Here is a 57,671-nt window from a genome sequence, read left to right as displayed (position 1 = left end):
TTCAAGCCGGGTATACGCACATCGAATATGGTCATAGCTGCAGCATTAATAAAGCGTAAGCGTACTTTCTCACCTTGCTTAAAGAGTGCACTCCAACCTTGTTCTGGGGTCTTGCCATTCATTAGAAATGTGTAAGCGGCGCCTGTTACGTCTGAAATATCTCTGTCGCTCATACGCATATCGTTCCACATAGCTCGAGCTTTCCAGGTATTAATTAGGCCATGCTTTCTAATATCCGTGAACAGGTCTGAAACTGTGCGTTCGCTGTAGTTGTAATAGGTTGACTGTTTTTTCAGGTTTGCATAAATCTTTTCTGGCGGTGTGTCTGACCAATCCGACAGCATCACTACATATTCGCGATCATAGACAACAGGATCTGGCTCGGCTGGATCAATAATAATTGGGCCATATACCCCTGTTTGCTCTTGGAAGCCTGAATGGCTGTGGTACCAGTAAGTACCGTTTTGCTGAACTTTAAATTGGTATTCAAAGGTTTCCCCCGGCTTAATTCCGTCGAAGCTTAAGCCTGGTACACCGTCCATTTCTGTTGGCAAAATAATGCCATGCCAATGAATAGAGCTGTCTTCGTCGAGATTGTTTTTTACTCGAAGAGTAACTGTTTCACCTTCTTTCCAGCGTAAAATTGGGGCTGGTAACACTTGGTTAACCACAGTGGCTCGAGCCGACTTACCAGTGAAGTTAACCGTTTTATAATCTATGCTGAGATCAAATACCTTCCCCGACAACTGGGTAAGCGATTCACTTATCGCTTTTGCAAAGGCGTTCTTAGGAAACGGTAAAGCCGCTAATGCCAGCATGGCAGAAGCGCCAAGTACAAAACGCCGGCGGCCTTTATCTTGCAAGCCACTCATAGATTCTAAATTGTTCTTTGTATTACTCATTCTACCGACTCCTCAAGGCTATTCACTTGGGCAAATATTTCCGTACTGCCGTCTGCATTTATTTGCAGTATTTGGTATGGCCTAAACATGTTTTTATATTCCATGCCCGGGCTACCCACCGGCATAGCTGGCACAGACAAACCAATAGCGTTAGCTGGCGGTGCGGCTAAGAATGCATGTATAAACTTAGCTGGTATGTGCCCTTCAAACACATAACCTTCAGTTGAAATAGCGGTATGGCAAGACTGGTATGAGCCATTCACGCCCTTGCTTAATTTAAATTCATACAAACCACCAATATTGTGTGGGTTAGCAGTAAACCCTCGCTCATTGGCGTGATCTATCCACGCATTACAACAACCACAATTAGGGTCTTTATACACATCGAGCACTATCGGGTTGGTGGTAACCTGACTCGTTTCAGCTTTTGCTATGGTAATTAGCCCCAGCCCCAGCCCCACTAAGGCTGAAAACATAATGCTTAGTTGTAGCAAAAATGGCCTCCTAAAAATAAAGTTCATTCCGTACCTCTCGTTTAATATCGGTTGACACTTTCTCTTACTTATATAGTTAATTTAATTTACTTACCCGTAACCGAAGCGCGTTAATAATCACACTAACCGACGACAGTGACATCGCCGCTGCGGCAAATATGGGTGATAACAAAATACCGAAAAGCGGATAAAGAACACCGGCGGCAATAGGCACTCCGGCGGCGTTATAAACAAACGCAAAAAATAGGTTTTGGCGGATATTGCGCATCGTTGCTTTCGACAATTGCCGTGCCTCTACAATGCCCATAAGATCGCCGCGAAGCAGAGTAATGCCAGCACTTTCAATGGCAACGTCTGTTCCCGTGCCCATAGCAATACCCACGTCCGCTGTGGCTAAAGCAGGAGCGTCATTCACACCATCCCCTGCCATGGCAACAATTCGCCCTTCATCTTTTAAACGTTGAACAAACTTGCCTTTATCTTCTGGTAAAACCTCAGCTTCCACTTCATCAATATCTAGCTTACGCGCCACTGCTTCTGCCGAGGTGCGGTTATCACCTGTTAGCATCACCACTCGCATGCCTTTCTTATGTAACGCTGAAATAGCACGTTTCGTCGTTTCTTTAATAGGGTCTGCTATGGCAATTAAACCGCACACTTGCCCTGCAACAGCAGCAAATATTACGGTTGCACCATCAGTACGCAGTTGGTCGGCTTGTTCATCGAAAGCTGTGGTGTCTACACTTTCTACTTCCATCAGTATGCGATTACCAAGCAGTACTCTCTTCCCATCAATGGTGCCGACAACGCCTTTACCATTTGGAGAATCAAAACCTTCTGCATTGGGTAAATCCAATTTCATACTGGCGGCTTTTTCAAGAATGGCATGGGCTAAGGGATGTTCACTGCCCTTTTCTAAGCCTCCGGCATAACGCATTAGCTCCTTCTCGCTGAAACCATTTAATGGAACTAACTTTGTTACCTGTGGCTTGCCTTCGGTTAAGGTGCCCGTTTTATCGATCACAACCGTGTCTACTTTTTCCATACGCTCTAGGGCTTCGGCATTGCGAATGAGTATTCCTGTTTGAGCACCACGGCCCACACCCACCATAATTGACATAGGAGTAGCCAGGCCTAACGCGCAGGGGCACGCAATAATTAATACGCTTACCGCGACTATAAGCCCGTACGTCATAGGCGGGTTCGGCCCGTAAATCGACCAAACAACAAAAGCAATGGCGGCAATAACTATCACTGCTGGTACAAACCAGCTTGAAACTTTATCAACTAACCCTTGAATAGGCGCACGGCTACGCTGAGCAGTAGCAACCATTTGCACAATTTGCGAAAGCATGGTGTCGCGGCCAACTTTGTCAGCACGCATAATAAAACCGCCTTGCTGATTAATACTGCCACCAATAACTTGGTCACCTGCTTTTTTACTCACTGCTAAGGGCTCACCGGTAACCATTGACTCATCAACGTTAGAACGGCCTTCAAGCACTTCGCCATCGAGGGGCACTTTATCGCCAGGCCTAACTCTTAAACGGTCGCCTACTTTTACCTGCTCAAGCGGAACGTCTGATTCATCGCCATTGTCAGCTAATTTTCTTGCTGTTGCGGGGGCTAAATCTAATAGCGCTCTGATTGCCCCTGAGGTTTTCTCTCTGGCACGTAATTCCAGTATTTGCCCAAGCAACACCAACACCACAATGACAGCGGCGGCTTCAAAATAAACCGCAACCGAACCATCGGCTTGCCTAAATGCCTCAGGAAACACCTGCGGAATTAATGTCGCCACTAGGCTATACACTAACGCCATACCAGTACCGATGGCGATCAAGGTAAACATGTTTAAGTTACGGCTTAAAACTGATTTCCAACCTCTAACAAAAAATGGCCAACCACACCAAGCAACAACCGGTGTTGCCAGCGCTAACTGAATCCAATTCGAGGTTTGTGGCAATATCATGTGCTTAAGGCCAGTAAAGTGACCGCCCATTTCAAGCAAAAATACTGGTAACGCAAGTATCAACCCAACCCAAAAACGCCGCGTCATATCCACTAATTCTTCCGACGGCCCATCGTTCAGAGTTATTTGCTCAGGCTCTAAGCCCATGCCGCATATAGGGCAATCACCGGGCCCTTCTTGGCGAACTTCCGGATGCATAGGACAAGTGTAAATACTACCTGCAGCAACAGGCTCTGCCTGTTGTGGGCTATCGCTTAAGTATGTCTCCGGGCTTTCGTCAAACTTAGTCTGGCAGCGGTCAGAACAGAAGTACCAAGGCTTACCCGCATGTTGGCTACGATGCTCTGTCGTATGAGGGTCTACCTTCATGCCACACACAGGGTCTTTTACCGTATGTTCACTCATTACGTGCTCCTTTTTTATCCGTAGGCCAATCTGAAAAAGCAATAAAATACAGCAAGACCAAATTTACCATTGGAACTAAAACAAAAATCCCTAACCAACCGGGGTAACCGGTACGCTGACAAATTCGCCAAGTGGGTATAACCAATGCAATGGCAATAGCTAACATCCATAACCAGTGCCCTGCCCACATCGTGTGACCAAACATATTTTCGTTCATCATGGTGTTGCCTCCGACTTTACAAACCTCCGCCTGTACGGCTGTGAGGAATAATGTTCACTTTTAAAGCAGTAGCAAATAGTCCTCCTGCCTTTTTACTACCCCTATAACAACACCCCAAGCTGAATCGAAGCTGAAAATGTATAATCAATGCCAATTTATTTGCTGTGTTAAACGAATTAACTCAAACTAGTTCACCTATTCGGGCCAATACTAAAGGGCATAATATGAGGTTACTGTTGGTAGAAGACGACCGGTTGCTTGCTGAAGGGCTTGCTAATCAACTAGAAAAATCAGGTTTTAGTGTCGACATAACCCACTCAGCTCGTGAGGCCATGGTTTTGGGTGGTCAGGAAGACTACAAAGCCTGTGTGCTCGATCTTGGTCTTCCAGACGGCAATGGGCTCGATATTCTTAAGCAATGGCGCTCAAATAAAGTAACTCTGCCGGTATTAATTCTCACCGCCAGGGGCGACTGGCAAGACAAGGTAAATGGTCTTAAGGCCGGCGCTGACGATTACTTAGCAAAGCCATTTCAAACCGAAGAGCTCATTGCTCGACTAAATGCCATAGTTCGTAGAAGTGAAGGGCGCGTTTACTCTGGTGTAAAAGTAGGCCGTTTTGAACTCGATGAAAACCGCCAGTGCCTTAAAATTGAAGGTGATACTGAGCACAGCCTAACAGGCACTGAATTCCGGCTGCTGCGCTGCCTGATGAGTCGGCCCGGCCAAATTTTTTCTAAAGAGCAACTTATTGAGCAGCTCTATAATTTGAGCGAAAGTCCCAATGAAAATGTAATTGAGGCGTATATTCGACGGTTAAGAAAGCTTGTTGGCGCAGAAACAATTGCCACTCGCCGAGGCCAGGGATACCTATTCGATGACACTGTTTAAAAAACCAACCTCTGTAAAAGGTACTTTGCTTATCCTGTTATTACCCGCAGGTATTGTCATGATGACTATCGCGTGGCTTATACACGGGCAACTGTTAGAAAAAATGTCTCGAGAATTTGTAGAAAGCCGGCTGCAAGAAGAAGTGGAGTTTTTAGCACACCATATTCGCCAAGCAGATGGAAAGATAGACATGCTAGAAACTGGCGATTATTTTGAAAAAGTTTTTCATCACGCTTTTGCACTGCAGTCGCCTGAGCAAACAGTTATTTCTCCGGAGCCTTGGCGCCCACTGTTAAGTCCTCTTTTGAAGGCCGAAAAAGAAGGCTTTATTTGGGTCAATAATGCACAGTTAGAAGACGCGCCGTCGGATTTACTTGTCTACCGAAAGTCATTCTTTATCAATGAAATTCCTATCTCTGTTATCGTTGCTGAAGATATGCGAGCACTACAAAGTAGCCAAGCGAACTTGCACACTTGGACTGCTGTGGTTTCACTGTTACTTATATTTTTGCTCGTGGCGGTAACTTGGGTAGGTATTAATTTATCCATGCGCCCTGTTGCCTCGCTCAAAGCATCGCTTAAAGGGCTTCAAAGCGGTGAAATTTCTCGCATTACTACTCAAACACCGGAAGAGTTTAAACCGCTGGTTCAACAACTGAATCAACTGCTTGACTCACTCGACCAACGCTTAGAACGCTCTCGGGAAGCGCTGGCTAATTTGTCTCACAGTGTAAAAACTCCTATAGCGGCCCTTAGGCAAATTCTCGAAGACACCAGCCGCCCGATAAATAATGACCTTCGACTTGAAATGGCTTCACGGCTTGCCGATCTCGATAAACAATTAGAAGCAGAAATGCGACGCAGCCGGTTTGCCGGCCCGCAAATTGGAAAAAGCGCCAATCCGGTAAAACAAGCCCGTGAGTTGTTATGGATGCTCGGACGGCTTTATCAAGACAAAACGTTTGAATTGTCGACCGAACTTACCGAAAACTCACGTTGGCCAATAGAAGAGCACGACTTAAATGAAATACTAGGGAATATACTCGATAATGCAGGAAAATGGTCCGCTGGCTGCGTTGAGTTAACGTTGCAACAGTCGAAAAGTATGGCCCAAATTATTATTACGGATGACGGTGCAGGAGTTGCAGACGCTGAAGTTATGCACTTAGGTCAAAGAGGTTGGCGGCTGGATGAACAAATTCCAGGGCACGGTCTTGGCCTTGCTATAGTTTGCGATATTGTTGCCCAGTATAACGGCCACGTTTCATTTTTAACGGGCTCCACAGGTGGGCTAAAAGTTCTCATTGAAATACCCGTTTAAGCCGATTGTAAATGAATACTCTACTAATAAAAAAGACCTCTCTAACAACCTTACAGTTACTAGAGAGGCAAAAATAACGTTACTCATTCCCTTCCTGGAAAAGAACGCTGCTTAACTAGATCCCAAAGTCATCATAACGAATACGTGAAGGTTCAACCCCTAATTCTTCTAACATCTGCAGTGCAGCTGCTAACATTCTAGGAGGTCCACACACGTAAAAATCGTACGACTCTAGGTCTTTGCCAGACAGGTAGGAAAGAACAGCTTCATGCACAAAGCCTTCTTTACCTTGCCAGTCACATGACTCTTTTTTGTCTGAAAGCACTGGCACAAAGTTAACTACCCCTTTGCTATTTAATGCTTCAAACTCTTCAGCATAAACAATTTCTTGTTTATTTCTCGCGCCATAGTAGAACTCAATTTGGCGTGGGCTTTCTTCATTCAGCTCTTCTTGTATTAAGGCTCTTAATGGGGCCATTCCAGCACCACCACCAATGAAGAACAACGTTCGTTCAGGCCCGTGATTACGATTAAAGTCACCGTAAGGGCCTTCAGCAACAATCTGTTCACCAACTTTCATATTGCACATATATGACGAGCCAGCTCCTGGATGCTTATGCCCATTGGTCGGCGGCTGATATCGAACGGTAAATACGAGCTCCTGCGACAAACCAGCTATTGTCGCCATAGAGTAATTACGGCGAACATGGCCGTGGCTGAATGTTGCCTGATTTATGTTTGCCCATTCGGTTGAAAATGCTTCTGGAACGTCATGAGGCCGTGTGCTTGTTTTAGCTTTAGGAACTAAAAACTGCATGTACTGGCCTGCTTTGAATTCAATCCCTTCGCCTTCAACCTTAAACCGAAGCTCTTTCAGCATAGGCGTTAGGAATTTCGAGCCAACCAACTTAAGTTGGTACTTACTAACACAAAGCTTTTCAACTTCAATGGAAGCAAGCTGACTCACCTGGTGTTGGCACGCTAGGCGACAGCCTTCGGCAAGTTGCTCAGCGGTTAGTAAGCTTTTTTCTGCTGTGGTAATGGGTGCGTCTTGTGTCGCTTTAACAGTACAAAGACCACAAGTACCACCACCGCCGCAACCACTGGCGACCAGTATGTTGTGTTGCTGTAATGTTTGTAGAATAGTTTTGTGTCCATGCGCACTTATTTGTTTGCGCTCAGTACCCGCAATGGCTTCAAAAGGTACTTTACGGAAACTAACTCGCATTTGCCCAGTGAACAGCAAGTTTAGTAACAAAATCAAACCGGAGAGCGCAAACCACAAGCTTACTGCGGCAGCTACAATAATCAGCATGTGATTAAAGTTTCTACCACCGGAATAGTCCATATAGTGCAACTTAAACATCCAGTCGCCGAGCAGCCAAGGGGTGTTACGGTGTTCTAAAACACTGCCCGAAGTACTATCTACATAAACTCGCGTGTTGAGATCATCGTTATAGTTAATTCGGTAGCCTTGGCCTTCCCAACCATGCAGCTCTCCACTTGCTGTAATAGCAGTAATTTCTGTTACTTCACCAGGCCCTATATAGCTTGCGTTCGCTATCGCTTCAGCTAGATCTGAGTTTGTATGCCAGGTTTGGCCTGTGCGCCCATCAAAATAACTCACGCCTTCGCCATGGTGTACTTCAACTTGCGGCAAGCCAACCACCACATGGGAGCGTACTTTGGTTATATTTTCTACATTCAGATCCAAGTTGGAAATATTAAATTGTGTCGTACTTAGTGCAACTTCTACCGAGTCTTTGCGGTACTGTTTGCCGCTCATATCTGCGTTGCCCACAATGGCAAAATATAAGCCACTTATGGTCCAAAGTAGTACCTGCAAAACAATAATTAGGCTAGTCCAACGGTGTAGCCATTTTAAAAATCTCATAATGGCTTCCTCTTAGATGAACGTAAGGTTTGAATAACTAGAATAACCCCAGTAAATATGAAGCCGAACGTAGCGATAATAAAGGCTCTCAACCACCAGGTAGTGATATTTGTACGCTCTTCATAATCCATTATGTGTAGCATCCACATAAAGTCGAAACCGCGCCAAAAGTCATGTCTACGTACCGTCATTTCGCCTGTATTTCTATGTAAATATAACGTTGTGTCGGCAAAGTCGTCGAAATCCACACGCCAAATAGGTAAGTGAGCAGGGTTTAGCTCAGACGGTGCTTCGGTTGTTAACAGCTCAACCTTTGCAATGTTGGGCACGCCCTTTTTATAGTAGCGCTCGGCAAGGCCACTTATATCATCGGTGTTTAGCTCCACTACAGACAAGTCATTTAATTTCAGCAGAAATTTATTTCCTGCTTCGTGTACTTGAGCAAATTCATGGTAGCTACCGCCAATGTAACGGTGAACAAACTGAACATCATGCGCAGTTGGGTAGCGCGCTATAATTTCTTCAAGACGATTCAGCTGTACCGTCTTGTTTAGTGGTATATCGGCTTCTTGGGTTAAGTGCACACCATGAATAAACGGTAACTTAATAAAAACCATATACGATCCTGAAATAACCCACAGAACCATTTGAATACCAACAAATAATCCAAGCCAACGGTGCCAGGTACGAAACCCTGAAGACTGTAACCGCATAGTCTTTCCCCTCAAGAGGGTGCGATGGGGTTACCCCCCATCGCACGCTACATTAGAACTGGTAACGAGCTTTTATATACAACTGGCGTCCCATCAAGTCGTATGTCATGGTATCCGTATTTGCATCAGTCCAACTTTGAATAAACGGCGCCTTTTTATCGAGTAAGTTGTTTACACCCGCACTTACTGTCCAGTTCTTATCTACAAACCAGCTGCCTTGTACATTGTGGTAAAACACATGATCAACATGCGCACCAATGTCACCCGGGTCAGCATTAATGTCATTCGCAGAGCCAATCATACGAACGCCGTAATGTAGCTGCCACTGGTCTGAACTAAAGGTTGCTGAGGCGTCTGAACGTAAGCGAGTAAAGCTACCATTACCACCAGTAATTTTACCTGCGTAACGAATAGGATCTGCGCCAGCAAATGCAGCTAAAGTATATTCATCTAGATAAGTCATATTGACATTAAATCGAGCATTTAAACCAAACAGCTGCGTGTTATAGAAAACCGAGGCATCTACCCCTGAAACGGTTTCGGTAGCTACGTTGTCTGGCTGTGCAGACAAGAAGTTTACCGCTCCTGTTAATGGGTCTCGGGTATAAGTAGCGTCACTACAGAACGGGTGAGACATATTTTCAGAGCCATAACAGGCAGCTAATTTCGTAGAGCCAGAAACACCACGAATCGCGTTTTCAATTTTAATATCAAAGTAATCGATGGTTACTTGCAGCCCTTCAATAAACTGCACATTCCACACTAAACCGGCAGTAAAAGTGTCTGCGTCTTCAGGGCCAAGATCTGGGTTACCACCTGTACGTGTTAACACTGTTGAGCCAGTTTGTGTATAGCCTGCAGGCAGGCCATCGGCTTGACAGTTTGCAGCAATGGTAGGATCGGCACCACTTTGATCCCAGCCAGAGCATGGGTCAGACGTTCTCAAGTTCCCTTCGTCCATACCGCCAAATAGTTCAGGAATATTTGGTACACGGAATGCTGTCGACTTTGTCGCACGCAGCTTTAAATTGTCGTTAATAGTCCAGTGCAACCCTGCTTTATAGTTTCCTGCGCTACCAAAGGTATCGTAGTCAGAATAGCGGTAAGCAAAGTCAACAGCGAGATAATCAACAAACGTTTTATCGGCTAACAGTGGTATAGATGTTTCTACATATGCTTCGGAAACCGTATACTGGCCGCGTAATGGCTCTTTGCGGTTTGTATTCATCACACCGGCAACTATAGAAGAGTCGGGTTCGTTCCAACCTCTTTCTTTTCTGTGCTCTACCCCAAAGGCTACTGGTATAGCGCCATTTCGCGTTTGAAATAAGTCACCTGCAACGTTTGCAGTAAATGAACGCTGCTCATTACCGCCGTAACTGGTGTTTTTAAATAAAATATAGTCCAGTGCCTCTTGTGAAATGTTGCCATAACCCAGTAGGTCGGCGCATGGTATACCTACACCGCATACGTCAGGGTCAATGGCCTTTCCTAATCGCTCTAGGTTCACAACATTATCGGCCATATCATTACCCGTAGTTCGACCAAAGTTATATGACACACTCCATGCCCAGTTGTCGTCATAAAGGCCGTCGAAGCCAGTTACAACTCGGAATGTATTTACGTTTTGGCTAAACAAACGGGCACCACCTTCTTCTAGGCGTCGCTGTAAAATTCGAATGTCTTCACCTACAGGGTTATCTGGATGATCCGCCGCGTAATCAATATTACGCAACGTACCAGGCGTAGCTATTTGGTTAGACTTCCTACTGTTATACAACACCTCAGCAAAAACGTACGTTTCTTCACTTAAACGATAATCACCAAAGCTCGAAAAACCTAGTGTTGTTACTGGGCTCATAGCATTTAGCATGGGAAAGTTATCAACGTTGTGTACGTCTGGGTTATAGGCTTCATAGCCTTTAGCAGGGCCACCAACAACTTGGTTAAAGTTAATTTGGTTACCTGTTTCAGGGCCTGAAGTAATCACCGCACGGCCACCAGGGGTCGATGCGCTCCCTACACAACTAAGTTCGCCTGGGGTAACTTCTGCAAGTGCACAATCGGCTCTGTCACCCATATTAATTGCTTCAGTAGTGCGATAGCTAAGGCTCGACGTTAAGCGGCCACGATCCGACGTTGTACCCAACATCACATTAAAAGAAGTTTCTTCGCCATCACTTTTGTCAGTACTAGCGAAACGGCCGTCAACCATAAAGCCTTCAAAGTTCTTACGAGTGATAATATTCACTACACCCGCCACAGCATCAGCACCATAAATAGCTGAAGCCCCGTCTTTAAGTACTTCAACCCGTTCAATGATATTTACTGGGATAGTATTAAGGTCCACTGCAGCGTTAGCCCCAGTACCCCCATTTACCACCCGGCGACCGTTTAGTAATACCAAGGTACGGTTCACCCCAAGCCCTCTAAGATTTACTTGAGTGGTACCATAACCACCACCCACCCAATACGCATTCCCTTGGCTACCACCAAAACCTGCTGAAACAGACATTTTCTGCAGCAGCATTTCCATAGAGGTTACGCCAGACAGTTCAATATCTTCTGCGGTGAGAACTTGAATAGGGGCAGCACTTTCTGCTTCTGCCCGTAATACTCTCGAGCCTGTCACCGCTATTCTTTCTACTGGTTTTTGTTGAGCTTCCGTCGCAGCATCATTTACTTGAGCGTAAGTGATACCTGGTGCGAAGGTTACGGCAAGCGCAAGTATAGATAATTTATGCTTTTTCATAATTTCCCCCGGCCTAAGCCTTATTATTGTTACCTAATGCACTACAACCAATAGCAACACAGCGTTGTATATGCAACTTCGCTTTCCGTAGCAACCTGTTGTTTTATCTGGTTTTTATTTAATAAAGGCTCGCAAGCATGGTTGAAAAACCAACTTGTATATACAGTCATTTCGCTCTACATGGCTAAGTCAATGCATATTCAATAACTCATGAACCTCCACGGTTAAAAGTTGTATATGAACGAAATATTTAATTTTTTCAGAAAATAAATCTTCACTTGAACAGCTTTCGGCTGCTTCCAATCAGCAATATTGTTAACAATTGGAAGCAGCCGAAAACGCTCAACCTTATTTACAAGGTAAGTTTTCCTAGCAAATGTGTGAGCCAGCAATGCAAACAGTTGCATTGGGCGACGATTTAAAAACATGGGTGTACTCCTGAACAATCAATCGCAAGTAGTTATTCGCCGTAGCGAGTAACCAAACTTAAAGAATGTTTTCAGGCGATAACGGGAGGGGGGGAGTCTTTTGCAAGTAGGAGCGAGTACAACGAAAGTGTAAAGTAAGCGGGGCTGAAACTTCTGGCAGGCACTTCAATTTGTATAGATGGCGCAACAGCACCACCTCCAAAACCAAGTACTAGGCAATGTTCACAATCAACAGAACATTCAATTTTGCATTGTTCAACTTCATCGCAGCAATGCTCTAAAGCAAGATTAGTTGTTCCAGATTGAATGCTATGGCCTTCCATATGCTCACAAACTACAGTTTCGGCTTTCATACTGGCATGGTGCTTACTATTGCTAGGCTGGCTTAGGTTACTTTCGTTCTGCAATACGCCGCTACTACCCATAAAAGGCATTATTAATAGCGAGCATATTGTTACGACAAAAACCCAAATACGCATTGCAACTCCAAGTCAGACTCATTTCACTATAACGAATCTTTATTACAATGCAATCGCTTATTTATTCAACTATACAACATAGTATTTCGTCTCAGTTTCTAGGCAGTTTAACGGTAAAGCAGCTACCCACACCAAGTTCACTGGTTACTTCCAGCACACCCGTGTGTTTGTCGACTATGCTGCGCGATAAAACTAAGCCTAAACCAGTACCTTGCCCTTTTGGCTTTGTTGTATAAAAAGGTTGGTATATTTCTTCTATTTTTTCGGCAGGTATTCCAGCCCCCGTGTCGGCCACACTAAACCACACCCAATGTTCATCGTAGCCGGTGGTTACGGTAATAACACCATGGCCTTTAATGGCTTGTGCGGCATTCATCAACAAGTTAAGCAGCACTTGGTTGATTTGAGAGGGTATACATTGAATTCGTGGCAGATCGGCAAAGTTTAGTTTTAACTCAGCTTTATACTTTAATTCATTGGCAATAATATTCAGTGTGCTGCGAATGCCCGAATGGAGGTCGGCCTCTATAAACTCTGCTTCCTCAAGATAAGAGAAGTCTTTTAAGTCGCCTATTATTTCGATTACTCGCTGCAAGCCTGCTTCAGACTGAACAAGAAGTTGGGGCAAGTCTTGCACAATGTAGTCAAAGTCATACTTCTTTTTTAGTGCGGTAACTTGATCTGCAGGCAATTGCACACTGCCTTCACGAATTAGTTTAATTAAGCTGTCAATATATTCTTTAAGGCTACCTAAGTTTGATGCCACATAACCAATAGGGTTATTAATTTCATGCGCTACACCCGCAGCAAGTTGACCCAGCGAGGCTAGCTTTTCAGAATGCATTAGCTGTTCTGTAAGCCGGTCAAATTTGCTTTTAAGATGCTCATTTTCTGACTGCTCTACGGACATAACGTTACCTTCTGTTTGCTATGAACGAATATCGTGCCGTTCTTTATATAATCGAAAGGCGTCTTTTATTTCCTTAATCAGACTATCGTCCTGCCATGGCTTGGTAATGAACTTATAGATAGACCCTCGATTAATCGCATCTTTCACTGAATGTAAATCAGTATAGCCAGACAAAATTAACCGAACAGTATTGGGGTGCATTTTTTTTACTTGACTAAAAAATTCAGTCCCACTCATTCCCGGCATTCTCTGGTCGGAAACTATTACCTGTACATTATGTAAAGCTAGCAATTCAAAAGCCTCTGCTGCAGACGTGCAGGTTAAAATATGGAATGGTTCTTTGCGTAACATACGCTTAAGGGAGTGGAGAATGTTTTCTTCATCATCAACGAGCAGAAGTGTTTCTTGGGTAGAATTTGCATCGACAGTTTGAGTTGGTAAGTAATGTTGGAAAAACTTTTCTAACTGCTCCGCAGGCAATGGTCGCGAATAAAAGTAGCCTTGCAATTCGTCACATAAATACCTATCTAGTAACGTGGCTTGGGCTGCTGTTTCTATTCCTTCAGCAATCACTTTTAAACCTAGTTGATGAGCCATGGCTATAATCGCCCGTATAATGGCTGTGTCTTTATCATCTGTAACGAGATCAAGAACAAAAGACTTATCAATTTTAAGCTTGTCTATGGGTAAGCGCTTTAAGTAATTTAGGCTTGAATAACCTTTGCCGAAATCGTCAATGGCTATCTTCACGCCAAGTTTTTTAAGTCGTTGTAACTTATCAACAACTTGCTCAATGTTATCTAAAACCAATGATTCCGTTAGCTCTAACTCAAACCACTTAGGCTCTAATTGCACCTTAGCTAACGTTTCGCCTAACTGCTTAACAAACCCTAATGTTTTGAATTGCAGCGCAGACAAATTCACCGCTATAACCAGCTCAATTAAGCCTCGCTCTTGTAACGACCGATTATAGTTTGCTGCTTCTTCGATAACCCACTGGCCAATTTCATTAATTAAGCCCATTTCTTCAGCAAGAGGAATAAATTCATCGGGCCCAATCAATCCAATCTCAGGTTGATTCCAGCGTATAAGAGCTTCTAAACCTATGAGTCGCCCTCGCGGACGAAGGCCAGCAGCCTTTCCAGCTCGGGACGCTGGGTGTCCTTGCCAGAAGCCTTGTCGGTGAACACCCGCGCCACCTCAACACCCTCCAATTGCCGTTCCGGGTTCTGGTCGAAGCTGCTGACGCGGACATAGCCGATGCGTTGACCTTGCAAGATGCCTCCAAAGGCAAAAGTGTCAGGATGAAATCTGTTACCTTTGACGGAATATGTCAATCAATAGGAAATTTAACTCTATTCTGACATCGTTTGCACATGGCATCTGACATCAAGTTAGGGTATGCCTCAATCTGACGGCTGCGAACCGCCAGGGACAGGCGCAATGTCAGATTCTGTCGCGGCCTTGGCGCGTGCCTGGAAGCGTTCATAGCAATCCAGCCCGCAGAAATGTTCGACGTATTCCGCGCCTTCCGGGGTGAAGGCGGCATCGAGCGGAATTTCTTTGCAGCATACGCAGCAGGTGGTGCAACTGGCAGTGTTCGGGGCGTTTGCGTTCATGGTGGTACTCCTCCAGATTGGTAGCGAAGCTCAAAGCTGCCCACTCTCGGCTGGCTGGGAAGCGGTCATGATCTTCCCTTGAAGGCCCGCAGCAGCCGCGTCACAGACAGGACAAACAAGCCGGTCAGCGTGAGGGCTGCAATACCCCAGTGCTCCCCGATGAACGCGCCGGCCGTCGTGCCGGCTAGCACAATGGCGAGAATCGGCAAATGGCAGGGACAGGTGAGCACGGCCAGCGCGCCAGTGCGTCCAGGCCGATACCCGCTTCGAAGGCAGCCCGTACAAAGCGCAGCCGTTGCAACGCGGTGTCATCGAACAAGCCGTAGCCGCCCGTGGTGCACGCGACCGGCCGTAGCAATCCGCGCAGCAGGTAGTCGCGCACGATATGCACGCTCACCCCGGCATCAAGGGCCAGCCGAGACACTGTGTAGGCGCTCATTGAACACCTCCTTTTCCTCATCCGGCGCAGCACGAAAGCTGCTTCACGTCCTTGCTGAAGGTCTGCGCCGCGAGCTTCAGCCCTTCGACCATGGTCAGGTAGGGGAACAATTGGTCGGCCAGTTCCTGCACGGTCATACGGTTGCGAATGGCGAGCACCGCCGTCTGGATCAGTTCGCCCGCTTCCGGGGCCACCACCTGTACGCCAATCAGCCGTCCGCTGCCTTCCTCGATGACCAGCTTGATGAAGCCGCGGGTATCGAAGTTGGCGAGCGCACGCGGCACGTTGTCGAGCGTCAGCGTGCGGCTGTCGGTTTCGATGCCATCGTGGTGCGCTTCCGCCTCGCTGTAGCCCACGGTCGCCACTTGCGGGTCGGTGAACACCACGGCCGGCATCGCGGTCAGATTGATGGCGGCGTCGCCGCCGGTCATGTTAATGGCCGCACGAGTGCCGGCCGCTGCCGCCACATAGACGAACTGCGGCTGGTCGGTGCAGTCGCCGGCCGCGTAGATGTTCGGGCTACTGGTGCGCATGCCCTTGTCGATGACGATGGCCCCCTGCGCATTGACGGCTACCCCCGCCGCTTCCAATGCCAGGCTGCGCGTGTTCGGTGCCCTGCCAGTGGCGACCAGCAGCTGGTCGGCGCGTATTTCACCGTACCCGGTGGTCAGCACGAATTCGCCGTCCACATGCGCGACCTGGCTGGCTTGCGTGTGTTCCAATACCTTGATCCCTTCGGCACGGAACGCGGCTGTAACGGCCTCGCCGATGGCCGGGTCTTCGCGGAAGAACAGCGTGCTGCGTGCCAGGATCGTCACTTTGCTGCCCAGCCGGGCAAAGGCTTGCGCCAGTTCCAGCGCCACCACAGACGAGCCGATCACGGCCAGGCGCTCGGGAATGGTGTCGCTGACCAGGGCCTCGGTGGAAGTCCAGTAGGGTGACTCTTTCAGGCCCGGAATCGGCGGCACGGCCGGGCTGGCACCCGTGGCGACCAGGCAGCGGTCGAACGCCACCACACGCTCGCCGCCATCGTTTAAACGGACGGCAAGGCTCTGGTCGTCCTTGAAACGCGCTTCACCATGCAGCACGGTGATGGCCGGGTTGCTGTCCAGGATGCCTTCGTACTTGGCGTGGCGCAGCTCATCGACGCGCGCCTGCTGCTGGGCCAGTAGTTTGCTGCGATCAATCGCAGGCACAGTCGCCGCGATGCCACTGTCGAATGGGCTTTCACGGCGCAAATGGGCGATATGGGCAGCGCGGATCATGATCTTGGACGGCACGCAGCCGACATTGACGCAAGTACCGCCGATGGTGCCGCGCTCGATCAGCGTGACGTTCGCACCTTGCTCGACGGCCTTCAGCGCCGCCGCCATCGCGGCTCCGCCGCTGCCAATAACGGCGACGTGCAGTCCGTCCCCATCACCACCAGCCTTGTCGCCACCGCCCAGCCTTCCCAGCGCCTTGCCAAGCAGTCTGCCCCGCGCTGAAGTGGATGGGGCATCGGCGGGTGTGGCCTTGTAGCCCAGGCCGGCCACAGCGGCGGTCAGCGCCTCTGGCGAGGTGCCGGGATCGGTGGCGAGTTGCGCGGAGCCTTTCGGGTAGGACACGAGCGCCGACAGCACGCCCGGCACTTTCTCCAGGGCGTCCTTGACATGTGTCGCGCACGAGTCGCAGGTCATTCCGGTGATATTCAAATACATTGCATCGTTCCTTTTCGTTTCGGCAACTGCCAATGCAGTTAGCCGTGTTTGGGTGGTAGTTCGCAGCGGCGGTTGGCCGGTGAGAGCAGATCCCAGATCGACACCCCGATCATCAAGGCCAGACCGACATAGAGGAGGTTCGCCGTCCACCAATTGCCAAAAAACAAGAGCATGGCCGCCAGCACGATGGCTGGCCCGACCATCCCGAGCAGGCTGCGGTACCATTGCCGATGACTCAGCCAGCCCAGTGCATTCGCCAGCAAAGCCACGACTGCGAACAGCGGCAGCAGCTTGGAGATAAACAACCCTTCGTATTCCTGTAGAAAGCCAAGGCCGATGGCCGCGCCCAGGCTGGCGATAGCCGGGAAACAGGCAGCGCATCCCATCGCGGAAACAACGCTGCCAAGCGCGCCAGCCTTGTCGGCAATGCGTGTAATCAGTCCCATGATCGCCAGGTTCGGACTCAGTGGCTCATTGCTTAACGCTGGACGGGTAGCCCGCATCGCCAGTGGCCTTGATCAACTCATGCACACTGGTCTTGGTATCATCGAAGGTGACAACCGCTTCGCGTGGTTCGAAGGTAACGTCAACTTTATCAACGCCTTCAATCCTGGAAATCGCCATTTTGACGGTGATCGGGCAGGTGGGGCAGGTCATGCCGGGTACGGACAGCGTGACTGTCTGGGTCGCGGCCCACACGGGGGCAACAACGGCAGCGAGGGCGAGGGCGGCAAACAGTTTTTTCATGATGAACTCCTGTGATTAATAGAAAAATGGCATGACGTAGGGAAATCCGAGCGCGACCAGGACCAGCGCGGCCACGATCCAGAAAATGAGCTTGTAAGTAGCTCGCACTTGGGGAATCGCGCAGACCTCACCCGGTTTGCAGGCTTGCGCCGGGCGGTAGATGCGCCGCCAGGCGAAAAACAGCGCGACCAGCGCTGCGCCGATGAAGATCGGGCGATAGGGTTCCAGCACCGTCAGGTTGCCGATCCATGCCCCGCTGAACCCCAAGGCGATCAAAACCAGCGGCCCCAGGCAGCAGGCCGACGCAAGAATGGCGGCCAGCCCACCGGCGAAGAGCGCGCCGCGCCCGTTTTGTGGTTCAGACATACGCTTGTCCTTTCAAATTTGGTTTGGATAGCTTAAGCTTACTTCCGTAGTTATGTACGGAGTCAAGCGATATGCAAATTAATTTTGAGAATCTGACCATTGGCGTTTTTGCCAAGGCGGCCGGGGTCAATGTGGAGACCATCCGGTTCTACCAGCGCAAGGGCCTGCTGCCGGAGCCAGACAAGCCCTATGGCAGCATTCGCCGCTATGGCGAGGCGGATGTAACACGAGTGCGGTTCGTGAAATCGGCCCAGCGGCTGGGCTTTAGCCTGGACGAAATCGCCGAGCTACTGCGGCTGGAGGATGGCACCCATTGCGAGGAAGCCAGCGGCCTGGCCGAGCACAAGCTCAAGGATGTGCGCGAGAAGATGGCCGACTTGGCACGCATGGAGGCCATGCTGTCTGAACTGGTGTGCGCCTGCCATGCGCGGAAAGGGAACGTTTCCTGCCCGCTGATTGCGTCACTGCAAGACGGAACGAAGCTCGCTGCATCGGCGCGGGGGAGTCACGGGGTGACTACGCCTTAGCGTGCTTTATTTTCCGAATTCTGAGACGACCCCAAAAAGCAAACACCAATGCCGAGCCGGATGGATCTGACTGACACCTACGCCTATACAACACCATGACCGAACTTCCCGACAACATCCTTCACCTGCCGCAATACCAAGTACTGGGCTGCAAATCAACCGACGACGAAATGCACTTCCAGGTGGACGTGCCCGATCCCATCGCCTGCGAGGAATGCGGCGTGCAGGGTGAGTTCGTACGGTTCGGCAAGCGTGACGTTCCCTATCGTGATCTGCCCATCCACGGCAAGCGGGTCACTCTCTGGGTGGTCCGCCGCCGATACACCTGCCGGGCCTGCAAGACAACATTCAGGCCCCAGCTACCGGAGATGGTGGACGGATTCCGTATGACACTGCGGCTGCATGAGTACGTGGAGAAGGAATCCTTCAACCACCCCTACACCTTTGTGGCGGCACAGACCGGCCTGGACGAGAAGACGGTGCGCGACATCTTCAACGCCCGCGCCGAGTTCCTGGGGCGCTGGCACCGCTTCGAGACGCCCCGCATCCTGGGCATTGACGAGCTATACCTGAACAAGCGCTACCGCTGCATTCTGACCAACATTGAGGAGCGAACCCTGCTCGACCTGCTGGCCACCCGCCGCCAGGACGTGGTGACCAACTACCTGATGAAGCTGAAAGACCGGCAGAAGGTCGAAATCGTCAGCATGGACATGTGGAACCCCTACCGGGCAGCGGTCAAGGCTGTGCTGCCCCAGGCCCGTATCGTGGTCGATAAGTTCCATGTGGTGCGCATGGCCAACGATGCCCTAGAGAGAGTGCGCAAGGGCCTCAGAAAGGAGCTGAAACCGTCCCAGAGCCGGACTCTCAAGGGAGACCGGAAAATCCTGCTGAAACGCGCTCACGAAGTCTCAGACCGGGAGCGCCTCATCATGGAGACCTGGACAGGCGCGTTCCCGCAACTGCTGGCCGCCTTATCAGCGTTACAACACGATCCAAATGTGAAAGCATTCCACGATGCATTAGTAGCTCGCGGTAAAAAGAAAATTCAGGCCGTGTGTGCAGTCATGCGTAAATATTTAACCGGAATATGGGCGTGCTTACAAAGCAACACCCATTTCGATTCATCAAAATTATTCAGTGAGATACATAAACAGGCTTGTGTTTAATCAGAGTATCTACTTCGAGACGGACATGCCCGTCACCAACGCTTACACGGAGTCCATCAACCGACTGGCCAAGGACAAGAACCGTGAAGGGCGCGGTTACTCCTTCGAGGTGATGCGGGCACGAATGCTCTACACCACGAAGCACAAGAAGAAGGCACCGACTGCGAAGGTCTCTCCTTTCTACAAGAAAACCATCGGTTACGGACTGCCGGACTTCGCAGAGGAACTCAACTACGGAGTCGATCTATCAACCATCTGAGGGTGGTATCAGATTGATGGGGTGAAGGTGCCCCATCAACCATTAAATCCGTATACCCAATAAAAACTCTAACCTGTCTAAATTCTCTAGCTTTTCTTCATACTCAGCTAAAATATCTTCTGTTGCTGCTGCTCTTCTTTTTATCGCTCGCGCTGTAGAAATGCTCGACTGTCGCGCTCTTTCTGCGTTCACGCGCTCAGGCTTTTTTACTCCCCGCATTAATTCAATATAGTAGCTTGGAGGTTGGATAGTTTTCTCATGCTCTAGGTGGTAATAAATTTTTTCTTTTAGGTGCGCATAGGTTACCGGCTTCACTAGAAAGTCGTTGGCATCAAAAGAAATACACTTTTGTAAGAGTTCACGGTATGAGTTGCCTGAGAAAACAATAATAGGAATGTCATGAGCAGTGGCGGTAAACGCATTGGTTCTAATTTTCATCAACAGATCAAGGCCGCTCTTGCTGCCTAGCTCAATGTCGGTGATTAATAAGTCGATAGGTTCATGTTCTAAAATATCAGCGGCAGTATTATAGTCGAAGGCCTTATGTGCGCGGCTGCCATGAAGCTGATTGGCAGCGCTATATAAAAAGCTGCACATTAAAACAACGTCATCGACAACTAACACATTAAAGTTTTTGAGTAGCATGGTTCAATGCTTATCCTAATTACAGCCTTAACGGCTTTTGCATTACCTACAAACAGCTAAAGGGAATAGCAATATTTACAGTAAATTATGAGAGAGAGTTTTATGGCAGGATGTTGGTTATTAATACAGCTCAGTACAACGGTCCACTTCGCCCAAAAAGTTTAATTATTATAGTACTCTAGCGTACTTTTTATGTAAAGAAAGCGCCCATAAGAGCACAACTAAATTGACCGCTTTAGCCGTGCTCTCATATGAACTTAGTCGTTAGTAAGGAAACACCTTCGCTACACCTCGCGAACGCGGGTCGGCCACAGCTTCCACATGGCCGTTTGTTACTTTAATAGCTTGAATGTCGCCTAAGTTCCAACCTTGGGTAACTAGGTTGTAACCTTTATTGGTTAGGGCCTGTTGCGTTTCTGCTGCAAGTGGCGCGTAGGGCTCCATATTTATTTGGTCTTTAGGCAATAACTGATGATGAAAGCGCGGCGCGGCAACGGCGTCGGCTAAGCTCATGTCGTAGTCGTAAAGGTTATTTATTACTTGGAAAATAGAAGTGAAAATGGTCGAGCCACCTGGGGTGCCAATCACTAGCTCCACTTGGTTATTTTTCAGCAGTAAACTTGGTGCCATCGACGACAGCATACGCTTACCTGGCTCAATGGAGTTGGCATCGTTGCCCACTACGCCAAAGGCATTCGGTACACCCGCTTTCGACGAGAAGTCATCCATTTCATTGTTCATTAAAAAGCCTGCACCTTCTACCACCACTCCGCTGCCGTAGCTTAAGTTTAAGGTGTAGGTGTTGGAAACCGCATTGCCGTCTTTATCTAGAATAGAGAAATGAGTGGTGTGGTAGCCCTCTAACCCTGGCTTCACATCGGCCGTTACAGAGATATTTTGCGTATTCACTTCGCTCGCACGCTGGTCTAAATAAGCGGGCTCTAGTAGTTTTGCTTGTGGCACTGTTACAAAGCTTGGGTCGCCTAAGTAGTCGGCACGGTCGGCAAACACGCGCTTTTCAATTTCTGCCATTAGGTGCACATACTGAGTGCTATTTAATGCAGTACCTTCAAAGTGGCTAGCTAGCCGCTGCTTTAAACCAAGTAATTGAGCTAAAGCAATACCACCTGAGCTTGGCGGTGGTGCTGTGACTAACTGGTAACCTTGCCAGTCGGTTATTACAGGCTCACGCCAAACAGCTGTATATGAGCCTAAGTCTTCTAACGTAATAAGGCCGCCGTCGCGCTCCATTTGCGCCACTAGCAATGCCGCCGTTTCGCCTTGGTAAAAGTCGCTAGGCCCGTGCGTTGCAATACGGCCAAGGGTTGTTGCTAGTTCTGTTTGTACCAAGGTTGTATTTGCTTCCATGGTGCCGAAGTAGTCCATAAAGTTGGTGCTTGCGGCTAGCTTTTCAAACAAGTTCTCTCGGTATATAGACTGTTTCGCTGATACTTTAAAGCCATTCTCGGCATAGTGAATAGCTGGGTTTACTAACTCACCCCAAGGCAAGCTGCCAAACTTTTGATGTGCTTCCCATAGCCCCATTACCGTGCCAGGCACACCACTGGCCTGGGCGCCAATAAGGCTTAAGTTGTCAATTACCTGCTTGTTTTCGTCTAAATACATATCGCGGTGGGCTGCTGCTGGGGCCGTTTCGCGATAATCTAAGAAGTAGGCTTTACCGTCGAACCAAATGGTCATAAAGCCACCGCCACCAATGTTCCCTGCTTCAGGGTAGGTTACGGCTAATGTGAACGCGGTAGCTACGGCGGCATCAACGGCATTTCCTCCATTACGCAGCACTTGTTCTGCTACTGCCGCGCCGTATTTATCGGGCGAGGCCACGGCCCCCGCGTGCACTGTTTTACTAGGAACCTCTGCAACGCCGCAGCCAACCAGGCTAACAGCAAGTAATAAACCAACAATATGGCGATAAATCATAATACTCTCCAAGAATAATTCGGCTTAGTTCTAACGCTATCTCACGCTACCTAACGCCAAGAACCGCAGTTTACCAGCTTTGGGCCTGTGCCAAGCATGGACAAGCCTTCGTTCAATCCCTTATAGTCAACGCATGTTTACTAACCTGAGTGCTTAAAACAAATGATCACTAAATTAAAAATAACCAGCCTAGTTCTTAGTTTGGGGCTTATTGCTTGTTCCGAGCCAACCTCAATAGTAGACGAAAGCACCCCTTCTTTTGCGGTAAATTTAAGCAACCTGCATCAAGACATTAAAATACTAGCGTCAGACGAATTTGCTGGCCGTGGCCCACTTACGGAAGGTGAAACCCTAACCATTAACTATCTGTCGGAACAATACCAAAAAATGGGCTTGAAAGGTGCAGTTAACGGCAGTTTTTTACAAGCTGTTGAAATGGCACAAATAACCCCAGACCAAAATATGACACTAAACATTGGTCAGCTCAGCTTTAACGCCGGTAGCGACTTTACTGCCCGTACTCAACACATTCAGTCCGTCATTGAACTGCAAAATTCCGACGTGGTATTCGTTGGTTACGGCATTAATGCGCCAGAATACCAGTGGAATGACTTTGAAAACGTCGATGTAAAAGGTAAAACCGTTATTGTACTGGTGAACGACCCTGGTTTTGCCACCCAAGACGACAGCCTATTTACTGGCAACGCCATGACCTATTATGGCCGTTGGACTTACAAATACGAAGAAGCTGCCCGCCAAGGTGCTGCTGCGGTGTTTATTGTGCATGAAACTGCTCCTGCTGCTTACCCCTGGAGCGTGGTAGAAAGCTCGAACACTGGCAGCAAGTACGCCTTAATGGACGAAAACAAAAACGCTTCGCAACTGCCTATTATGGGCTGGATTGATGTTACGGCAGCCGAAGCTATTTTTGCTCAAGCCAACCTCGACTATCAGCAACTGAAACAACAGGCGCTCGAGCCCGAGTTCAGCCCGGTAGCGCTCAATAGCCAAGCTAACCTAACCTTGAAAAATGAGTTGTCGATGGCGCAGTCACATAACGTAATTGCTCAACTAACGGGCAGCGAAACTCCAAACGAGTACATTATAGTAAGTGCCCACTGGGACCATTTCGGTAGCCAAGAAACCGAGCAAGGCTTGAAAATATTTAATGGTGCCGTCGATAACGCTTCGGGCACAGCAGCCACCTTAGAAATTGCTCGAATAATGGCGAAAATGCACGAACAAAATCCCTTTAAACGTTCTATTATTTTTATAAACTTCACCGCAGAAGAAACCGGCTTAATTGGTTCAGAGCAATTTGCTAATGGCGACATTATTCCCACCAAGCAAATGGTGGCGCTATTAAATATCGACGGCATGAACATGCTCGATGGTACCGACTATGTATTGCAATACGGCAAAGGCTTGTCGGAAATGGAAACCTACCTAGCTAACGCCGCTAGCGCTCAAGGGCGCCATGTGAAAATGGACCCACGGCCACAAAATGGTTTGTTTTTCCGTTCAGACCACTTTTCCTTAGCCAAGCAAGGTGTGCCTAGTTTGTTATTTATGAGCTTAGGCGACACCGACCCCGACTATATTACCCATAGGTACCATAAGGAAGCCGACGTGTACTTCCCTAGTTGGTCGCTAGGTGGCGTGAAGCAAGACATTGAGCTGATTGTTGATATTGCAACGCAGCTAGCAAACAACGGTGATTGGCCAAAATGGCTGGCTGAATCCGACTTTAAAGCCCGCCGCGAACAAGACAGACCATAAAGTAAACAGCGTTACAAACAAGCCCACTTGGGTTGACTTCCAATTTAGATTTCAGCCCAAGCATTACCTTAGCCGCAAGCTGTGGTATTGGTTTCGTTTTGACAACTTTATAAGAAGCTAATACTCTAATGCTTATCAACCTCGCCACTAAAACTACACCATCAAGTTAGATTACAAAAGTACGTTGTTGTAATGTGAGTTGAAATAACAGATGGATTTACTATGCCTCACATTCCTTTTCGCTCTCGGCTATTTAACTTAAAAACATTAATTGTTTTGTTAGCATTTTTCGTTGCATTTATTACTTTAATTAATGGGTTTTATGCCACCTATGAAGTACAAAAGCAGCAACTAATAAAGCAGACTCTCGACACCAATCATGCCTATGCCCAAAAGCTAGCCGCAGCAACAGACAACTTTATTATTGCTGCGCACCAACAGCTTGCTTATTCCGCCAGTGTTATTGCCGCCGATATTGATAACCACAGCCTATTAATGACTGAAGCGGAACGGTTGCGCACTCAAACCAATAGCTTTAATTCGATTATGATAACCAGCAAAGACAGTATTGTGCTTGCTACGGCGCCTTCCACTCAAAACCTTGTTGGTCAAAAAATATCGTCTACTGGCGCATTAGAGTCGTTAGAAGCCCAAAGCCCATTCATTAGCAAACCTTACCTGTCTACCGTTGGTAATTTTGTCATTCTTATTTCTGCTCCCATATTTAATCAGGCGGGTGATTACCTGGGCTATGTGGGTGGCAACATTTATTTAAAGCAGCGCAGTATTCTGAATGACTTAATTGGTGAACACTTTCACCAAGACGGCTCTTATAATTATGTTCTCGATCAAAACAGGCAGTTTATTTATCACCCGGATCCTAATCGCGTTGGTGCCTTCACCGACGGCAATATAGCCACCAACAGTGTACTTAATGGTGGCACTGGTGCTATTCAGTCAGTTAATAGCTTAGGTGTTGAGATGCTGGCAGGCTATGCCACCATTGAAACAGCTGGTTGGGGTATTGTTGCCCAGCGCCCAGTAAGTGCCACTCTTCTTTCGCTTAATGAACAAATGGAGCAGGTGGTATATCGTACTTTGCCCTTAGCTTTTCTAACTTTCGTGCTTATTTGGTTGTTAGCAACTCTTATTTCTCGCCCATTGCGAAAGCTTGCTCATGCTGCACAGAAGCTTGATTCACCAACCGCCTACCACGAGTTAATCAATATTCCTTCTTGGTACTTTGAAAGTGACCAGCTTAAAAAAGCGATGATCAAGGGCTTAAGCTTACTCAACATTCAAATTAGCCAGTTACAACAAGACGCCGCTACCGACCCATTAACCGGCGCCTTTAACCGCCGCAGCCTGCAACTGGTAATGAGCGAATTGCACGAGAAAAAAATACCCTTCTCTGTTTTAGCCGTTGACATTGATCATTTTAAAAAAGTGAACGACACTTTTGGTCATGCTGTCGGCGACAATGCGCTTATCGCACTGGTACAAATGATGCATAAGGTTTCCAGAGAAAAAGATATTGTGGCCAGAACCGGTGGCGAAGAGTTTTTACTTATTTTGCCAAATACGCCAAGTAATATAGCGCTAATTATTGCAGAGCGACTTCGCACCAATATTGCCGAAATGGAAATTGAACCTATAGGGTCCATTAAAGTGTCTATTGGCGTTTCAACAAGCTCTGAAAGCGACTTTTCAAGCACTGAAGTAATAGACCAAGCCGACCAAGCCCTGTACCAAGCAAAGGCACTAGGCCGTAATCGTAGCGAAGTTTTTTCGCCAAACTAAATTATTGCTTAAGCAAACTGTGGGAGTTTCTATTCATGATTAAGTGCGACCCTGTTACCGGTGTTTGTCAGTTACCCGAACTAGACAACCCCAACGAAACTGTTGCACCTGCTATAAATAGCGGCTCGACTGTGCACTATATTGGTGACCCTATGTGCTCGTGGTGCTGGGGTATTTCACCCACTATTAGCGCAGTAGAAGCTTTTTGCCAAGCAAAGGGTATTGGGTTTTCAATAACCATGGGCGGCCTGCGGCCAGGCGGCGGTGACCCTTGGAACGACGCCTTTAAAGACTTCCTACGTAATGAATGGCGCCACATAACCCAAAAAACGGGGCAACCATTTGGCTTCGTGTTATTAGAAGCTAAGCATTTCAACTATGACACCGAGCCTGCTTGCCGCGCTGTAGCAACTGTTAAGCTGCTACAAGTTCAACATCAGCTGCCCGTTGCCATCGTATTGAAATTTCTTGCTGCAATACAGCATAATTTTTATGTGGCTGGTAAAGACCCAAAAACAGCAAACTTTTACGCCAGTATTTGTACTGACCTAGAACTAAACTTTGACGAGTTTCGCACACTGTTTAATTCGCCGGCAGGCCATCAGGCGGTTCAGCAAGATTTTGCCCGTAGTCGCCAATTGGGCGTGCGTTCATTCCCAACCTTGCTGCTAGAGCACGAAGGTAAAATAAAGCCTTTAGCCGTTGGTTATACTACTGCTGAACAAGTAATTTCACAGTTACAGCAAGTGCTAACGCCATAAGCAAATTTAAATTTATTAGGAGTTTGTTATGTATAAGAAAATTTTAGACTTCAGCTTTAAAGAAGCTGGCAGCCAAAGGTTTTTTGAGAAAAACGACGACTTCGACCGTGAATTAACCGAACGCTTTAGCCAGCTGTTAAAACAAGCCGCAGCCGCCGAACTTTATACTTGGCGCAACACTGTTCAAGGCCGCTTAGCTGAAATTATTGTGTTAGATCAGTTTTCTCGCAATATTTATCGCGACACGCCCGCTGCTTTTGCCCAAGACCCAATGGCACTGACCTTGGCTCAAGAAGCCGTTGCCGCTGGGGCATTAGAAAAGCTAGAAAGCATAGACGAGCGGCAGTTTTTACTAATGCCTTATATGCATAGCGAGTCGAAACTTATTCACCAACAAGCCGAGCCGTTATTTAAGCATTACACCGACGAAAAAACCTACGGTTTTGAAATTCGTCACAAGGTTATTGTCGACCGCTTTGGCCGCTATCCGCACCGTAATAACATATTAGGCCGTAAGTCTACCGCTGAAGAAACTGAGTTTTTAACCCAGCCAGACTCTTCATTTTAAACACGTTGAGGTGGCTTTAGCTTAGTGAATCACTCCACGGCGATACGCGCAGATGCTTCGTTAAATAGTCAATAAAGGCCGTTACCCGCGTTGGCCGCAAGCGCCCTGGTGGAGTAATAACATACAAAGCAATGGGTGCTAGCTTCCAGTCAGCCAGTACTTCAACCACCTCGCCGGCTTGTATTTCTTGCCACACCAAAAATTCCGGCAGCACTGCTAAGCCCAAGCCTTTTTTCAATACTGGCAGTAAAGCGTCGCCATTATTCACCCGCAAACTGCTACTGGGTAAGGCTTGGTTGTGTTCACCATGGGCTGCATGGTGAAAGCGCCAATGGGCACCACGGTTATCGTAAGTGTAAAGCAGCGCCTTGTGTTGCGCTAAATCACTAGGGTGTTGTGGGGTGCCATGTTTAGCAAAGTAATGCGGGGCGCCCACTAACAGCATTCGTATGGGGCATACACGCTGGGCCAACAAACTTGAATCAGCTAAGTCGGCAATGCGTAAGGAAAAGTCGAAGCCTTCGGCTACCAGGTCAACCTGCCGGTCATCAAATTTAATATCTAGTTCTATGTCGGGATGCTGTTCAAGAAAGTTCGGTAACAGTGGGGCCAAATAATTCAAGCCGAACGACATAGGCGACGAAACTCGAATTAATCCGCGCATAGCTTCCGACTGCTCGCTAATATTCGCTTCTACCACTTCACCCATGTTGAGTAGGTCGTTGGCATTTTCTAACACCATGTAACCACTTTCGGTTAGAGTAATGCGCCGCGAGGTGCGGTGAAACAACATCGTTTCGGTACGTTTTTCTAACCTAGTAATGGCTTTAGACACCGTTGCTTGTGATAAACCTAACGCTTCTGCCGCTTTAGCGAAAGAGCCTTCACGGGCCACTGTGGCAAAAATAGCCCATGCGTCGAAGTCGGGTAAACGTCTCATGTATGTCCCTTAACAAATTTAGCCCACCGAATTGGAAAGGATGCTATTCCATTTTCGGGGTTCTGTGCAATGCCTTAAACAATTACAATGGGTTATGTTCCGCTCAAAGTCATGCGAAAAGCTTGTTTCGTTGCAAACTGCGCATGGCCCAAGCACACCCAAACAATAACAGATGACTTAAGTTATCTACATTAAACACCTAGGAGTTTAGTTAATGAGTAAACAGTTTTTAGACACAATCAAGAAACGTCGCAGCCAATATGCCTTAGGCAATGACCTACCTTTGCCACAACAAGACGTAAATGAATTAATTCAAGAAGCGGTACGCCATTCGCCTTCTGCTTTTAACTCGCAAAGCTCGCGGGTAGTTATTTTACACGGCGACCAACATCAAAAATTCTGGGACATTGTAAAAGGCGAGCTACAAGCAATTGTGCCTGCTGAAAACTTTGGCCCTACAGAAGCTAAAATTAACAGCTTTGCGGCCGGTGCCGGAACCGTTTTATTCTATGAAGATCAAGACGTAGTAAAAGGCTTACAAGAGAACTTTGCCCTGTATGCCGACAATTTCCCTGTTTGGTCTGAGCATTCAACCGGTATTGCCCAGTTTGCCGTATGGACCGCCTTAGCCACCGCTAACATTGGCGCCAGCTTACAGCACTACAACCCGCTGCCAGATGAAAAAGTTGCAGCTGAATGGAACATTCCTGCCAGCTGGAAACTACGCGCCCAAATGCCTTTTGGTTCACACCAGGGCGAGTTCGGCGAAAAAGAATTCATGGACAACGCCGAGCGTTTCCGCATTTTCGCTTAATTTTCTAGCCTACAGTTTTAATACAGCGAACCACTCTACTTAGGGTGGTTCGCTTCCTTGTTTACGCTAGAGCGTATTTCATGAGTGATATAAAAGCCTGTTGCAGCCATTCAAACTTGTGAAATAAACCACCTTGGTAGATACTGTATGCATATACAGCTAGCGCACCAAGGTTTGTTCTATGCACGTTTCTATTATTGGCAAAAGTAATAATGCCACCCACATAAATACTAAAAGCTTAGCCATACCCTTGTTTATTGAACGGGTGTCGGCTGGTTTTCCTTCGCCTGCGCAAGACTATGTTGAGCAAACACTCGACTTGAACGAGCTTTGTATTAAGCACCCTGCCGCTACCTTTTTTGTGCGCGTAGAAGGCGATTCCATGTACGACGCGGGTATTTACTCGAACGACGTATTAGTGGTTGATCGCTCGATACAAGCCGAACATGGTGACATTGTTATTGCTAGTTTACATGGCGAGCTCACCGTTAAAGAGCTGCAGCTTAAGCCAGTGGTTCGGCTAGTGCCGCGCAATAAAAATTACCAACCCATTGTTATTCAAGAAGACTCCGAACTCGATATTTTTGGTGTGGTTACCAGTGTGGTACGCACTATGCGGCGCAAGTCGCCCTAAGCCTAAGCTATGAAGCAACAAACATTCGCCCTCGTCGACTGCAATAATTTTTATGCCAGTTGCGAGAAACTGTTTAGGCCTGATTTAGCTAACGTGCCTGTGGTGGTGCTGTCGAACAACGATGGCTGCGTGGTGGCTCGCTCAAAAGAAGCCAAAGAGTTGGGTATTAAAATGGCGGTGCCGCTTTACCAAGTGAAAGACTTAATACAGCAGCACAAGATAAAAACCTTCTCTTCTAACTACGCTTTATATGCCGACATAAGCAGCCGCGTAATGCGAATTTTAGAAAACTTAGCGCCGCGAGTAGAGGTGTATTCCATTGACGAAGCCTTTCTCGACTTAACCGGTATTGAGTCTATAAACTCGTTACTGACTTTTGGTCAGCAGGTAAAGCAAAGCGTACTACAGTGCGTAGGTATTCATGTGTGCGTGGGTATTGCACCTACCAAAACATTAGCCAAATTGGCCAACCATGCGGCAAAAAAGTACCCGGCTACCGGTGGCGTGGTTGACCTTACTGCCCGTGAGCGCCAGCAAAAGCTGCTCGCCATAACGCCAGTGAACGATATTTGGGGGGTGGGTCGGCGTATTACGAAACGGCTCGAAAGTATGAATATTCACACCGCTTTAGACCTTGCTAATAGCTCGCCAAGCAAAATTCGTCGACAGTTTTCCGTGGTATTAGAACGTACCGTGTTAGAGCTAAATGGCACCTCTTGTATTGAGTTGGAAGAAGTAGCCCCTACCAAGCAGCAAATTATTTCAAGCCGTTCTTTTGGTAGCGGCGTAACCGATTTCAACCAAATGCACGAAGCTATTGCGCAATACACTTCACGCGCCACTGAAAAGCTTAGGCTGGAAAAGCAACAAGCAAAAACCCTTACTTTATTCATTCACACTAACCCTTATAACTGCGGTAAAAAAAACTACAGTAACTCTGTAAGCGGCGAGCTTACTGTGCCCAGCAGTGACACACGTGATTTTGTGAAGCTGGCGACACATTTACTAAACCGTATTTGGCGCGACGGTTATAGCTATAATAAGGGCGGCGTAATGCTGTCTGATTTTTACCATCACGGCACTTATCCACTTTCTCTTTTTGAGCCCACCAGCACCGACAGCGAACTTTTTACTACTAGCGAAACTAGCCAACAACTGATGGCGGTGCTCGACGAAATTAACCAGCGCGGCCTTGGCCGCTTATTTTTAACTGGCGAACATTTAAAACATGCCTGGAACATGAAACAAGAATATTTATCTCCTGCTTACACCACCCGTTGGTCTGACCTACCAAAGGTAAAGTAACTAACTAAAGTGCAGCCTAGCTAACAAAAACCTTCTTATACCCATTACGAACAACACATATAATATATGTTTTTGTTATAAGAAGGTGTTTGAGTTTACTTGACCACCCCACAAGATTGGCTTAGCTTGATAGGACTTAAGTGAAAGTGCACGTTAGATTAAATATGCGAGTTAGGGGAATTATTATGAAAAAAACGATGATTAGTATCGCGGTAGCTGCTGTTGTTTTAGCTCCTGCTGCTGTTTATGCCCAAGACAATGAAAATACAGCGCAAGCCAAGGCGCCAGAACGCATCCAAGTAATTGGCTCTCGTTTAAGCGTGCGCACAGCAACCGAGGGTTCTGCCCCGGTTGATATTATTTCCGCTGAAGACCTGCAAGCAGCGGGTTTTACTGAAACTGCCAAAGCTTTACAGTACGCAGTGCCAAGCTTTAACTTCCCTACGTCGTCTATTACCGACGGTTCAGATGCAGTTCGCCCAGCCTCATTACGTGGCCTGTCGCCCGACCACACACTAGTTTTAGTGAATGGTAAGCGCCGCCATAGTAGCTCGTTAGTGCATTTAAACGGTACCACAGGCCGTGGAAGTTCTAACGCCGACTTAAACGCCATTCCAATTTCTGCCATTAAACGCATTGAAGTACTTCGCGACGGCGCATCGGCTCAATATGGTTCCGACGCTATCGCTGGGGTAATTAACATTGTTTTAAAAGACAACCCAGAAGGCGGCGACATTAACCTGAGCGTAGGCCAAACCTACGAGGGCGATGGCGAACAAGTGAAACTTTACGGTAGTTTTGGGGTAAACCTTAACGACCGTGGCGCCATTGTATTTTCTGGTGAATACCACGACAAAGGCCGTACCAACCGAGCAGGCTTAGACCCTCGCCCCCAATATCCTTTGGTAAATGGGCAGCCTGATCCGCGTGAAGCAACCTTCGATCGTAAAAGCCACCACGTGGGCGACGCGGAATTTGAAAACATAGGCCTGTTCTTTAACGCTAACTATCAAGTTGGCAGCGGCGAACTTTACGCTTTTGGTGGCTTCAGTGAGCGCACCACAAAGTCGGGGGCGTTTTTCCGTCGCGCACTTGACGCGCGTAACATTGTTGAAATTTATCCCGACGGTTATTTACCATTACTAGCGCCAGACACGAACGACACTTCAATTGCTGCCGGTTATCGCTTCGACGTAGGTAGTTGGTTTGCTGATGCTTCAATAGTGTATGGCGAAAGTGAGTTTAATTATCGCTTAGAAAACTCGTTAAACGCTTCTATGGGTCCCTCGTCACAAACTAGTTTCGACGCGGGAACCCTGGTACATGACGAAATGAATGTCAGCTTTGAACTTGCTCGGTTGTTCAAGTTCTACAATTACTCCGACTTGTCGGTGGCCTTTGGAGTGAGCTACCGCGACAACGGCTATCAAGTAAAAGCTGGTGAGCCTGCTTCCTACGAGAATGGCGGCTATGACAACCGCGCAGCGGGCAGCCAAGGCTTTACCGGATTCCGCCCCGACTCTGCTGTTAATGAGTCGCGCAATAACACTGGGGTGTATGTTGAGTTAGAAAACCAACTTACAGAAAAATTCCAGTGGGCCGCGGCCTTGCGCTTCGAAGACTATTCCGACTTTGGTAGTAACACCAGTTGGAAACTGTCGGGTCGCTATGCGCTCACCGACGAGCTAGCCATACGTGCAACTGCCAACACTGGCTTCCGTGCACCTGGTGTGCAACAGCTATATTTCACCAACATTTCTACCTTGTTCGTAGACAGAGGCAATGGGCTAGTACCAGAACAGTCGGGTACCTTTAACAACTTAAGTAATGTGGCCCGCGAACTGGAAGTAGGTGCCTTACAGCCTGAAGAGTCGCAAAGTTTCAGCGTTGGTATGGTTTGGACCAATGACAGTGGCTTGTCGCTTTCGGTTGATGCCTACCAAATCAAAATCGACGACCGAATTATCCTTTCTAGCTCGCTAGTGCCCGGCGACTCGCCAGCTGTTGCTGACGCCTTAGCCATTGCTGGTGCCGATAATGCTCGTTTCTTTATTAACGCTGTGGACAGCACAACTCGCGGGTTAGATATTGTGTTAGCTAAACAGTACGACTTGGGCGAGTTTGGCCGTTTACGCGCGCAAGCAGCGTACGGTTATAACGAAACTAAAGTAGACGCGGTGAACTTACCGCCAATTTTAGGTGGCTTAGAACATAAGCTGTTCGATAACGTTGAGCGCACCCGCATGACACGCTCAGTACCACGTAATAGTGGTACGCTGTCGTTAACTCACGACTACAGCAAGCTACAAACCCATTTAGCCTTTAGTTATTTCGGTGAATACATGCTAGAAAATAATGCTGGCGTGCAAACGACCTTCAGTGGCAAATGGATAGCCGACTTGTCGATGCGTTACCAAGCAACAGAGGCCATTGCGGTACGCGTTGGGGCGCAGAACTTGTTTGACACCTACCCCGATAAACAAGACCCTGCAAACCAATTTAACGGTATTTTTATGTACCCGAATACCAACGCACCCTTTGGTTTTAACGGTGGTTACTACTATGCAGAGCTAAGTTACCGCTTCTAAATAGTTGTTCATTCCTTTGCACTTAAAGCAGCCTTGGGGAATTTACCCTCAGGCTGCTTTTTTATTGGTCTGTAGCCAAGCTCAATGGCTTCGAAAAGTGAACGCTTTACTATATGATGCGGCACCTTAATTTTACGGGTAGCAGAAACCATGTCGACGCAAACTATTTTATATACTAATTTGTCTCAATATTACGACTTAATGTGTTGCGATATTGACTATCAGCAACAAAGCCAAGCCGTAATGCGTTTGCATAACTTATTTGGCAACGGTAACAAAGCCCACCTTGATCTGGCCTGCGGTACAGGCCCACATATTCTCCACTTTATTGATGCTGGTTACCAAAGTAGCGGGTTAGACATAAACGCACCAATGTTGGCAATTGCCCAGGCACGCTGCCCAGAGGCTGAGTTTCATTTGCAAAACATGAATGCTTTTAGCCTAGAACAACCGGTGTCTTTAATTACCTGCTTTTTATATTCAGTGCATTACAACCCTGATATACAGCAACTGCAGCAATGTTTTCAGCACGCCTTCAACGCGCTTTCGCCCGCTGGCATGATCAACACGCCATGGTGGCAGTAAGCTTTGAGCAACTGCAACAATTACTACTACCTTGGTTTGAAGTGTATATTTTAGAACACGACTACAGCCGAATTGAACCCTGGGGTGGCAAGGCGGGTAACGCTATTTTTGTTTGCGTAAAACGTTAAACACCGGCTAACTAAAGCCTAGCCCTCTCATCAGACCACTTTTGTTTTACGCTTTAGCCCCGCCTAAGAAGCACGCACAGCAACGATCCAGCCTTATTTTAACCACCAAATAATTAACACCTGTAGAAAAAACCAACAGGTTTCGCTTGAGTTTTTCCGCTTTATACATAAAACTAACGCCAGTATCAGTTTTTGGCTTGGCGCATAACAACCTAACTGCGCAACGTTGCCGAACCCTTATTAACGCTTCGAATGACGTAAAATATTTTTAAAAGGAACTCACATGGCCAATACAACCAAATTTAATCCTGCGAGTAGCTCACTAAAGCTGTCCTTGCTCAGTGCCTCTATACTTTACGCACTACTTAGCCCAGCGGCTGCTTTCGCTGAAACAAACACCGAAAACACTGAGGCCGATGCGCCTAGAAAGCTAGAGCGTATTGTGGTTACCGCAGAAAAAACCGTAAGTACCGTGCAAGAAACCGGCATGGTAGTAAATAGCTTTTCTGCGAACGATTTACTAGAAGCCGGTATTAACGACATTGACGGCATTACCTCGTTAATTCCTAACGTACAATTACTCGACGCCACCGGTGGTGGGGTACCAGTAGTATTCGTGCGTGGTGTTGGCCTTGCCGACTTCCGCGTAAACAACAGCCCGGCAGCAGCTTTTTACCACGACGAAATTTATAAGCCTTCGGTAGCTATGATGGCGTCGTCGTTTTTTGATCTCGAGCGCGTAGAAGTACTAAAAGGCCCACAAGGTGGTTTATATGGCCGGAACGCTAACGCGGGTGCTATTCAAGTTATTAGCGCCAAGCCAACCCTGTATGGCAACGAAGGTTACTTCGACCTTGGTCTTGGTGAATACGGCAAAGTTGAACTTGAAGGTGCATACAACCACGTACTAACCGACACCCTGGCAGTACGTGCTTCCGTGCGCCGCGTGCAAAGCGACAACACCTATATGCGCAGTGTTCAAAGCGACGGTGCAGGTGGTTTTACTAGCCAAGGCCATGGTGCAGAAGACGAATGGGCCACCCGAGTGCAGTTTTACTACGAGCCAAGTGACCAATTCAACGCCACCTTAAAGCTGTTTGCTGGTGTTGATAAGTCGGACTTTACCTTATTACGCCCCATTGGTATTTGGGCCGGCAGCGACACCATGGTGCCTGGCCTAGCCGACGGCGCATTAACCAACCAAGTGTGCGCACCCTTACTAGCGGGTTATCGCGACGACAGCCAATGTGCCACTATTACTGGCCAAACACCGGAAGAAATGGGCCTACGTAGTGTATACGACAGCGCCAGCTCAACCATGAACAAACTAGATAATCAGTGGCAAGGGCTGACCTTGTCAATGGACTACAAACTGCTAAATGGCGTGGTGCTTTCTTCTATCACGCACCTTGAGTCGTTTGAGCATGTGCGCCCGAACGACTGGGACGCAGTAGGCGGCTCATACCAAGACATTTATTATGAAACCGACATTTCTGCCTTTAGCCAGGAATTTCGCGCCGCCTATAACACCGAAAACTGGCGCTTTTTTGGGGGCATAAACATTGCCAAAGAAGAGCTTGACGAAGACAGCACCATTATCGGTAACCAAGGCATTATTCCGCTGGGCTTTGGTCACACCGAAGTGCACCAAATATATAAGCAAAAAGTAGACGCGTACGCAGTGTTCGGGCGGGTAGACTATGCCTTAAGCGACAAACTCGACTTAATTACCGAGCTACGTTTTACTAGCGAAGACAAAACCTTTGCTGGCCAAACGCACCTGCTTAACCCACCGGGCAATACCGACCCTAACTACAAGTTTTTACTGGTAGACGCCACCCAGCCCGACGCCACCTTTGAAGACGTGTCGGGTAAAATAACCCTGAACTACCAAGCCAATAAAGATTTACTCACCTATGTGTCGTTTTCTCGCGGCTTTAAGTCGGGCGGCTTTCCTGGCGGCTTAGTATTAAGTAACGACGGTGCTGAAAAGTATGAGTCGGAAACCATTAATGGTTACGAAGCAGGCTTTAAGTCAGACCTAATGGACCAGCGCCTGCGCTTTAACGCAGCGGTGTTCTACTACGACTACAGCAACCTACAAGGCAGCGCCCGAGTACCTGCAGTAGGCGGTGTAACCCTTGACCGCTTCCAAAACATTGGTGACGCCGAAGTATACGGTTTCGACGCTGAACTAACCTACTTACTTAGCGACAACTGGTTAGTACAAGCCATGCTTGGTCATTCAGAAGGTAAAATAACCGACTCATTGGCTACCCAGCTTTCTCCGCTAACAGGTGAAGAGTTTTCACTAAAAGGCAAAGAACTAAGCTACAAGCCCGACTTCAGTGCCAACTTGCTGGTACGCCACGACTTTGAATTTCAAAACGGTTACGGCGGATTTGCCCAGCTAATGTACGACTGGCGTAGTTCACAAAACTTTACATATATTGGCAACATTGCCGAGCAAACCATTTTCACTGAAGGCGCTTATGGCATTGTGAACTTCCAAGTAGGTATTAACCAAGTCAGTAGCGACTGGCAGTTTAGCTTTTTCGTGAAAAACTTAACCAACACCCGTTACAGAACTAATGCCCGTGCCGACGACCTTGGCGGTGCCTATGAAATATATGGCGCTCCTCGTTTATTTGGCTTGAAGGTTAACTATAAGTTCTAGAACAACATTATTAATAAACAACACTCGGTACCATGAAGAAAGGGAAGGGCTTCACGCCCTTTCTTCTAATTAATTTAGCTTTAAGGATGTAGTTATGGAAATCACTGCAAGTGATGTAGGCAAAGAAATTGGTGTGTCTAAATGGATTAGTTTTTCACAAGACGATATTGACACCTTTGGTAGAGTGACCCGCGACGAAGACCCCTACCACATGAACGTTGAGTGGGCGAAAGAAAACAGCCCCTTTAAAACCACCATTGCCTATGGTTTCTTAACCTTGTCTATGCTGTCGCATTTCACCCACGACATATTAGGCTGGGCACAAATTTCTGAAGACGAGCCTGAAGGCATGGCGCTTAACTATGGCTTTGATAAGGTTAGGTTTCTTGCTCCGGTTCCGGTGAATACAAATATTCGCTGCCGGCTAACGCTGGCTGCCCAAGAAGAAATTCAGCCTGGCGAATGGTTACGTACCTTCGACTGTGTGGTTGAAATAGAAGGCTCTGAAAAGCCAGCTTTAGTAGCCATTTGGAAAGGCTTGTTTATTCAAGCTGGTGCTGGTGCACGGTTAAAGCTAGAGGCCTAACATGAACGTTTCATTACCTAACCTTAACCAGCATAAAAAACTCTGTGAGTTGGTTTTATACTGGCAACAACAAACACCCAATGCTCGGGCGATAGTATTTGAAGACCAAGTACTTACTTATACCGACTTGGCCGCTCAAATAGACTTATGCGCCAAAGAATTACTCGGCCAAGGCATAACCAAAGGCGACGTGGTTGCCCTGTATGCTCAGCCAAGTATTTTGTTTGTTGTGCATCTGTTTGCCTGCGCGCGTATTGGTGCTATTTGGTTAGGTTTGAACACAAAATACAGCGCCGCCGAACTCGACTACATTCTAACCAATGCCACTCCAAAAAGTATTTGGTTAGAATCGTCGAGTATTAGCCAGGCCAATGAGCAGGTGCATAACTACTTCAATAACCACAATAATATTTGGACCAGCTCGTCAATGAACGTTAACGGCAGTGCTCAACTGCTGTTAGCCCCTTACGACAACAGTGACTTCGAGCTAAGCTCGGTCGATATGTTGGCAAATTTAAGCCTAGTTCAACTACCTAGTTTAAACACTATCGAACCCGAAACGCCTACGGCGCTTATTTATACTTCGGGCACTACCGGTAACCCCAAGGGTGCGGTTATTAGCCAGTACGCACTAACCAAGGCCAGCATATTGCAAGCCGGCTTGCTGCAGCTGCAGTCGCCTTCTATTTTAAATAACCTGCCTATTAACCATATCGGCTCGGTGGGCGACATAACCACCAGCATGATAGCTAACGGCGGCTGTGTTGTTATGCAGTCTCGGTTTGATGTAAGCGAAGGGTTTCAATTAATTAAAGAACACCGCATTACCTTGTGGGGTCAAATTCCCACCATGTTCCAAATAGCCCTTGAACACGAAGACTTTGCCACCGCAGACTTGTCGTCGTTGCAGTGTATTTTGTTTAGTGGCGCGCCCGCTTCAATTAATTTAGTGCGCCAACTACGAGCTATTTGCCCGAAAGTGGTGAATGCGTATGGCATGTCTGAAACTGTTGGCTCGGTAACCTGGGCTATGAATACCAGCGACCATATACTTGCCACCACGGTAGGTAAACCCATTGCTAGTGTTAAATTTCGTTTGGCCGACGAGCACAACCAAGCTGTTGCTACGGGCCAAAAAGGCGAAATACAAATTCTTAGCGACTACTGTTTTTCCTACTATTGGCGCGACGAAGCAGCAACCAACGAGGCCTTTACCGCTGACGGTTATTTAAAAACCGGCGACTTAGGCCAAGAAAATCCCGACGGTACCATTATGCTTGTGGGCCGCACCAAAGAGCGATTCAAATCAGGCGGCTACAATGTGTACCCGCGTGAAATTGAAAACATTCTTAGCGCGCACCCTCATGTTGTCGACGCGGTGGTGGTGGCCGTGGCCGATCCGCTTTACCATGAAGTAGGCCATGCTTTTGTTGTTACCAAAGCCGACCGCGCATGTACCGCCCACGAGCTCAAAGAATACTGCAAAGAGTCGTTAGCGAATTATAAAGTACCAAAGCATATCGACTTCTTGCCCAGCTTTCCGCAGTTACCGAACGGTAAAATTGATCGCAAAGCCCTAGCAACCCTAGCCGCAGAACACGCCAAGCAAACCCTGGCTAAATAGGACCTTATTGTGAGCAAACAGCAGTTATCGAATATACGTATTATTGGCTTTTCCCTTGGCTCGGTGGGTACTGGGTTATTTTCCACCACGCCCACGGTGTTATTGCTGTTTTATCTTACTCAGTTAAAAGGTGTTGAAGCCGGCCTAGCCGGCTTTGCTTTGCTTATACCCAAGCTGTGGGACATGCTTACCGACCCTATTATTGGCCGCTGGAGCGACGCTTCAAACTCTAAATATGGTCGCCGTTTGCCTTTTATGCTGGCCGGCACCTTACTTATGCCCTTGGGTTTAGTGTTAATGTTTAGCGCCCCCGAAGCCGCTACTCCCACCTTTTCATTTTGGTTTGTAATGGCGGCCTATTTATTTTCGGCCACCGCCTACACATTGTTTGCTGTACCCTACATAACCATACCTTCAGAGCTTTCGAGCGACCCCGACGAGCGCTTGAAAATTATGTCGTATCGCACTTCTGGGGTTATGTTAGGCATTATTTTAGGTTCGGGTTTACCGCCGTTTTTAATTAGCTTTTTTAGCCAAGACGCTGGCTTCCAAGACGCCGCAGCCTACCAGCAAACTGCCATTGTATTGGGCATAATATGTGTCGCCTTTATGCTTTGCAGCATATTGTCAATTAAGTCGTTTAGTTTGCTACAGCCTAAATTCGACGTTAGTAAAGTAAGCTTCTTTGCACAAATTAAGCGCGTTATGACCCCCCTCTTCCGCTACTTAGTTATTACCCATGTGTTGCAAATTACTGCCGTGGGCATACTGCTCGCTTCGGCTACGTATTTAGCAGTGTTTGCCAATGGCCTTTCGCCTGCTTCAGCCGGTAGCTTCCTTACTGCCACCTTTGTTACCGCCATGGTGGCTATGCCTCTGTGGCAAAAAATATCCTTAGCTACTTCACGCGTTACTGCCTTTGCCATTGGTGCGCTGGTGTACATGTTCGTGGCTATAGCCATGCTTATATATGGCTTGAACATTGCCTATTGGCACTTTATTGGCTTAGGCATTGGCTTTGGGCTAGGTTTTGCAGCCATACAAATGATTCCCTATGCGCTACTAACCGACACCATTCACCAACATGGCGAACAACATGGTTTCGGCTCAGAAGGGGTATTTACAGGAATTTGGACAGCAACAGAACAGTTAGGATTAGCTATTGCGCCATTTTTGGTTGGCGTTTCGCTGCAGTATGGTGGCTTTATTGCCGGTACTCAGCAACAAAGTGAAAGTGCCACCAAGGCTATTTTATTAACCGCCACGCTATTACCTATATTGCTTATGTTTTTGTCTATGTTTGCGCTGTACGCCTTTCAGCGCTTGTACCAAAAGGGCAATTCGCAGTAATAATAGTAAGCTGTATACCGCACCATAGCTCGATTTTAACCGGCATATACCGTACTATCGTTACTTCCAATGAAGCTGACGTGAGTTTTAGATAAATGCCTAAGAAAGCACATCCTTTGCTGGATACCGACTACCCTCAAGTGGTATTGAACGAACAAACAGAATCGCCGGCCCGTAAAAAAGGCGAACGCACTAAGCAGTCGCTTATTTGGGCCTGTGCACAGTTACTGAATCAAATTGGTTATCAAGAATTACGGGTATCAGACATTTGTGAAGTCGCTCAAGTTTCGAATGCTGCTTTTTATTTGTACTTCAAGAATAAAGTTGACATTACCCAAGTCACTTTAGAAGGGTTTTCCATACAAATTTTTGACGCCCTGCTTTCAAACACTGAGCAAGGTAGCGACAATAAAACTGCCCTTTACAACAGCAACTTAGCTTGGCTTCAAATTGCTGGGTTAAACGCAGGCCTTATGCGCTGCATACTGCAAGTTAGCTTTGTTATTCCAGAATTTGCTAAGTTCTACGACAACCTAAACTCAGATTATATTTTAAAAGTAGCTAAGAATATTGCTAAGCGAGCCGCTATAACCGAAGCAGAAGCACAAATGCTGGTATTTGCCCTAAGCTCAATGACCGACGAATTCACCCGCCGCTTACTTAGTGAAGTAGACTCGCCACTCGACACAATAGTGAAAAAAAGCCATTCGTCGGAAACTGAACTAGCCGAGTTTTTAAGTAACCTTTGGTATAAGGCGATTTATACCTAAGCTTTGTTTGCTAGCTGCTCCTTTGCGCTATCTGGGTCGACAACTTCCATGGCCCGAGCGCGCCCAGCAATAACTTTTTTCTCTGACGCCACTAAGCGCTTCAACACCTATCGAATCATAGGCTGATAACCAAACCATGACACTCAGCTACTACTTTTAGATCTTCAAGAAGCTAGCCCCACCCCTTTATTTAAGGTAGCGTTTCAGTATGTGTTTTGGGCAAGGAACAAATTAGTTTGGGCAGTAAAAATATTACTTACTACTCGACGCAAGCCGAGCAGCTTAGCGCGCAATACGACAGCCTTAATTTCACCGACGTGCATAGCAACTGGTTACAACATTTACCCTCTAGCGGTTGGGTATTAGACGTTGGTGCAGGCTCTGGCCGCGATAGCGCATATTTAGCAAATAAAGGGCTACATGTTGTTGCTGTAGAGCCCGCTAACGGTATGCGTGAATTAGCTCAGCTGAAGCACAAAGATGCCAATATTCACTGGATCAACGACACCTTACCTGAATTAAAAAGCGTGTTTGCGCTACAAATAAAGTTCGACCTTATTTTATTAAGCGCCGTATGGATGCACATTCCGCCTAGCTCACGCGAGCGGGCTTTTCGTAAATTAAGCTCGTTATTAAAGCCAAATGGTAAGTTGGTAATTTCTCTTCGCCATAGTACAAGCGAAAACGAGCTCCATGAAGATCGCGTCATGTATCAGGTATCAACGTCTGAACAGGCCCAGTTAGCCAATAAGTTCGGTCTTTCTTTTCAAGAAGTAACCAGCCAAAAGCAAGCCGACAAGCTAGGCCGTGATCACGTATATTGGCAAACTGTTGTGCTTACTTTACCCGATGATGGCACCGGCGCTTTTCCATTAATTCGCCACATTGCGGTGAACGATACTAAAACCTCTACTTATAAACTGGCTTTGTTACGCTGCATTTTACGTATAGCTGAAGGTCATCCTGGCGCCGTTATCAACCAAACCGACGACACGGTGGAGCTGCCTTTAGGTTTAGTCGCGTTTTATTGGCTCAAGCTCTATCGGCCGTTAGTTGATACCTATGACATGCAGCAAAATAGCAATAGTAATAGCGGTTTAGGCTTTGTTAAACCAGCCGGCTGGTCGGCTTTAAAACCATTAGCAAGCGCTGACTTATACTTAGGCGCACTGATTACGGGCGGCCTTACGGGTGATGCTAATTCAGCTGCAGCAAACGTTTTACACCGTACCCTTAAAGATATAAGCCAAGTAATAAGAAACATGCCCGTAAAGTACATTACTTTACCTGGTACGGATGAGGCTGTATTTGCCGTTGAAACCAAACCAACCCCAAACAATCTTACCTCACTCATATTAGACAGTGATTACTTGGCTAGCCTTGGTTCATTTTATATTCCAACGCATGTTTGGGACGCTATGGCCCAGTTTAGCGTATGGATAGAACCAACCTTACTGAACGAATGGGTGAACTTAATGGAAGGTTATGGGCGTAATAAAGCACGTGAACTCTCACGCCATCTTTATTTTAATGCCTTGCGTTGGGACGACCCTGAGCGTAAAACGAGCCATGTGCGCAACCGAGTCGACAGCTTACTTAATGAAGATAAGGTTTATTGCGTTTGGTCGAGCAAGCGCATTAGGCTGCCAAGCGAGTATGCGGTTGATCATGCTTTTCCCTATGCCCGCTGGCCTAATAATGACTTATGGAACTTAGTACCTGCTACTTCGCGGGTAAATGCGAGAAAGTCGGACAAATTACCAAGTGCAGCCAAGTTAAACGCGTGTCGCAGCCAAATTATTGATTGGTGGCAATTAGCTTGGGGTCAGAACAACACCGAATTTTTCGCCCAAGCCATTTTGGCTTTGCCCCACGTTAGCAAAAACTCCAACGACTTCGAGGAAGTATTTGAAGCTTTTGCCCTGCAACGCAACCGCATTCGCGAGCTGCAACAACTAGCCGAGTGGTTTTAATGCAACTTTAGCCGTGGCCGTAAATACCGGTTCATGCGGCCAACCAGCATCATTAAGCCGGTGCGCATATAGCCATGCAGTGCTATTTGGTGCATACGATACAGCGACACATAAATGGTGCGGGCTAAGCGCCCTTCCACGGTCATGGTGCCGCGCGATAAACTGCCCATAAGTAAGCCCACCGTGGTGTAGTTACTTAAATTCACTAACGACCCATGGTCGGTATAAATATAAGGTTTCAGTGGCTTGTTATTAAGCTGCGCCTTAATGTTAGTAAACGCTCGGGTAGCCATTTGGTGGGCCGACTGGGCTCGTGGTGGTACTGGCTTGCCATTTTCTTGCAGGCAAAAAGCACAGTCGCCAATAACGTAAATATTGTCGTCGCGGGTGGTTTGTAGCGTCGCTTTTACCGCTAGCTGGTTAATTCGATTGGTTTCTAAGCCCCCAATGTCTTTTAAGAAGCCCGGCGCTTTAATTCCTGCTGCCCACACCATTAAATTTGCTGGAATGGTTTCGCCATTTTTGGTTATAAGCCCTTCGCTAGTTGCTTCAACTACCATGGTTTCTGTGCGTACATCAACGCCTAGCAATTCAAGCTCTTTACGTGCCATAGCGGCTATGCGCTCCGGTAACACAGGCAATAGGCGCGGCCCTGCTTCCACTAGGGTTAAGCGTAAACTTTCGGGTCCTAGTTTTTTGAAGCCGTAAGTTTTTAAGTAATCAACCGCATTATATAGTTCGGCGGAAAGCTCAACACCCGTTGCACCGCCGCCCACAATGGCAATATCTACGGTATCGTCGATGGTGTCGTCGTTGGTGTAATGTAAAAATAGGTCAAGCATTTTATTATGAAATCGTTCTGCCTGTTGTGGGCTGTCGAGATAAATACAGTGTTCACGCACACCTTTCGTGCCAAAGTCATTCGACACCGAGCCTATGGCCAGCACCAGAATGTCGTATTTTAACGTGCGTTCAGTTAGCAGCAGTTTGCCTTTATCGTCGTAAATGGGCGCTAGCACAATAGCTTTTTGTTCGCGATCAAGGCCGGTTAAAGTGCCTAATTGAAAGTTAAAGCCATGGTTATAGGCTTGCGACCGATAGCTTAGCCCTTCAACGCCTGGGTCCATGGCGCCAGTGGCAACTTCATGCAATAGCGGCTTCCATAAATGGGTACGATTTTTGTCAACTAGGGTAACGGTAGCTTTGCCTTTACGCCCCAAGGCTCGGCCCAGCTTAGTAACAAGCTCGAGCCCACCAGCACCACCGCCCACCACTATTATTTTTGTCATGTTGTTCACCTTAAAATCTTTAACCTAACCATAGCGTAGTTGTTGCCGCGTGTTTTGCTGTGTTTATTCTACTCTTATCATTGCTATTCGGTTACTAATGTCTTTGGTGTATCATTGCCCGCATCAACTTTAGTGCTACAGAGGGTGTCCATGTTTTTCACCGCAGCTAAGAAACGTTTTGAACAGCTCGCTCAAGAACTTACCCGCGCTCGAAAAGAAACAGAACAATTACAACACCAGAACTTACAGCTGGAACAGTCGATTCAGCAGTACCAAGCCCAGCTTACCAGCGCCCATAAGAAACTAGACTTAAACCATCGTTTAATGACAGGCCTCGGCCAATTTAGTAGCTCGCTTTCTGAATTAAAGGGTTCCTTCTTCGAACTGTCTGAAAAGCTTACCTCGCGCCGGAACGACGCACTTACCACTCGTGATGAGTCTGAACACATGCGCAACGGCATGAGCACTTTAGTTAACCAGTTGAGCAGCACCAAGCAACAAGCTGCCGAGTCGGCACAACAAATATCAGCTTTGGAAGAAGAAACAAATGGCATTACTAACCTAGTGCACATTATTCACGGGGTGTCGGAACAAACGTCGCTGCTGGCATTAAACGCTAGCATTGAAGCGGCCCGCGCAGGTGAACATGGCCGTGGTTTTAGCGTGGTGGCAACCGAGGTACGCACCTTAGCTTCACGGGCTAGCAGTGCCACGGGTGAAATTGACGCGGTTATTTCCCGTATTCGAACACAAACCACTAACGTTGCAGGTGTTAGCCGCGCTAATAGTGAAGAAATGGAGTTATTAGCCCTTGAGGCAGAGTCTGCCCGTGCTCGGTTAATAAAACTAATTGAATTAGCTAACACCTCGTCGACTACTTTAGGCGATGCGGCTGTATTGGCAGAAATTGAACTAGCCAACTTGGAAGAGCTTGAAATTAAGCTGACTGTGTATCAAATATTAGCGGGGCTTTCGAATGTGAAGGCAGAATCGTTACCCGATGAAACTGAATGCCGTTTAGGCGCCTGGTACTATAAGGGCGGTGGCAATGAAAAATACCGTGGTCATTCAGGTTTTGCCGCCATTGAAGAGCCCCACCGCTTAGTGCACTACTACGCCATAGAAGCGGTAAAAGCCCATTATGCCAACCGCCACGACGATGCTGTTGCTGCTTTAGCGGCGATGGAATCGAACAACTTAGATGTTATGACGCGCTTGCGCCGACTGATAAATAGCTGAGCTTAATGCTCAAGCAGTCGGCGACTTTAGCCCCAAAAACTAAAGCCGCCGCGTAGGCTCATACTAAAGCTGTGAACGTACCACCTCTGCTAACTGTTCATATTCTACATAACCTGGAATAACGCCTGCACCGATCATAATGGCTGGGGTGCCGCGCAGGCCAAGCTCGGTGAATGCCCGGTAATTTTGCGCAATGGCGTCGCGCACTTCACTGTTTTGCATTAACAAGCCGGTGGTTTCTGTGCGCTGAGCAATTTGGCGTAACGAGTTAGCGTCGTGCAACCCGTTTTTTCGGTACAGCAGGTTTTCTGCTGCTGCGTATTTTTCGGCATTGTCGTGCCATACATTCAAACCAAATTCCGACGGGTTCACTGGGCTGCCGCTAAGCTGTTGCTGCCGCAATGGTACAAACACACTCACAATTTTTACTTGTGGGAAATTGTCTTTTAGCTTTTGCAAATGTGGGTCTAGGCGTTTGCAATAAGGGCAGTCGTAGTCGGTAAACACCACTATGGTTAATTCGGGGTTTGAGGCCCCCATCCATGGGTGAACTCTGTCGTTATTGAACAGCCACTGTTGATACTTTTGCTGCGCTTGTTCACTTTGCTGTTTGGTTTCTAAAAATCCTTTTAAGCTATTCAACAGTTCGGGAACAATGTCGGGATTGGCGTAAAGTATTTGATTAATTTCCTCTACCTGCTGGGTTACTTGTGCATTAGCTGTTTGTGCTTCAGCTGGTTGCAACATTGCCACGCTTACGCCTAGCCCAGTTACTGCAAATAATAATCCTAATATCCACTTTTTCATGTTTATCTCCAATTTAATTTCGGTTGTTTAGCGCGCTTGTTCGAGCGCATTTATAACGGCTTGGCTGGTTAAAATAACGGGTAGTTCAATGCCATAAGGGGCACTTGGCCCATATACAATATTAAACGGCACCCCATAACGGTTATGGATTTTCAAATAGCTGGTTACGTAGTCGTTGGGTACTGTCCAGTCGCCTTGCATAAGCACCACGTCGCTTGCTTGTAAGGCTTTATACACAGGGTTTTGTAGTAGCACGCCCACTTCGTTGGCTTTGCAGGTAATACACCATTTGGCGGTGACATCGACAAACACTACCTTGCCTGCTGCTACTTCTTGGTTTATTTGCTGTACCTGCAGTTTTTCCCAGTTAGGCTGGGCATTTAAGTCGTCGGCAGATAACACCGCAAATGCAATAGCGCCAAATAAACTTAGGAAGCCAAACACAAAGCTAATGGCTACGCCCTTAGCACCATAAGTGCGCCACACTAATACCCCGGTAATAAGTGCAATGGTTACAAATATGAAACGCCAAACACTTAGGTTTAGATGCCCACGGAATAAAAACAACAGCCAAACCGTGGTGGCAGCAAGCATAAAGCTAAACACCACTTTGGTTATATTCATCCAGTTGCCTGGCTTTGGCAGTAGCAGCGCCAGCCGCGGTTTAGCGGCAACAAGAATCCATGGCAAGGCCATGCCAATACCCAGCAAGGTGAAAATAGTAAACATTTGCAAGGCGCTGGCGGCTAGGGCAAAACCAATGGCGGTACCAAGGAAAGGTGCAGAACACGGAGTAGCTAATAAGGTGGCAAACATGCCCTGCACAAAGTGGCCCGCCATGGACTGATCGCCCTTGGTGGCCGCCCAAGTATTCATATTACTTGGTAAGCGAAGGCTAAATACCCCTGCTAAGTTCAGGGTAAATAGCCAAGTAACCATAACCATAAAGCCAAGGAAGTATGGGCTTTGGAATTGAATACCCCAGCCAATGGCCGAGCCGCTGTACTTGAGCACCAACAAGCCGGCGGCAATAAGCCAAAACGACACCACAATACCTGCCGCCGAAGCCAGAAACTGCTTGCGCACTAGCCCTTGCTGGCGATTTTCCGTAAGCACCGACTGCAGCTTCATGCCCAGCACCGGCAATACGCAGGGCATTATGTTTAAAATAAGCCCGCCTAGCAGCGAAAATAAAATAAGCATGCCCCAATGCAAGGGTTCGCTATTATTTCCTAGCCCACCCATGCTGCCGGCTATGGGTTCAATTTGCAGTTCGTAAGCAAAGTGATTGTCAATAATTGACAACTGAATGGGCTGGCCCACTAAATCGAGATCGCCAAGCCAGTGTTCAATGTTAACCACCAGTTCCAATTCGTTTCCGCTATAACTTATTTGTGGCTGCTTTACGGTTATGTCGCGAAGGTCGGGGGCTAAGCTGTCGATAAACACGTCGGGATTTTGCAAGTTGGTTAGTGCTTGCAAACGTACCTGTAATTGGCTGCGCTGTGCCAACCAATAGGCTTCTTTTACCTCCATGTTTTCGTTACTGGTAGTGCTAAGTAAGCTCGGCACCTGGCTAAGGGCTTGCTGATAACGAAAATACATATCGCTATTTGGTACTAACTGGGGAGGAATAAATTCAAGGTTAATATTGTAGTCGGTAAGCACGCATATATCGGTGCACGACGACATGGTTAACACGCCTTGCAGCAACACGGGCTGGTGCCACTGGTTTACTTGAAAGGTAAGCGGAAAAGCAACGTTTTCTTTATAACCGACGGTTTCCACGCCCGACACACTGTAGCGTTCGGGTGCGGGCCATTGCCATTGTACCGCGGCTAAGTTATTGCTGTGCTGCCAACTGGCCATAGGCGCAATGCCACCTTCGCCCGGCGAGCGCCAATAGGTTTTCCAGTCGTTTTGTAAACGAACTTCTAGCAAGCCTTCTACTTCGTTGCTTTCAGGCTGGGTTACCCCTGTTAGGCTTAAACGTACTTCTACCGGTGGGTGATCAGGGTGCTGCAGCCAACCTGTGGTAACAGGGCTGCTACTCGCCGAACTTGCCTGGGCAAGCGGGCTAAAACTTAAACTAAATAAAATAATAGTAATTGCGAGCGTTAACCAACGCATAGCGAAACTCCTTAAAATAAAAAACAATAAAAAAATGGTTTTTATAAAAGAGTCGACTTACTCGTTAAACACGCAAAAATGCAAATGTGGCCGATATCGCCAACGTGAAACAGGAGGGTAACCATTTGGAGTAGTACGTACTGAGCCTATGCTGCGCAGGCCTAAAGCAACCACAAACACCAACAGTAAGAATGGGAATAGCTTTACACTGTCGCTTAAATGCGAATTTTGAATAAGCTGCGAGGTAAGCTCGCACTTACTTTTGCTTAAATTAAGCGCGAAGTTTGTGATCAACAAATGGGCCGCTGCCGGAGAAAACTCCGGATTAAAGGCGTAAGCACTAAACAAGCCTGTTTGTGCAGGGCTGCTCGCGCTTTGGGCAAGGCTATTACTAGCATGGCCAGCATTCGGACAACTTTGCATTAAACCACTGGTTTGCCCTGTGCACAGCACAATAACTAACAGCAAAACCAGTAGGCTAACAAGGCCACGTTGTTGAAGAGGTTTATTCGTCATAGGCAGGAAGCATATCAGCCAATCGAATTAAAGCAACCAGGCCACTAACGCGCTGCATGTTCGTTAATGGTTATATTGCGACCGCAGAACAAACCCGCCACGGCACAAATTAAACTGGCCGCCACACATAGCCAAAGCACTGGGGTCCAACTATTAAAAAAGCTTTGTAAGTAACCGGCAATCATGGGCCCTGAAGCTGCTAGCAAATAGCCTAAGCACTGGGCCATACCCGAAAGCGAGGTGGTTTGACTGGTGGTGTCGGTGCGTAAACTAATAAAAGACAAGCCCAAAATAAATACACAGCCGGAGAAAAACCCTAACGCCACCGACCAAAACATAGCCAGCTGCGGAGCGAATAATAACCCCAACGAGCCAACAGCCGTTAAAGAAGCTAGGCTAAAGCTAAGTAGGCGCTGATCTTTTAACCGGGCTAAAATGGGTATGAGCGCTATAGCGGCCACGGCGGCGGCAACTTGAAACACCCCGTGCAACACCCCTGCTTGCTCGGCCAGCACCCCCCGTTCAATTAAAATACTGGGCATCCATGCATACATAATATAGGTAAAAAACGAATTGAAGCCGAGCAAAGTAGTTATTTGCCACGCCAAAGGCGAACGCCACACTTTGCTGTTGCCGCTAGCTTGCGCTAATTCGGTTGGCGGGGGTGTATGGCGGCGTAGCTGGGGTAACCACAATAAAATGCTAAATAGAGTAATAACAGCAAACCCCGCAAGGGCTAATTGCCAGCCCATATTTTTGTATAAGCTAAGGGGCAGTATTAAGGCCGAGTACCCCCCAGAAACAATACCCATAACCAGCACATAGGTAGAGGTCATTACTGCTAGTTGGGTTGGGAAGTCGCGCTTAATAACACTAGGTAACAATACGTTACCAATAGCGATGCCAATACCAATAACCGCTGTACCAATAAACAGTCCATTCGACGAGTCGACTAAGCGTGAACATAACCCTAGCCCAATCAGCAGCAAAGCAATAAACAGCGACCTTTCTACCCCTACCCGCTGCGCTAAGCTAGTAGCCAATGGCGACCCCATAGCAAAGGCCAACAACGGCAAGGTTGTTAGCATGCCTGCTTGGGTGGGCGTAAGGGAGAACTGCTCGATAATAGCGTCGAGCACCGGTGCTAAAGCAGAAATAGGCGCGCGCAAATTGGCGGCAATAAAAATAATGCCGAGCACTAACAACCTGCGGCTGGAAAATAAGCGGCTAACGAAGCCGCTGTACGTTGATGCAGACTGCAAAACAAAAACCGCCAATCAGAAAGTGAAAGGCGGTATTGTACTAGTTTTAGAACACTCCGCGACTATTTAAGTGGTCGCGGTAGGCCATGTCGCTTTTGAGTATGTGGTTAACCAGCCAGTTTTTAACAAATTCAAGTAGCTCGTCTACTACAGGCTCACCGCGTTCAACCCGCTTACCAAAGTTTAAAACATCGGCAATTAATTTCGCGTGCTTCCGCTTATGCTCCACTAAGTCGCCATAGCCGTGGCGCTCTAGCAATAGCTCTTCATAGCGGAAATGCGTGCGGGTATAGTTTGCTAAGGCACCAATAACACGTTTAATGCCGTATTCGTCGTCGTCGCGCAGCGACAGTCGGTGCAGTTCATTGGCAATAGAAATAAGGCGTTGGTGCTGCCTGTTTACTTCTTCTACCCCTACGTCGAACTCCGGGCGCCATTCAATTAATCGCGGTTGAGTTCGCGCGCGCTCTTTAACCGTGTCTGGCTCGAGCAAGTAGCGCTCAACTAACGACTGAATTTCACCACCTAAGGTGGTTATGCGAGCTGAGCTTTCGTGAGCATCGGTGGCTTGCTTCTCCATTTCCCGTGCGCTTTCTAATAGCTGGAAAATATTGTGCTGCACAGTGCCTGTTACTTGGCTTTGTTGCTCGGCGGCGGTAGCAATTTGCGTGTTTAACGCGCTAATTGCTGCCACATTTTGGTGTATTTCAGCCAAAGATTCCGCAGCACCTTGGGCGTCTACTGCCGTTGTACGCGCCAAGTCAGTACTCTGGTCCATTAAGCTGGTAGCCTGCTTAATGCTATTGTTCAATTTGCTTACCACGGTTTCTATTTCAAGGGTCGAGCCTTGCACCCGTTGCGCTAGTTCGCGTACTTCATTGGCTACAACCGCAAAGCCACGCCCTGAGTCGCCGGCCCGAGCCGCTTCAATGGCGGCATTCAAGGCTAGCAAGTTGGTTTGTTCGGTAATGCTGTTAATGGTGTCTAAAATTAGCACAATGGCTTTGCTGTCTTGCTCAATAACTTTAATAGCCTGTTGCGCTTCGGCAACTTCATGGGCTAAGCCGTCAATAGCTACGGCAACCTGGCCGACCATTTTTTCGCCTTGCTCTGTGGCTTGTAATGCGTGTTGGGTTTCGTCGGCAGCCGACTGACTTGAGTGTGCAATTTCAGCAACTGAAGCATTCATTTGTTCCATCGACGCTGCAGCTTGGTCCATTTCACTACGCTGCTCGGCGGTTTGCTTGGCTACTTCAGCAATGGCACGGTAATTGTCGTTACCAAGGGTTTCAAAACCACGGCTACTGGTACGTATTGCTTCAACGGAATAGCCTGTTTCATAAATTGCTTCGTTAAAATAGTTGGCAATAGTGGCAAATTCATCAACACTTTCTACAACCACTTCGTCGTTTAAATTCCCGATGGCTAATTGCCGCGCCGCCAAGGTAATAATATTGACATTATTACGAATGCCCAAGTAAAGCGTGGCAAAACAAACCAACAGCAACACCAGCACGGTAATTAATAATAACCCGGTACCCCATAACAATGACGTAGCCGTACTCGTACGACTGTTTACATACTGACCAACTAATTCGAGGGCATAGTCGTATAAGGGAAATACTTCGTCGACCACTGCGGTGCCTTGATCAAAAAACACCCGCGCTGGGGTTTGTTTGGTTTGCCCTACAAAGTTTTCATTCACGGTTTGTTGGAAGGTTTGTAAGCGCTGCTCTAAGCTTGCCACTTGAGCTTCTATGTGTGGGTCTGGCGCAACTATATTTAACACCCGCGTGCTGTCACGAAACCCCGCCACGTGTTGGTTTAATTGCCCATTTATAAGCAACAATCCTTCTCGCTCTGCTAGCGAAATTTGCTGCTGACCTAGCTGTACATTACTTAACAACGCCGACCCCATACCCCGTACTTGTCCCGCCACATCGGCCAGCACTGAAAGGTCGCGAGTAATTAAGCGCATTAAGTAAATGGCATGAATACTTTCCGACGCTACTAGCCCACTGCGCTCGGCCACTACTCGCTGCAAATCGCGAACAACAGCTAACCATTGTGTGTGTTCGCTAAACGACAGCGCTGCATTTTCTTGTGTTTCTAACTTGCGCCAACTGGCTCTTAGTTGCTCCCATTCCGCCACGGAAAGTAGGTTGTCGTCATCTTTTTCTTGCTGTACCTGCAATAACTGTAACTGTTGCCCAATTGCTTGCCGAATGGCTTGAATTTCGCTGGTTACCCTGCTGTTACTATAAAGAACTGTAGCCATAAGGCCTCGGTGCCTGGCACCAAGTTCCATTAATTCACGCAGCGGCGATAAGTACTCAAGCCCTGTCGACTGCACCTTGGCTTCGTTACGAACTGTTATGGGGTCCATAACCACCAACACGCTCAAAATAAGCGTAGGTATCATTACCACACTGCCCACTAAAACAAATTTTCTGCGAAAGCTTAGGTGATTAAAAACCCAGTGGATAGGTGTTAACAGTGTCATTAAAAATTTCATGATAAGTACTCATTAAAAATATGCTTCCATACTATCGGCATTGTTAGGAAAAACTGTTGATACGGATCAAGTCTTTGCGGTGACTTGTACAGCTGGTGTGGGTATTCCACAAGAGATACATGCTAAGCCGCGCTAACATTTCAAGATGCCAGCGCAAGCTGTTGTTTAAGCATACTATTTTAAATTTATTAATGCTTTAGCAATGCTTGGTGTTTTATAAATTTAACTTTGTATATGTTTTTATATAAGCACAATGAAGCAAAAAAACGTAGGAACCGCATATTAGTCAATGATAATATAAACAAATCCCTTTCTTCTTTTATACAAGTTACTGTAAGCGAGAAGACAAATGCAACAAGTCTAATATGAAGGTTAGCTAGTTTATGCTGTATGCGCCACCACCAGAGCGTCAAGCTAATACAAAACATGAAATGACAGAGCTTGAGGCAACAAAATTAGCTTTGCAACGCGAGCGTGCTATTCGCAGCCTAATTAGTGAATTTGCAGCAGACTTCATGGCGTCTTCTTCAGCAGACTTTAATGCCGCTATTAATCGAGTTCTGGCGCGCAGCGGCAAGTACATGAAAGCTGACCGCACCTACGTGTTTTAATGACCCCTGACGGTCAACGCATGAACAATACTCACGAGTGGTGCGCCCCTGGTATCGAGCCTGAAATGCACAATTTGCAAGGGGTTCCTTCCAGTGCCACGCCATGGTGGTGGAGTCAATTTCGTGAGGTTGGCTATGTATTAGTGCCTAGGGTAGGCGATATGCCTCCTGAGGCTAAAAATGAATATCATATTCTTGAGTCGCAAGGCATTCGTTCTGTTTGTGTTTACCCACTGCACATCGGCAAAAAACTGGTTGGCTTTATGGGCAACGACGCCGTAGGTACAGAACGCCATTGGGGTGAAGACGTTCTTGAGTTTTTAAGCCTGCTAAGTAATTTGCTTGGTATTGCCTTGGGCCATATACAGTTGCATCAAAAGCGTGATGAAACTATTCGTCATTTAAAACGTGCCGAAAAACAAGCGCAAGTTGGCCATTGGCATATTGATTATGAGTCAAATGAGGTTATGTGGTCGCAAGAAATGATGCGTATTTTTGGCTGCGATCCGAATAGCTTTAAGCCAACTTTGAAATCTTTTTTTGAATTTATTCACCCTGAAGACAAGGCTTCGGCTTTATCTACTTTCGAAACTGCCAAAGCAGCATTACACAACTTATACATTGAACATCGACTATTAATTAATGGCACAACGGTGAAACATATTGAAGTTCGAGGCCGCTTCAACACCAATTCCGACGGTTCGCTGTTAAGCGCAGAAGGCACCGTGCAGAACGTTACTGAAAAAGTGCAACAGCGTGAGTCGTTGCAACGCTTGGCTTTTGAAGACTCTTTAACAGGATTGCCTAACCGTCGTTCAATTGAAAATACTCTTGCACAAGAAATGTTGTACTGCGATCGCTGCAACATGCGCCTAGCTTTAGCACTATTAGACATAGATAACTTTCGCGAACTTAATGAGCAGCATGGTGCCGCTTTAGGCGATGCTTTGCTAAAAGCCTTGGCTCTGCGAATACGGCGCTTTTTTAACAACACAGCAACGGTTGCTCGCGTGGGTGGCGACGAATTTGTGGTGCTTTTTACTCGACTTCAAGCTAACGACTCTTATTTTTCTGAGCTTAACCGGCTGTTAGCAGCTATTAATAAGCCTTTCTCTATTGACGGCATAGATATTATTTTAACCGTCAGCATAGGTGTTACTGAATATCCGCAGCCAATGGAAGTAGCTGGCGAACAATTGCTGCGCCAAACGCAACAGGCCCTATTTCAAGTGAAAATGTCTGGGAAGGGCCACTTTCTAAAATACGACATTGGTTCAGAGCAAGAAGCCCGTGAACTAACCGACTTTATCGAGCAAATTCGCACCGCCCTATATAGTGATGAGCTGGTGTTATATTACCAACCCAAAGTGTTTATGAATACTGGCGCTGTATTTGGCGCTGAGGCACTGGTGCGCTGGCAAAAAAGTAATGGTGAATTAGTTTTGCCTGGTAAGTTTTTACCTGCTTTGCTTAACCACCCTCTAGAAATAGAGCTAGGCGACTGGGTTATTCGCACCGCCCTAGAGCAAATGCAAATATGGAAGCGCCAAGGCTTAGACATTCAAGTGAGCGTTAATGTTAGTAGCCAACAACTATTCGACAAAGACTTCGTCCACAAACTCAGCTGCGCTCTTAAACTTTACCCCGACATTGAACCTGCCGCATTACAGCTGGAGGTGCTGGAAAGTAGCATGTTGAATGACCTTGAAACTGTTTCAAGTATTATGCACCTTACGCGCCAATTAGGTGTTAGTTTTGCCCTTGACGACTTTGGCACCGGCTATTCTTCGCTCGCTTACCTTAAGTATTTACCAGCGAGCGTGCTAAAGATTGATCAAAGTTTTATCCGAGAAATGCTTCAAAGCACTGATGATTTGTCAATTATTTCTGGGGTAATTGGTATGGCCAATGCCTTTGGCATGCAAGTTATTGCTGAAGGTGTTGAAAACGCAGAACAAGGTAACTTATTGCTTAGGCTTGGTTGCCTGCAAGGCCAAGGCTATGGCATTGCCAAGCCAATGCCTGCGACCGAGCTGCACACTTGGACCCAAAACTGGCAAACACCCATTTCTTGGCTTGGTCAGCAATCGGTAGGCGGACATAACTTACCATTAATTTATGCCGAAATTGAGCATCAGCGTTGGTTAATGGGCGTAGAGCAGTGGCTATCAGGTATTGGTGAACGGGTACCCATTTTAGACCATCATCAGTGCAAAGTAGGACTGTGGATTGATAATGAAGCAGTTAGCCATTATGGCAGCCACCCCAACTTTACCAACATGGTCAACTTGCACCGTGAGCTACATAACCAAGTTAAAAAAGCAGTCGCTATGCATAGCAAGGGCAAATCTGAAGCCTCCCTAAGGCTACTGCCACAAATTCACCAACAACGAGAGCTGTTTTTAAGCGCGCTAAGGCAATTGATAGCACATGTTAGCTCTTAAGCCTTTTAGTGGCTACTTATTACACAAGCCAGCTGAATGTATGCAAACAAGAATTTACTGTAACGTTAAAGGGAATGGGAAATGAAAAATATTAGCGTAGCGAAAAAGTTAACTGGTGGAATAGGCTTCATTTTATTCTTGTCTATTATTTTAGCTGTGAACAATTTTTATAGCTTAAACCAACTGACCATGCGTTCAAATAATCTAAAAGCTTTGGCGTTAATAAACAACGATGTAAACGGTTTGCGCATAACCAGTGCTTTATACAAGTTAACCCCTAATGCCCAGCTTGTTGAAGATACGCATGCACTAGCCGACAAAATTAAACGTACCGCACGTGAATCTAGAGCCAATTTAACAGCAGCGAGTAGCCGCCAAGCGATGGACAAAATAGTTGCTGATATCACCGATTATGAGCAATCTTTCGATAACTATATTCAAGCTCATCATCAAATAGAAGCAAACATTGCTGCCGCTGTACGCAGTGGTGCAAGTACCAATACAGCACTTTCGCAACTGAACGCTTTAATAAACGGTTCAATTCAACAACCCACTATTTACACCGATGCATATAGCGCAGTAACTGGCCGTTTAGTAACTGAATTGGCCATGGCTCGGCGTACTCTCGCTTATACTGCACGAGTTTTTATAACCGACCGCACCGTGCAAAGTGTCGATACCCTAGAGCAAGCGTATGCAGCATTACAAGACACCGCAGCCAAGTTACAGCCAAGGCTTGCAGGCCAAGCAGCCAGCCTAACGACAGAAATTACAACTGGCGTTGCAGGCTATATGACACTGTTACGGGATATTGTTCCGTTAAACGACACTTTACTAACAACCGAAACACACATGAACACTGTGTATACCAGTGTAAGCTCTATTACCGATCAACTAGTACGCTTTGCAACCGCTTTGGGCGACCAAGAAATGAGTACCGCCAAAACTATTGCTGCCGGCCTAACCATTGCAGAGATTGTACTCGGCGTGCTAATTGGTTGGATTATTATTAAGCAAATCACTCACCCTTTAAGTCAAGCTGTTGCTATTGCTAAAGCCATTGGTAACCGCAACATGACAGGCAGTAAAGTAGACCCACGGGGTGATGAGTTCGGTGCATTATTAAATGCCCTTGAACAAACACGCACTAATTTACGAGAAGCGCTAACAGAAGTAGCCGGCTT

General features: G+C 47.2%; 49 protein-coding genes and 3 pseudogenes (2 of these 52 running past the window's edge). 24 read left to right on the top strand and 28 right to left on the bottom strand.

Translation table 11 applies throughout. The annotated features are described in order from the left end of the window. The 4 genes from M1L23_RS07925 to M1L23_RS07910 form a co-directional block, all read right to left on the bottom strand. A protein-coding gene (locus M1L23_RS07925) for a copper resistance system multicopper oxidase (protein ID WP_252626797.1) crosses the window boundary here: on the bottom strand, window positions 1-902 show its 5' end (the start). 988 nt of this gene lie to the left of the window's left edge; the window shows 902 of its 1,890 coding nt (coding positions 1-902); its start codon is at window positions 900-902; its stop codon lies beyond the left edge, outside the window. After that, window positions 899-1,396 (bottom strand): DUF411 domain-containing protein, encoded by a 498-nt coding sequence (locus M1L23_RS07920; RefSeq protein ID WP_252626796.1) that lies wholly within the window; start codon window positions 1,394-1,396, stop codon window positions 899-901. Before M1L23_RS07920 ends, M1L23_RS07925 begins: the two co-directional genes overlap by 4 nt. Window positions 1,397-1,472: 76 nt before the next feature. Further along, window positions 1,473-3,773 carry a heavy metal translocating P-type ATPase gene (locus M1L23_RS07915; RefSeq protein WP_252626795.1) on the bottom strand — a complete coding sequence of 767 codons (2,301 nt, stop codon included), beginning with the start codon at window positions 3,771-3,773 and terminating at the stop codon, window positions 1,473-1,475. Next, window positions 3,766-3,993, bottom strand: coding sequence for a hypothetical protein (locus tag M1L23_RS07910; RefSeq protein ID WP_252626794.1), 228 nt, complete (start codon window positions 3,991-3,993; stop codon window positions 3,766-3,768). The genes M1L23_RS07915 and M1L23_RS07910 overlap by 8 nt, the downstream gene beginning before the upstream one ends. 224 nt (window positions 3,994-4,217) lie before the next feature. On the opposite strand from M1L23_RS07910, the gene M1L23_RS07905 reads away from it, so the two are divergent. Together M1L23_RS07905 and M1L23_RS07900 are read left to right on the top strand one after the other, a co-directional pair. Next, window positions 4,218-4,883: a response regulator transcription factor gene (locus tag M1L23_RS07905; protein ID WP_126808357.1), complete on the top strand. Its 666-nt coding sequence runs from the start codon at window positions 4,218-4,220 to the stop codon at window positions 4,881-4,883. Beyond that, window positions 4,870-6,204 carry an ATP-binding protein gene (locus tag M1L23_RS07900; RefSeq protein WP_252626793.1) on the top strand — a complete coding sequence of 445 codons (1,335 nt, stop codon included), beginning with the start codon at window positions 4,870-4,872 and terminating at the stop codon, window positions 6,202-6,204. The genes M1L23_RS07905 and M1L23_RS07900 overlap by 14 nt, the downstream gene beginning before the upstream one ends. A gap of 115 nt (window positions 6,205-6,319) precedes the next feature. Here the strand turns inward: M1L23_RS07900 and M1L23_RS07895 are convergent, their stop codons facing one another. The 15 genes and pseudogenes from M1L23_RS07895 to M1L23_RS07825 all read right to left on the bottom strand — a co-directional run bounded on the left by M1L23_RS07895 (window position 6,320) and on the right by M1L23_RS07825 (window position 18,251). After that, window positions 6,320-8,098 carry a 2Fe-2S iron-sulfur cluster-binding protein gene (locus tag M1L23_RS07895; protein WP_252626792.1) on the bottom strand — a complete coding sequence of 593 codons (1,779 nt, stop codon included), beginning with the start codon at window positions 8,096-8,098 and terminating at the stop codon, window positions 6,320-6,322. Further along, window positions 8,095-8,811: a hypothetical protein gene (locus M1L23_RS07890; protein ID WP_252626791.1), complete on the bottom strand. Its 717-nt coding sequence runs from the start codon at window positions 8,809-8,811 to the stop codon at window positions 8,095-8,097. Before M1L23_RS07890 ends, M1L23_RS07895 begins: the two co-directional genes overlap by 4 nt. A gap of 52 nt (window positions 8,812-8,863) precedes the next feature. Further along, window positions 8,864-11,563: a TonB-dependent receptor gene (locus tag M1L23_RS07885; RefSeq protein ID WP_252626790.1), complete on the bottom strand. Its 2,700-nt coding sequence runs from the start codon at window positions 11,561-11,563 to the stop codon at window positions 8,864-8,866. 224 nt (window positions 11,564-11,787) lie between these two features. After that, entirely contained in the window at window positions 11,788-11,991 is a 204-nt protein-coding gene (locus M1L23_RS07880; protein WP_252626789.1) for a hypothetical protein, read from the bottom strand. A gap of 71 nt (window positions 11,992-12,062) precedes the next feature. Continuing rightward, window positions 12,063-12,470, bottom strand: a complete 408-nt coding sequence (locus M1L23_RS07875; RefSeq protein ID WP_252626788.1) for a hypothetical protein — start codon at window positions 12,468-12,470, stop codon at window positions 12,063-12,065. Window positions 12,471-12,561: 91 nt separating this feature from the next. After that, window positions 12,562-13,380: an ATP-binding protein gene (locus M1L23_RS07870; RefSeq protein WP_252626787.1), complete on the bottom strand. Its 819-nt coding sequence runs from the start codon at window positions 13,378-13,380 to the stop codon at window positions 12,562-12,564. A gap of 18 nt (window positions 13,381-13,398) precedes the next feature. Further along, window positions 13,399-14,442, bottom strand: a complete 1,044-nt coding sequence (locus M1L23_RS07865) for an EAL domain-containing protein (RefSeq protein ID WP_252626786.1) — start codon at window positions 14,440-14,442, stop codon at window positions 13,399-13,401. Between the two features lie 41 nt (window positions 14,443-14,483). Next, entirely contained in the window at window positions 14,484-14,657 is a 174-nt protein-coding gene (locus tag M1L23_RS07860) for a recombinase family protein (RefSeq protein ID WP_476726593.1), read from the bottom strand. 129 nt (window positions 14,658-14,786) lie between these two features. Beyond that, window positions 14,787-14,999, bottom strand: a complete 213-nt coding sequence (locus tag M1L23_RS07855) for a DUF3330 domain-containing protein (RefSeq protein ID WP_000993245.1) — start codon at window positions 14,997-14,999, stop codon at window positions 14,787-14,789. Window positions 15,000-15,064: 65 nt separating this feature from the next. Next, window positions 15,065-15,190, bottom strand: a complete 126-nt coding sequence (locus tag M1L23_RS07850) for a hypothetical protein (protein WP_434781028.1) — start codon at window positions 15,188-15,190, stop codon at window positions 15,065-15,067. A 44-nt stretch (window positions 15,191-15,234) separates the two neighbouring features. Next, a pseudogene (gene merD, locus M1L23_RS07845) lies at window positions 15,235-15,438 on the bottom strand (mercuric resistance transcriptional repressor MerD); the annotation flags it as partial. A 17-nt stretch (window positions 15,439-15,455) separates the two neighbouring features. Next, window positions 15,456-17,138, bottom strand: coding sequence for a mercury(II) reductase (gene merA / locus M1L23_RS07840; RefSeq protein WP_252626785.1), 1,683 nt, complete (start codon window positions 17,136-17,138; stop codon window positions 15,456-15,458). Window positions 17,139-17,176: 38 nt separating this feature from the next. Continuing rightward, a complete protein-coding gene (merC, locus tag M1L23_RS07835) occupies window positions 17,177-17,584 on the bottom strand; it encodes an organomercurial transporter MerC (protein WP_000522993.1) in 408 nt (135 codons plus the stop codon). Between the two features lie 25 nt (window positions 17,585-17,609). Then, the gene (gene merP, locus M1L23_RS07830; RefSeq protein ID WP_106452759.1) at window positions 17,610-17,885 is read right to left on the bottom strand and encodes a mercury resistance system periplasmic binding protein MerP; all 276 of its coding nucleotides are present in this window, start codon (window positions 17,883-17,885) and stop codon (window positions 17,610-17,612) included. A 15-nt stretch (window positions 17,886-17,900) separates the two neighbouring features. Beyond that, a complete protein-coding gene (locus M1L23_RS07825) occupies window positions 17,901-18,251 on the bottom strand; it encodes a mercuric transport protein MerT (RefSeq protein ID WP_001294660.1) in 351 nt (116 codons plus the stop codon). Window positions 18,252-18,322: 71 nt separating this feature from the next. Here M1L23_RS07825 and merR point away from each other — a divergent pair, with 71 nt between their 5' ends. The 3 genes and pseudogenes from merR to M1L23_RS07810 all read left to right on the top strand — a co-directional run. After that, window positions 18,323-18,778, top strand: coding sequence for an Hg(II)-responsive transcriptional regulator (merR, locus tag M1L23_RS07820; RefSeq protein WP_068439152.1), 456 nt, complete (start codon window positions 18,323-18,325; stop codon window positions 18,776-18,778). Between the two features lie 170 nt (window positions 18,779-18,948). Next, entirely contained in the window at window positions 18,949-19,947 is a 999-nt protein-coding gene (locus M1L23_RS07815; RefSeq protein WP_476726594.1) for an ISL3 family transposase, read from the top strand. Between the two features lie 7 nt (window positions 19,948-19,954). Continuing rightward, window positions 19,955-20,206 (top strand): annotated as a pseudogene (locus M1L23_RS07810) (transposase); the annotation flags it as partial. A gap of 42 nt (window positions 20,207-20,248) precedes the next feature. On the opposite strand, the gene M1L23_RS07805 reads toward M1L23_RS07810, so the two are convergent. Together M1L23_RS07805 and ggt are read right to left on the bottom strand one after the other, a co-directional pair. After that, window positions 20,249-20,851, bottom strand: a complete 603-nt coding sequence (locus M1L23_RS07805; protein WP_252626783.1) for a response regulator — start codon at window positions 20,849-20,851, stop codon at window positions 20,249-20,251. A gap of 264 nt (window positions 20,852-21,115) precedes the next feature. Further along, window positions 21,116-22,792 carry a gamma-glutamyltransferase gene (gene ggt / locus M1L23_RS07800; protein ID WP_252626782.1) on the bottom strand — a complete coding sequence of 559 codons (1,677 nt, stop codon included), beginning with the start codon at window positions 22,790-22,792 and terminating at the stop codon, window positions 21,116-21,118. 162 nt (window positions 22,793-22,954) lie between these two features. Here ggt and M1L23_RS07795 point away from each other — a divergent pair, with 162 nt between their 5' ends. The 4 genes from M1L23_RS07795 (at window position 22,955) to M1L23_RS07780 (ending at window position 27,700) form a co-directional block, all read left to right on the top strand. Continuing rightward, complete coding sequence (locus M1L23_RS07795; protein ID WP_252626781.1) at window positions 22,955-24,571, top strand: M28 family metallopeptidase; 1,617 nt, start codon at window positions 22,955-22,957, stop codon at window positions 24,569-24,571. A gap of 222 nt (window positions 24,572-24,793) precedes the next feature. Beyond that, window positions 24,794-26,371: a sensor domain-containing diguanylate cyclase gene (locus M1L23_RS07790; protein WP_252626780.1), complete on the top strand. Its 1,578-nt coding sequence runs from the start codon at window positions 24,794-24,796 to the stop codon at window positions 26,369-26,371. Window positions 26,372-26,406: 35 nt separating this feature from the next. Beyond that, complete coding sequence (locus tag M1L23_RS07785) at window positions 26,407-27,132, top strand: DsbA family protein (RefSeq protein ID WP_252626779.1); 726 nt, start codon at window positions 26,407-26,409, stop codon at window positions 27,130-27,132. Between the two features lie 28 nt (window positions 27,133-27,160). Then, complete coding sequence (locus M1L23_RS07780; protein WP_252626778.1) at window positions 27,161-27,700, top strand: DUF924 family protein; 540 nt, start codon at window positions 27,161-27,163, stop codon at window positions 27,698-27,700. 16 nt (window positions 27,701-27,716) lie between these two features. Here M1L23_RS07780 and M1L23_RS07775 read toward each other — a convergent pair whose 3' ends face one another. Continuing rightward, window positions 27,717-28,640 carry a LysR family transcriptional regulator gene (locus tag M1L23_RS07775; RefSeq protein ID WP_252626777.1) on the bottom strand — a complete coding sequence of 308 codons (924 nt, stop codon included), beginning with the start codon at window positions 28,638-28,640 and terminating at the stop codon, window positions 27,717-27,719. A 214-nt stretch (window positions 28,641-28,854) separates the two neighbouring features. Between M1L23_RS07775 and M1L23_RS07770 the strand changes: the two genes are divergently transcribed. The 11 genes and pseudogenes from M1L23_RS07770 (at window position 28,855) to M1L23_RS07720 (ending at window position 43,674) form a co-directional block, all read left to right on the top strand. Then, the gene (locus M1L23_RS07770; protein WP_252626776.1) at window positions 28,855-29,454 is read left to right on the top strand and encodes a nitroreductase family protein; all 600 of its coding nucleotides are present in this window, start codon (window positions 28,855-28,857) and stop codon (window positions 29,452-29,454) included. Between the two features lie 181 nt (window positions 29,455-29,635). Continuing rightward, window positions 29,636-30,088 carry a translesion error-prone DNA polymerase V autoproteolytic subunit gene (gene umuD, locus M1L23_RS07765; RefSeq protein ID WP_252626775.1) on the top strand — a complete coding sequence of 151 codons (453 nt, stop codon included), beginning with the start codon at window positions 29,636-29,638 and terminating at the stop codon, window positions 30,086-30,088. Window positions 30,089-30,097: 9 nt separating this feature from the next. After that, window positions 30,098-31,393 carry a translesion error-prone DNA polymerase V subunit UmuC gene (gene umuC / locus M1L23_RS07760; protein WP_252626774.1) on the top strand — a complete coding sequence of 432 codons (1,296 nt, stop codon included), beginning with the start codon at window positions 30,098-30,100 and terminating at the stop codon, window positions 31,391-31,393. 185 nt (window positions 31,394-31,578) lie between these two features. Then, a complete protein-coding gene (locus tag M1L23_RS07755; protein WP_252626773.1) occupies window positions 31,579-33,981 on the top strand; it encodes a TonB-dependent receptor plug domain-containing protein in 2,403 nt (800 codons plus the stop codon). A gap of 150 nt (window positions 33,982-34,131) precedes the next feature. After that, window positions 34,132-34,694: pseudogene (locus tag M1L23_RS07750) on the top strand (class I SAM-dependent DNA methyltransferase). Between the two features lie 283 nt (window positions 34,695-34,977). Continuing rightward, window positions 34,978-37,371: a TonB-dependent receptor gene (locus M1L23_RS07745; RefSeq protein WP_252626772.1), complete on the top strand. Its 2,394-nt coding sequence runs from the start codon at window positions 34,978-34,980 to the stop codon at window positions 37,369-37,371. A gap of 94 nt (window positions 37,372-37,465) precedes the next feature. Next, the gene (locus M1L23_RS07740; protein WP_252626771.1) at window positions 37,466-37,957 is read left to right on the top strand and encodes a MaoC family dehydratase; all 492 of its coding nucleotides are present in this window, start codon (window positions 37,466-37,468) and stop codon (window positions 37,955-37,957) included. Between the two features lies 1 nt (window position 37,958). After that, window positions 37,959-39,581, top strand: coding sequence for a class I adenylate-forming enzyme family protein (locus tag M1L23_RS07735; protein ID WP_252626770.1), 1,623 nt, complete (start codon window positions 37,959-37,961; stop codon window positions 39,579-39,581). A gap of 9 nt (window positions 39,582-39,590) precedes the next feature. After that, window positions 39,591-40,931, top strand: coding sequence for an MFS transporter (locus M1L23_RS07730; protein WP_252626769.1), 1,341 nt, complete (start codon window positions 39,591-39,593; stop codon window positions 40,929-40,931). A 95-nt stretch (window positions 40,932-41,026) separates the two neighbouring features. Beyond that, a complete protein-coding gene (locus M1L23_RS07725) occupies window positions 41,027-41,701 on the top strand; it encodes a TetR/AcrR family transcriptional regulator (RefSeq protein WP_252626768.1) in 675 nt (224 codons plus the stop codon). A 236-nt stretch (window positions 41,702-41,937) separates the two neighbouring features. Further along, complete coding sequence (locus M1L23_RS07720; protein ID WP_252626767.1) at window positions 41,938-43,674, top strand: class I SAM-dependent methyltransferase; 1,737 nt, start codon at window positions 41,938-41,940, stop codon at window positions 43,672-43,674. On the opposite strand, the gene M1L23_RS07715 is transcribed toward M1L23_RS07720, so the two are convergent. Next, window positions 43,671-44,963 carry an NAD(P)/FAD-dependent oxidoreductase gene (locus M1L23_RS07715; protein WP_252626766.1) on the bottom strand — a complete coding sequence of 431 codons (1,293 nt, stop codon included), beginning with the start codon at window positions 44,961-44,963 and terminating at the stop codon, window positions 43,671-43,673. The two genes, M1L23_RS07720 and M1L23_RS07715, sit on opposite strands and share 4 nt — an antisense overlap. A 150-nt stretch (window positions 44,964-45,113) precedes the next feature. Here M1L23_RS07715 and M1L23_RS14935 point away from each other — a divergent pair, with 150 nt between their 5' ends. Beyond that, window positions 45,114-46,202 carry a methyl-accepting chemotaxis protein gene (locus M1L23_RS14935; RefSeq protein ID WP_274707211.1) on the top strand — a complete coding sequence of 363 codons (1,089 nt, stop codon included), beginning with the start codon at window positions 45,114-45,116 and terminating at the stop codon, window positions 46,200-46,202. A 63-nt stretch (window positions 46,203-46,265) separates the two neighbouring features. Here the strand turns inward: M1L23_RS14935 and M1L23_RS07700 are convergent, their stop codons facing one another. Genes M1L23_RS07700 through M1L23_RS07680 form a run of 5 tightly spaced genes read right to left on the bottom strand, consistent with a single transcriptional unit; the run spans window position 46,266 to window position 53,432 of the window. After that, on the bottom strand, window positions 46,266-47,009 hold the full coding sequence (locus tag M1L23_RS07700) for a DsbA family protein (RefSeq protein ID WP_252626765.1): 744 nt from the start codon (window positions 47,007-47,009) through the stop codon (window positions 46,266-46,268). Between the two features lie 27 nt (window positions 47,010-47,036). Further along, a complete protein-coding gene (locus tag M1L23_RS07695) occupies window positions 47,037-49,139 on the bottom strand; it encodes a protein-disulfide reductase DsbD family protein (RefSeq protein ID WP_252626764.1) in 2,103 nt (700 codons plus the stop codon). A 57-nt stretch (window positions 49,140-49,196) separates the two neighbouring features. Continuing rightward, window positions 49,197-49,655, bottom strand: a complete 459-nt coding sequence (locus M1L23_RS07690; RefSeq protein ID WP_252626763.1) for a hypothetical protein — start codon at window positions 49,653-49,655, stop codon at window positions 49,197-49,199. A gap of 44 nt (window positions 49,656-49,699) precedes the next feature. Further along, window positions 49,700-50,917 (bottom strand): MFS transporter, encoded by a 1,218-nt coding sequence (locus M1L23_RS07685; RefSeq protein ID WP_252626762.1) that lies wholly within the window; start codon window positions 50,915-50,917, stop codon window positions 49,700-49,702. Between the two features lie 46 nt (window positions 50,918-50,963). Next, window positions 50,964-53,432: a bacteriohemerythrin gene (locus tag M1L23_RS07680; protein WP_252626761.1), complete on the bottom strand. Its 2,469-nt coding sequence runs from the start codon at window positions 53,430-53,432 to the stop codon at window positions 50,964-50,966. Between the two features lie 383 nt (window positions 53,433-53,815). On the opposite strand from M1L23_RS07680, the gene M1L23_RS07675 reads away from it, so the two are divergent. The 3 genes from M1L23_RS07675 to M1L23_RS07665 form a co-directional block, all read left to right on the top strand. After that, on the top strand, window positions 53,816-54,043 hold the full coding sequence (locus M1L23_RS07675; protein WP_252626760.1) for a hypothetical protein: 228 nt from the start codon (window positions 53,816-53,818) through the stop codon (window positions 54,041-54,043). Next, window positions 54,043-56,487, top strand: a complete 2,445-nt coding sequence (locus M1L23_RS07670; RefSeq protein WP_252626759.1) for an EAL domain-containing protein — start codon at window positions 54,043-54,045, stop codon at window positions 56,485-56,487. The genes M1L23_RS07675 and M1L23_RS07670 overlap by 1 nt, the downstream gene beginning before the upstream one ends. Before the next feature lie 81 nt (window positions 56,488-56,568). Continuing rightward, window positions 56,569-57,671, top strand: partial view of a HAMP domain-containing methyl-accepting chemotaxis protein gene (locus tag M1L23_RS07665; protein ID WP_252626758.1) — the 5' portion only. It continues 820 nt past the right edge of the window; only the first 1,103 of its 1,923 coding nucleotides appear in the window; it begins with the start codon at window positions 56,569-56,571; its stop codon lies off the right edge, out of view.

The sequence above is a fragment of the Aliidiomarina quisquiliarum genome, from assembly GCF_023922585.1.
GTDB classification, from domain to species: domain Bacteria; phylum Pseudomonadota; class Gammaproteobacteria; order Enterobacterales; family Alteromonadaceae; genus Aliidiomarina; species Aliidiomarina quisquiliarum.
The sequence above is the reverse complement of the archived record's forward strand: the minus strand, read 5'-3'. Positions and strand labels throughout refer to the sequence as shown.

Coding starts and splice junctions, on each gene's coding strand:
- merP (WP_106452759.1), bottom strand. CDS start 17,885: ATGAAAAAACTGTTTGCCGCCCTCGCCCTCGCTGCCGTTGTTGCCCCC.
- M1L23_RS07770 (WP_252626776.1), top strand. CDS start 28,855: ATGAGTAAACAGTTTTTAGACACAATCAAGAAACGTCGCAGCCAATAT.
- M1L23_RS07855 (WP_000993245.1), bottom strand. CDS start 14,999: ATGAACGCAAACGCCCCGAACACTGCCAGTTGCACCACCTGCTGCGTA.
- M1L23_RS07725 (WP_252626768.1), top strand. CDS start 41,027: ATGCCTAAGAAAGCACATCCTTTGCTGGATACCGACTACCCTCAAGTG.
- ggt (WP_252626782.1), bottom strand. CDS start 22,792: ATGATTTATCGCCATATTGTTGGTTTATTACTTGCTGTTAGCCTGGTT.
- M1L23_RS07775 (WP_252626777.1), bottom strand. CDS start 28,640: ATGAGACGTTTACCCGACTTCGACGCATGGGCTATTTTTGCCACAGTG.
- merC (WP_000522993.1), bottom strand. CDS start 17,584: ATGGGACTGATTACACGCATTGCCGACAAGGCTGGCGCGCTTGGCAGC.
- M1L23_RS07755 (WP_252626773.1), top strand. CDS start 31,579: ATGAAAAAAACGATGATTAGTATCGCGGTAGCTGCTGTTGTTTTAGCT.
- M1L23_RS07905 (WP_126808357.1), top strand. CDS start 4,218: ATGAGGTTACTGTTGGTAGAAGACGACCGGTTGCTTGCTGAAGGGCTT.
- M1L23_RS07805 (WP_252626783.1), bottom strand. CDS start 20,851: ATGCTACTCAAAAACTTTAATGTGTTAGTTGTCGATGACGTTGTTTTA.
- umuD (WP_252626775.1), top strand. CDS start 29,636: ATGCACGTTTCTATTATTGGCAAAAGTAATAATGCCACCCACATAAAT.
- M1L23_RS07780 (WP_252626778.1), top strand. CDS start 27,161: ATGTATAAGAAAATTTTAGACTTCAGCTTTAAAGAAGCTGGCAGCCAA.
- M1L23_RS07895 (WP_252626792.1), bottom strand. CDS start 8,098: ATGAGATTTTTAAAATGGCTACACCGTTGGACTAGCCTAATTATTGTT.
- M1L23_RS07735 (WP_252626770.1), top strand. CDS start 37,959: ATGAACGTTTCATTACCTAACCTTAACCAGCATAAAAAACTCTGTGAG.
- M1L23_RS07675 (WP_252626760.1), top strand. CDS start 53,816: ATGCTGTATGCGCCACCACCAGAGCGTCAAGCTAATACAAAACATGAA.
- M1L23_RS07795 (WP_252626781.1), top strand. CDS start 22,955: ATGATCACTAAATTAAAAATAACCAGCCTAGTTCTTAGTTTGGGGCTT.
- M1L23_RS07875 (WP_252626788.1), bottom strand. CDS start 12,470: ATGCGTATTTGGGTTTTTGTCGTAACAATATGCTCGCTATTAATAATG.
- M1L23_RS07910 (WP_252626794.1), bottom strand. CDS start 3,993: ATGATGAACGAAAATATGTTTGGTCACACGATGTGGGCAGGGCACTGG.
- M1L23_RS07815 (WP_476726594.1), top strand. CDS start 18,949: ATGCACTTCCAGGTGGACGTGCCCGATCCCATCGCCTGCGAGGAATGC.
- M1L23_RS07740 (WP_252626771.1), top strand. CDS start 37,466: ATGGAAATCACTGCAAGTGATGTAGGCAAAGAAATTGGTGTGTCTAAA.
- M1L23_RS07900 (WP_252626793.1), top strand. CDS start 4,870: ATGACACTGTTTAAAAAACCAACCTCTGTAAAAGGTACTTTGCTTATC.
- M1L23_RS07890 (WP_252626791.1), bottom strand. CDS start 8,811: ATGCGGTTACAGTCTTCAGGGTTTCGTACCTGGCACCGTTGGCTTGGA.
- M1L23_RS07915 (WP_252626795.1), bottom strand. CDS start 3,773: ATGAGTGAACATACGGTAAAAGACCCTGTGTGTGGCATGAAGGTAGAC.
- M1L23_RS07715 (WP_252626766.1), bottom strand. CDS start 44,963: ATGACAAAAATAATAGTGGTGGGCGGTGGTGCTGGTGGGCTCGAGCTT.
- M1L23_RS07870 (WP_252626787.1), bottom strand. CDS start 13,380: ATGTCCGTAGAGCAGTCAGAAAATGAGCATCTTAAAAGCAAATTTGAC.
- M1L23_RS07680 (WP_252626761.1), bottom strand. CDS start 53,432: ATGAAATTTTTAATGACACTGTTAACACCTATCCACTGGGTTTTTAAT.
- M1L23_RS07670 (WP_252626759.1), top strand. CDS start 54,043: ATGACCCCTGACGGTCAACGCATGAACAATACTCACGAGTGGTGCGCC.
- M1L23_RS07695 (WP_252626764.1), bottom strand. CDS start 49,139: ATGCGTTGGTTAACGCTCGCAATTACTATTATTTTATTTAGTTTAAGT.
- M1L23_RS07825 (WP_001294660.1), bottom strand. CDS start 18,251: ATGTCTGAACCACAAAACGGGCGCGGCGCGCTCTTCGCCGGTGGGCTG.
- M1L23_RS07690 (WP_252626763.1), bottom strand. CDS start 49,655: ATGACGAATAAACCTCTTCAACAACGTGGCCTTGTTAGCCTACTGGTT.
- merA (WP_252626785.1), bottom strand. CDS start 17,138: ATGTATTTGAATATCACCGGAATGACCTGCGACTCGTGCGCGACACAT.
- M1L23_RS07700 (WP_252626765.1), bottom strand. CDS start 47,009: ATGAAAAAGTGGATATTAGGATTATTATTTGCAGTAACTGGGCTAGGC.
- M1L23_RS14935 (WP_274707211.1), top strand. CDS start 45,114: ATGTTTTTCACCGCAGCTAAGAAACGTTTTGAACAGCTCGCTCAAGAA.
- M1L23_RS07785 (WP_252626779.1), top strand. CDS start 26,407: ATGATTAAGTGCGACCCTGTTACCGGTGTTTGTCAGTTACCCGAACTA.
- M1L23_RS07745 (WP_252626772.1), top strand. CDS start 34,978: ATGGCCAATACAACCAAATTTAATCCTGCGAGTAGCTCACTAAAGCTG.
- M1L23_RS07790 (WP_252626780.1), top strand. CDS start 24,794: ATGCCTCACATTCCTTTTCGCTCTCGGCTATTTAACTTAAAAACATTA.
- M1L23_RS07885 (WP_252626790.1), bottom strand. CDS start 11,563: ATGAAAAAGCATAAATTATCTATACTTGCGCTTGCCGTAACCTTCGCA.
- M1L23_RS07880 (WP_252626789.1), bottom strand. CDS start 11,991: ATGTTTTTAAATCGTCGCCCAATGCAACTGTTTGCATTGCTGGCTCAC.
- umuC (WP_252626774.1), top strand. CDS start 30,098: ATGAAGCAACAAACATTCGCCCTCGTCGACTGCAATAATTTTTATGCC.
- merR (WP_068439152.1), top strand. CDS start 18,323: ATGCAAATTAATTTTGAGAATCTGACCATTGGCGTTTTTGCCAAGGCG.